The 55,895-nt window shown below is 60.4% G+C and carries 54 protein-coding genes and 1 tRNA gene (1 of these 55 running past the window's edge); 27 read left to right on the top strand and 28 right to left on the bottom strand.

Annotated features, from left to right (window positions below):
- A protein-coding gene (locus tag AC1DUP_RS18600) for a cell division protein FtsX (protein WP_477833666.1) crosses the window boundary here: on the bottom strand, nt 1–204 show its beginning. It extends 822 nt beyond the left edge of the window; only the first 204 of its 1,026 coding nucleotides appear in the window; its start codon is at nt 202–204; the stop codon falls past the left edge of the window.
- Nucleotides 197–856: a cell division ATP-binding protein FtsE gene (gene ftsE, locus AC1DUP_RS18595; protein ID WP_113299088.1), complete on the bottom strand. Its 660-nt coding sequence runs from the start codon at nt 854–856 to the stop codon at nt 197–199. Before ftsE ends, AC1DUP_RS18600 begins: the two co-directional genes overlap by 8 nt.
- A 205-nt stretch (nt 857–1,061) precedes the next feature.
- On the opposite strand from ftsE, the gene AC1DUP_RS18590 reads away from it, so the two are divergent.
- From AC1DUP_RS18590 to AC1DUP_RS18580, 3 genes are all read left to right on the top strand, one after another.
- Nucleotides 1,062–1,724 (top strand): hypothetical protein, encoded by a 663-nt coding sequence (locus AC1DUP_RS18590; RefSeq protein WP_477833664.1) that lies wholly within the window; start codon nt 1,062–1,064, stop codon nt 1,722–1,724.
- A 110-nt stretch (nt 1,725–1,834) separates the two neighbouring features.
- On the top strand, nt 1,835–2,377 hold the full coding sequence (gene hpt, locus AC1DUP_RS18585; RefSeq protein WP_113299086.1) for a hypoxanthine phosphoribosyltransferase: 543 nt from the start codon (nt 1,835–1,837) through the stop codon (nt 2,375–2,377).
- Nucleotides 2,378–2,496: 119 nt separating this feature from the next.
- Nucleotides 2,497–2,856: a response regulator gene (locus AC1DUP_RS18580; protein WP_113299085.1), complete on the top strand. Its 360-nt coding sequence runs from the start codon at nt 2,497–2,499 to the stop codon at nt 2,854–2,856.
- A gap of 58 nt (nt 2,857–2,914) precedes the next feature.
- On the opposite strand, the gene AC1DUP_RS18575 is transcribed toward AC1DUP_RS18580, so the two are convergent.
- The 4 genes from AC1DUP_RS18575 to argH all read right to left on the bottom strand — a co-directional run bounded on the left by AC1DUP_RS18575 (nt 2,915) and on the right by argH (nt 8,828).
- A complete protein-coding gene (locus tag AC1DUP_RS18575; protein ID WP_477833661.1) occupies nt 2,915–5,542 on the bottom strand; it encodes a TIGR02302 family protein in 2,628 nt (875 codons plus the stop codon).
- Between the two features lie 272 nt (nt 5,543–5,814).
- Nucleotides 5,815–7,083, bottom strand: a complete 1,269-nt coding sequence (gene lysA, locus AC1DUP_RS18570; protein WP_477833659.1) for a diaminopimelate decarboxylase — start codon at nt 7,081–7,083, stop codon at nt 5,815–5,817.
- Nucleotides 7,084–7,095: 12 nt separating this feature from the next.
- Nucleotides 7,096–7,290: an LPS translocon maturation chaperone LptM gene (gene lptM, locus AC1DUP_RS18565; protein ID WP_113299082.1), complete on the bottom strand. Its 195-nt coding sequence runs from the start codon at nt 7,288–7,290 to the stop codon at nt 7,096–7,098.
- A gap of 134 nt (nt 7,291–7,424) precedes the next feature.
- Nucleotides 7,425–8,828: an argininosuccinate lyase gene (gene argH / locus AC1DUP_RS18560; RefSeq protein WP_477833657.1), complete on the bottom strand. Its 1,404-nt coding sequence runs from the start codon at nt 8,826–8,828 to the stop codon at nt 7,425–7,427.
- Nucleotides 8,829–8,854: 26 nt separating this feature from the next.
- Here argH and tlpA point away from each other — a divergent pair, with 26 nt between their 5' ends.
- Nucleotides 8,855–9,517: a thiol:disulfide interchange protein TlpA gene (tlpA, locus tag AC1DUP_RS18555; RefSeq protein WP_477833655.1), complete on the top strand. Its 663-nt coding sequence runs from the start codon at nt 8,855–8,857 to the stop codon at nt 9,515–9,517.
- A gap of 180 nt (nt 9,518–9,697) precedes the next feature.
- On the opposite strand, the gene AC1DUP_RS18550 is transcribed toward tlpA, so the two are convergent.
- From AC1DUP_RS18550 to AC1DUP_RS18520, 7 genes are all read right to left on the bottom strand, one after another.
- Nucleotides 9,698–10,579: a 3-hydroxybutyryl-CoA dehydrogenase gene (locus AC1DUP_RS18550; RefSeq protein WP_113299080.1), complete on the bottom strand. Its 882-nt coding sequence runs from the start codon at nt 10,577–10,579 to the stop codon at nt 9,698–9,700.
- A 146-nt stretch (nt 10,580–10,725) separates the two neighbouring features.
- Nucleotides 10,726–11,667 (bottom strand): electron transfer flavoprotein subunit alpha/FixB family protein, encoded by a 942-nt coding sequence (locus AC1DUP_RS18545; RefSeq protein ID WP_477833653.1) that lies wholly within the window; start codon nt 11,665–11,667, stop codon nt 10,726–10,728.
- 22 nt (nt 11,668–11,689) lie between these two features.
- Nucleotides 11,690–12,439 (bottom strand): electron transfer flavoprotein subunit beta/FixA family protein, encoded by a 750-nt coding sequence (locus tag AC1DUP_RS18540; RefSeq protein ID WP_113299078.1) that lies wholly within the window; start codon nt 12,437–12,439, stop codon nt 11,690–11,692.
- Nucleotides 12,440–12,622: 183 nt separating this feature from the next.
- Nucleotides 12,623–13,408: a rhomboid family intramembrane serine protease gene (locus AC1DUP_RS18535; protein WP_477833650.1), complete on the bottom strand. Its 786-nt coding sequence runs from the start codon at nt 13,406–13,408 to the stop codon at nt 12,623–12,625.
- A gap of 37 nt (nt 13,409–13,445) precedes the next feature.
- Nucleotides 13,446–14,024, bottom strand: a complete 579-nt coding sequence (locus AC1DUP_RS18530; protein ID WP_477833648.1) for a cob(I)yrinic acid a,c-diamide adenosyltransferase — start codon at nt 14,022–14,024, stop codon at nt 13,446–13,448.
- A 13-nt stretch (nt 14,025–14,037) separates the two neighbouring features.
- Nucleotides 14,038–14,241, bottom strand: a complete 204-nt coding sequence (locus tag AC1DUP_RS18525; RefSeq protein ID WP_113299075.1) for a twin transmembrane helix small protein — start codon at nt 14,239–14,241, stop codon at nt 14,038–14,040.
- Between the two features lie 17 nt (nt 14,242–14,258).
- Nucleotides 14,259–15,092: an SDR family oxidoreductase gene (locus AC1DUP_RS18520; RefSeq protein WP_477833646.1), complete on the bottom strand. Its 834-nt coding sequence runs from the start codon at nt 15,090–15,092 to the stop codon at nt 14,259–14,261.
- 68 nt (nt 15,093–15,160) lie between these two features.
- On the opposite strand from AC1DUP_RS18520, the gene AC1DUP_RS18515 reads away from it, so the two are divergent.
- Nucleotides 15,161–16,132: a YihY/virulence factor BrkB family protein gene (locus AC1DUP_RS18515; protein WP_113312009.1), complete on the top strand. Its 972-nt coding sequence runs from the start codon at nt 15,161–15,163 to the stop codon at nt 16,130–16,132.
- Here AC1DUP_RS18515 and gluQRS read toward each other — a convergent pair.
- Nucleotides 16,097–16,978: a tRNA glutamyl-Q(34) synthetase GluQRS gene (gene gluQRS / locus AC1DUP_RS18510; RefSeq protein ID WP_113312010.1), complete on the bottom strand. Its 882-nt coding sequence runs from the start codon at nt 16,976–16,978 to the stop codon at nt 16,097–16,099. The genes AC1DUP_RS18515 and gluQRS overlap by 36 nt on opposite strands.
- Here gluQRS and AC1DUP_RS18505 point away from each other — a divergent pair.
- Complete coding sequence (locus AC1DUP_RS18505; protein ID WP_477833643.1) at nt 16,977–17,663, top strand: DNA-3-methyladenine glycosylase family protein; 687 nt, start codon at nt 16,977–16,979, stop codon at nt 17,661–17,663. The two genes, gluQRS and AC1DUP_RS18505, sit on opposite strands and share 2 nt — an antisense overlap.
- 112 nt (nt 17,664–17,775) lie before the next feature.
- Nucleotides 17,776–18,333, top strand: coding sequence for an HNH endonuclease (locus tag AC1DUP_RS18500; protein ID WP_113299070.1), 558 nt, complete (start codon nt 17,776–17,778; stop codon nt 18,331–18,333).
- A gap of 9 nt (nt 18,334–18,342) precedes the next feature.
- On the opposite strand, the gene AC1DUP_RS18495 is transcribed toward AC1DUP_RS18500, so the two are convergent.
- Together AC1DUP_RS18495 and AC1DUP_RS18490 are read right to left on the bottom strand one after the other, a co-directional pair.
- Nucleotides 18,343–18,858, bottom strand: coding sequence for a disulfide bond formation protein B (locus AC1DUP_RS18495; RefSeq protein WP_113299069.1), 516 nt, complete (start codon nt 18,856–18,858; stop codon nt 18,343–18,345).
- 22 nt (nt 18,859–18,880) lie between these two features.
- Nucleotides 18,881–19,471: a YqaA family protein gene (locus AC1DUP_RS18490; RefSeq protein WP_113299068.1), complete on the bottom strand. Its 591-nt coding sequence runs from the start codon at nt 19,469–19,471 to the stop codon at nt 18,881–18,883.
- A 198-nt stretch (nt 19,472–19,669) separates the two neighbouring features.
- Between AC1DUP_RS18490 and AC1DUP_RS18485 the strand changes: the two genes are divergently transcribed.
- The gene (locus AC1DUP_RS18485) at nt 19,670–19,972 is read left to right on the top strand and encodes a hypothetical protein (protein WP_113299179.1); all 303 of its coding nucleotides are present in this window, start codon (nt 19,670–19,672) and stop codon (nt 19,970–19,972) included.
- Nucleotides 19,973–20,065: 93 nt separating this feature from the next.
- On the opposite strand, the gene AC1DUP_RS18480 is transcribed toward AC1DUP_RS18485, so the two are convergent.
- The gene (locus AC1DUP_RS18480) at nt 20,066–21,811 is read right to left on the bottom strand and encodes a cation:proton antiporter domain-containing protein (RefSeq protein WP_113299067.1); all 1,746 of its coding nucleotides are present in this window, start codon (nt 21,809–21,811) and stop codon (nt 20,066–20,068) included.
- A 157-nt stretch (nt 21,812–21,968) separates the two neighbouring features.
- Between AC1DUP_RS18480 and AC1DUP_RS18475 the strand changes: the two genes are divergently transcribed.
- On the top strand, nt 21,969–22,280 hold the full coding sequence (locus AC1DUP_RS18475) for a hypothetical protein (RefSeq protein ID WP_477833639.1): 312 nt from the start codon (nt 21,969–21,971) through the stop codon (nt 22,278–22,280).
- A 115-nt stretch (nt 22,281–22,395) separates the two neighbouring features.
- Here the strand turns inward: AC1DUP_RS18475 and AC1DUP_RS18470 are convergent.
- Together AC1DUP_RS18470 and AC1DUP_RS18465 are read right to left on the bottom strand one after the other, a co-directional pair.
- A tRNA-Leu gene (locus AC1DUP_RS18470) sits at nt 22,396–22,480 on the bottom strand.
- 84 nt (nt 22,481–22,564) lie between these two features.
- Nucleotides 22,565–23,860, bottom strand: coding sequence for an MFS transporter (locus tag AC1DUP_RS18465; protein WP_113312011.1), 1,296 nt, complete (start codon nt 23,858–23,860; stop codon nt 22,565–22,567).
- Between the two features lie 124 nt (nt 23,861–23,984).
- On the opposite strand from AC1DUP_RS18465, the gene AC1DUP_RS18460 reads away from it, so the two are divergent.
- Entirely contained in the window at nt 23,985–24,563 is a 579-nt protein-coding gene (locus AC1DUP_RS18460) for a TetR/AcrR family transcriptional regulator (RefSeq protein ID WP_477833637.1), read from the top strand.
- On the opposite strand, the gene AC1DUP_RS18455 is transcribed toward AC1DUP_RS18460, so the two are convergent.
- Together AC1DUP_RS18455 and AC1DUP_RS18450 are read right to left on the bottom strand one after the other, a co-directional pair.
- Nucleotides 24,560–25,354, bottom strand: a complete 795-nt coding sequence (locus tag AC1DUP_RS18455) for a class I SAM-dependent methyltransferase (protein WP_113335095.1) — start codon at nt 25,352–25,354, stop codon at nt 24,560–24,562. The two genes, AC1DUP_RS18460 and AC1DUP_RS18455, sit on opposite strands and share 4 nt — an antisense overlap.
- A 292-nt stretch (nt 25,355–25,646) precedes the next feature.
- Nucleotides 25,647–26,627 carry an aldo/keto reductase gene (locus tag AC1DUP_RS18450; RefSeq protein WP_113299062.1) on the bottom strand — a complete coding sequence of 327 codons (981 nt, stop codon included), beginning with the start codon at nt 26,625–26,627 and terminating at the stop codon, nt 25,647–25,649.
- Nucleotides 26,628–26,849: 222 nt separating this feature from the next.
- Here AC1DUP_RS18450 and AC1DUP_RS18445 point away from each other — a divergent pair, with 222 nt between their 5' ends.
- The gene (locus AC1DUP_RS18445; protein ID WP_477833634.1) at nt 26,850–28,487 is read left to right on the top strand and encodes an AMP-binding protein; all 1,638 of its coding nucleotides are present in this window, start codon (nt 26,850–26,852) and stop codon (nt 28,485–28,487) included.
- On the opposite strand, the gene AC1DUP_RS18440 is transcribed toward AC1DUP_RS18445, so the two are convergent.
- From AC1DUP_RS18440 to secA, 3 genes are all read right to left on the bottom strand, one after another.
- Nucleotides 28,484–29,761 carry a GNAT family N-acetyltransferase gene (locus AC1DUP_RS18440; RefSeq protein ID WP_113299061.1) on the bottom strand — a complete coding sequence of 426 codons (1,278 nt, stop codon included), beginning with the start codon at nt 29,759–29,761 and terminating at the stop codon, nt 28,484–28,486. The genes AC1DUP_RS18445 and AC1DUP_RS18440 overlap by 4 nt on opposite strands.
- Nucleotides 29,762–31,177, bottom strand: coding sequence for a lipopolysaccharide biosynthesis protein (locus AC1DUP_RS18435; RefSeq protein ID WP_477833632.1), 1,416 nt, complete (start codon nt 31,175–31,177; stop codon nt 29,762–29,764). It abuts the gene before it with no gap.
- Between the two features lie 156 nt (nt 31,178–31,333).
- Complete coding sequence (gene secA, locus AC1DUP_RS18430; RefSeq protein WP_113507580.1) at nt 31,334–34,051, bottom strand: preprotein translocase subunit SecA; 2,718 nt, start codon at nt 34,049–34,051, stop codon at nt 31,334–31,336.
- A gap of 248 nt (nt 34,052–34,299) precedes the next feature.
- Here secA and AC1DUP_RS18425 point away from each other — a divergent pair, with 248 nt between their 5' ends.
- From AC1DUP_RS18425 to AC1DUP_RS18400, 6 genes are all read left to right on the top strand, one after another.
- Entirely contained in the window at nt 34,300–35,178 is an 879-nt protein-coding gene (locus AC1DUP_RS18425; RefSeq protein WP_113507597.1) for a peptidylprolyl isomerase, read from the top strand.
- 116 nt (nt 35,179–35,294) lie between these two features.
- The gene (gene argJ / locus AC1DUP_RS18420; RefSeq protein ID WP_477833629.1) at nt 35,295–36,536 is read left to right on the top strand and encodes a bifunctional glutamate N-acetyltransferase/amino-acid acetyltransferase ArgJ; all 1,242 of its coding nucleotides are present in this window, start codon (nt 35,295–35,297) and stop codon (nt 36,534–36,536) included.
- Entirely contained in the window at nt 36,517–37,323 is an 807-nt protein-coding gene (locus tag AC1DUP_RS18415; RefSeq protein WP_113299057.1) for a GNAT family N-acetyltransferase, read from the top strand. Before argJ ends, AC1DUP_RS18415 begins: the two co-directional genes overlap by 20 nt.
- Nucleotides 37,320–37,733 carry an 8-oxo-dGTP diphosphatase MutT gene (gene mutT, locus AC1DUP_RS18410; protein ID WP_113299056.1) on the top strand — a complete coding sequence of 138 codons (414 nt, stop codon included), beginning with the start codon at nt 37,320–37,322 and terminating at the stop codon, nt 37,731–37,733. Before AC1DUP_RS18415 ends, mutT begins: the two co-directional genes overlap by 4 nt.
- A gap of 126 nt (nt 37,734–37,859) precedes the next feature.
- Nucleotides 37,860–38,198 (top strand): hypothetical protein, encoded by a 339-nt coding sequence (locus AC1DUP_RS18405; RefSeq protein WP_113312017.1) that lies wholly within the window; start codon nt 37,860–37,862, stop codon nt 38,196–38,198.
- A gap of 69 nt (nt 38,199–38,267) precedes the next feature.
- Complete coding sequence (locus AC1DUP_RS18400) at nt 38,268–38,435, top strand: Flp family type IVb pilin (protein WP_113299054.1); 168 nt, start codon at nt 38,268–38,270, stop codon at nt 38,433–38,435.
- Nucleotides 38,436–38,448: 13 nt separating this feature from the next.
- On the opposite strand, the gene AC1DUP_RS18395 is transcribed toward AC1DUP_RS18400, so the two are convergent.
- Nucleotides 38,449–39,333, bottom strand: a complete 885-nt coding sequence (locus AC1DUP_RS18395; RefSeq protein WP_477833625.1) for a methyltransferase domain-containing protein — start codon at nt 39,331–39,333, stop codon at nt 38,449–38,451.
- A 78-nt stretch (nt 39,334–39,411) separates the two neighbouring features.
- Between AC1DUP_RS18395 and AC1DUP_RS18390 the strand changes: the two genes are divergently transcribed.
- From AC1DUP_RS18390 to AC1DUP_RS18375, 4 genes are read left to right on the top strand one after another with little or no spacing between them, the layout of a single operon-like run.
- Entirely contained in the window at nt 39,412–40,188 is a 777-nt protein-coding gene (locus AC1DUP_RS18390) for a ComF family protein (protein WP_477833623.1), read from the top strand.
- Between the two features lie 33 nt (nt 40,189–40,221).
- The gene (gene grxC, locus AC1DUP_RS18385) at nt 40,222–40,479 is read left to right on the top strand and encodes a glutaredoxin 3 (protein WP_113299051.1); all 258 of its coding nucleotides are present in this window, start codon (nt 40,222–40,224) and stop codon (nt 40,477–40,479) included.
- Nucleotides 40,480–40,488: 9 nt separating this feature from the next.
- Nucleotides 40,489–41,346, top strand: a complete 858-nt coding sequence (locus AC1DUP_RS18380; protein WP_477833621.1) for a carbon-nitrogen hydrolase family protein — start codon at nt 40,489–40,491, stop codon at nt 41,344–41,346.
- Complete coding sequence (locus tag AC1DUP_RS18375) at nt 41,343–41,771, top strand: DUF1178 family protein (protein ID WP_113299049.1); 429 nt, start codon at nt 41,343–41,345, stop codon at nt 41,769–41,771. Before AC1DUP_RS18380 ends, AC1DUP_RS18375 begins: the two co-directional genes overlap by 4 nt.
- Before the next feature lie 42 nt (nt 41,772–41,813).
- Here AC1DUP_RS18375 and ubiG read toward each other — a convergent pair whose 3' ends face one another.
- Entirely contained in the window at nt 41,814–42,560 is a 747-nt protein-coding gene (ubiG, locus tag AC1DUP_RS18370; RefSeq protein WP_477833618.1) for a bifunctional 2-polyprenyl-6-hydroxyphenol methylase/3-demethylubiquinol 3-O-methyltransferase UbiG, read from the bottom strand.
- Nucleotides 42,561–42,736: 176 nt separating this feature from the next.
- Nucleotides 42,737–43,234: a BA14K family protein gene (locus AC1DUP_RS18365; protein WP_477833616.1), complete on the bottom strand. Its 498-nt coding sequence runs from the start codon at nt 43,232–43,234 to the stop codon at nt 42,737–42,739.
- 455 nt (nt 43,235–43,689) lie between these two features.
- Between AC1DUP_RS18365 and AC1DUP_RS18360 the strand changes: the two genes are divergently transcribed.
- From AC1DUP_RS18360 to clpB, 6 genes are all read left to right on the top strand, one after another.
- Nucleotides 43,690–44,964 (top strand): aspartate kinase, encoded by a 1,275-nt coding sequence (locus AC1DUP_RS18360; protein WP_113507588.1) that lies wholly within the window; start codon nt 43,690–43,692, stop codon nt 44,962–44,964.
- A 90-nt stretch (nt 44,965–45,054) separates the two neighbouring features.
- Nucleotides 45,055–47,322: a phosphoenolpyruvate--protein phosphotransferase gene (gene ptsP, locus AC1DUP_RS18355; protein ID WP_477833614.1), complete on the top strand. Its 2,268-nt coding sequence runs from the start codon at nt 45,055–45,057 to the stop codon at nt 47,320–47,322.
- Nucleotides 47,323–47,350: 28 nt separating this feature from the next.
- Entirely contained in the window at nt 47,351–48,430 is a 1,080-nt protein-coding gene (gene prfA / locus AC1DUP_RS18350; protein ID WP_113299045.1) for a peptide chain release factor 1, read from the top strand.
- Nucleotides 48,427–49,296, top strand: coding sequence for a peptide chain release factor N(5)-glutamine methyltransferase (gene prmC, locus AC1DUP_RS18345; RefSeq protein WP_115036219.1), 870 nt, complete (start codon nt 48,427–48,429; stop codon nt 49,294–49,296). The genes prfA and prmC overlap by 4 nt, the downstream gene beginning before the upstream one ends.
- Nucleotides 49,297–49,641: 345 nt before the next feature.
- On the top strand, nt 49,642–50,400 hold the full coding sequence (locus AC1DUP_RS18340; protein ID WP_477833944.1) for a DUF4167 domain-containing protein: 759 nt from the start codon (nt 49,642–49,644) through the stop codon (nt 50,398–50,400).
- 374 nt (nt 50,401–50,774) lie between these two features.
- Nucleotides 50,775–53,378, top strand: a complete 2,604-nt coding sequence (gene clpB, locus AC1DUP_RS18335) for an ATP-dependent chaperone ClpB (protein WP_477833611.1) — start codon at nt 50,775–50,777, stop codon at nt 53,376–53,378.
- Between the two features lie 69 nt (nt 53,379–53,447).
- Here clpB and AC1DUP_RS18330 read toward each other — a convergent pair whose 3' ends face one another.
- Nucleotides 53,448–55,391 carry a M23 family metallopeptidase gene (locus AC1DUP_RS18330; RefSeq protein WP_477833609.1) on the bottom strand — a complete coding sequence of 648 codons (1,944 nt, stop codon included), beginning with the start codon at nt 55,389–55,391 and terminating at the stop codon, nt 53,448–53,450.
- Nucleotides 55,392–55,895: the final 504 nt, after the last annotated feature.

Here is a 55,895-nt window from a genome sequence, read left to right as displayed (position 1 = left end):
GCGGACCATGCTGACGCCGCCGAGTGTCAGGCACGCCAGGAAGGCCATGATGGCGATCACCACCATCAGCGCATTGCCCTGAATATTCGTCGGCGGCAGGATCGGCGCCGTCGGGCGCACGCGCATCTCCGGCCGCTTGGGCTGCTGGGCAGCAATGGCGGCAGGTGCCTTTTCCGCGCGGGTCCTGGCGGGCGTCTTAGTCATAAATATCGAGATGCCCTTCCGAGAGAATCATGCGGCGGGCTTCCACCTGGTCCATCAGCGAGAGATCGTGGGTGGCGATCACCACTGCGGTGCCCAGACGGTTGAGTTCCATGAAGAGGTTCAGCAGGCGCTTGGCCATCGGCGGGTCAACATTGCCGGTCGGTTCGTCGGCAAGCAACACTTCCGGCCGGTCCATCAGCGCGCGGGCGATCGCGGCGCGTTGTTTCTCACCGCCTGATAGTACCGGCGGCAGAACATTGATGCGTTCGCCGAGGCCAACCCATTTCAGCAGGTCCAGCACGTCGGTTTTGTAGGTGCTCTCGTCCTTGCCACGTACGCGAAGCGGCAGGGCGACATTCTCATATGTCGTCAGGTGGTCGAGAAGGCGGAAATCCTGAAAGACGATGCCAACACGACGGCGCAGCAGCGGCAACTCAGGGCGCGGGATCTCGGAGATGTCGCGGCCGAACATGCGGATCAGGCCGCGTGTCGGCTGTAGCGACATGAAGAGCAGGCGCAGCAGCGTGGTCTTGCCGGCACCGGAAGGGCCGGTCAGAAACTGGAAGGACTTTTTCGGGATGTCGAAGGTCAGGTCCCGGAGAATTTCCGGACCCATGCCATATCGCAAACCGACATTCTCAAAGTGGATCAACGGGCAGCTCAGTCTTTCGTGGTTTCACCGCATGACTTGTTAACCAACACCGTTAACAGCAGGTAAATTTTGCCGAAAAGACGCCCGTTTGATGGCGATCTTTGCGAAGCATTAACTATTGAAATTTACGACTGGGGCGGATTCGTTTCAATGCCAAGATTGTCTTGAGCAGTGAAACCATGTGGACATCCGAGAGGTCGCCACCATGGAAGCATCCTCCTTCAGACGACAGACCGCCGGCCGGGCCTATGATTTTCTGCCGCCGGAACCAACTATCCGACGGACCCGACGCTTGCCGCGCAGGGATGACGTTGCCGATGCCGAGTTCATTGTTGTCGGTAAGGCGCGGCCGCAAGGCGCATCTGCCGGTGCCCGCGACACGACCCATAACGACAAACGCCGTCGCAGCGCCCCACCCAACGCCCAGCCGCCGGTCCTGTTTGCTGCTGCCGCCGCGATCCTCCGTGGGACGGAGATCTGGCTGCAACGTGCGTCGCTGCGCGGTTTTGCGGCGCTGGTGATTTCGCTCTTCGTTCTGGTCTTCAGTCTTGCCGGTGGGTTCTCCGGCCTTTCGCAGGGGGAGGCTTCACCTGCCGGCCTTCACTTCTCGCATGTCACGATCACGCCGCGCGATGCCAATGGCATGCGCATCCTGCTCATTAACGGCATCATCGAGAATGAGAGCGGTGTGACGCAATCGGTGCGGCCTATCCGCGCCGATCTCGTGACCGATGAGCGGCTGATGGCGAGCATCGTCATCACGCCGCCGACGGATGCCATTTATGCCGGCCAAAGCCGCGGTTTTTCGGCCCGTGTTCAGCATGCCGGCGGCAAGGTGCCGGATATCAGGCTTTCCTTCATGCCTTGAGCGCCGAGTGGCGTTTTTAGGTCGATCGGCGGGAAAACCTGTCCTTCCGGGGTGTTTCGACGGAATTAATGTGCTAACGGCTTACCCTTCTTTTTGTGGAGCAAGCCTTTATGCCTGTCGTGCGCGGAAAAAACATCGAGCCGCTCTTCACTGCCGAGCAGATTGCCGAGCGCAATCATTCCATGGCGCAGGATATCGCCGCCGGCCCGACGAAGGATCTGCTGGTCATTGCCGTGCTCAAGGGCTCGTTCATCTTCGCGGCCGATCTGCTGCGCGCCCTGCATGATACAGGCCTTGCTCCCGAGGTGGAATTCATCACGCTCTCAAGCTACGGCGCGGGTACGGTTTCGCAGGGCGTGCGCATCGTTAAGGACATCGACAGCGACGTGAAGGACCGGGACGTTCTGCTCATCGACGACATCCTCGAATCCGGTCGCACGCTACTGTTTGCCAAGGAACTGCTCTATGAGCGCGGTGCACGCAACGTTACCATCGCCGTGCTGCTCGACAAGCGAGTCAAGCGTAAGGAACAGCTGGAAGCAGACTATGTGGGCTTCGAGTGCCCCGACTATTTCGTTGTCGGCTATGGCATGGATGTCGCCTACGCCTTCCGCGAACTGCCCTTTGTCGGCGTGGTTACCGGTGACGCGTAAGGTGTCTTGCTTCAAGACGGCTTGTTAACCATTTCGCCGATCGGCTTGGCATGTTTACCGATCGCTAGGGAACCGCATGCGATCTCCGTCGCGGGGCATGACGACGGAGCAATGCACAGATGGCAAAAATTCTGATCACGGAAGACGAAGATTCCCTTCGCACTTTCGTAGCCCGGGCACTACGCCTTGACGGTCATGAGACCGATGAAGCCGCCGATGGGGCGGAAGGGCTGGAAAAGCTGAAGGGCGGCAATTACGACTTGCTGCTTTCCGATATCCGTATGCCGGTTATGGACGGCATCGAACTTGCGCATCAGGCGAAGGACGCATTTCCAGCGTTGAAAATTCTGCTGATGACCGGCTATGCCGAACAGCGCGAACGGGCCGACGATCTCGCAGAAAAAATCATCGATGTCGTACCGAAGCCGTTCGCCCTGCCGGATATCCGCAAGGCCGTAGCGCGAGCGCTGGTGGCCTGATATTTGACGGCGCGGGCGTGCCGACAGGCACGCCAGCAATCTGCATTCTCTCCCAGTATCACTGAATATCCAGCAACCGCTCGAGATATTGCCGCTCGATCGCCTGGGTCGGATTGTTGCCGAGCTTCTCGCGGATAGCGTCCAGAATCTCTCGGGCGCGCTGAACATCGATCTCGTCGGGTATCTTCACATCGTTGTTCATATCCGGTCCGAGATCGGTCTGGCGCGGGCGGCCGAGCGGATCGCGGCCGTTCTGGTTGCCCTGGCCGAGCTGGCCGTTTGGACCCTGCTGTCCTTGCTGGCCCTGCTGCGCCTGCATCATCTGGCTCATCATGTCGCGAGCGCCCTTGCGCAAGGCTTCGAGGGCCCGGCCCTGGCCTTCCAGGGCGCTGCTGCCGTTGCCCTGTCCGAGGTCGCGGCCAGCGCCTTCCATTTCGCGCTGTGCCTGACCAAAGCCTTCGCCCGGCTTCATGCCCATATCGCCGAGGCTCTTCTGTAGTTCCTGCAACTGCTTGCCGAGCGCATCCTGCTGGGCACGAAGCTGCTTTAATGCTTCGCGCAGTTGCTCGGCCGTCATCTGGTCACCGGGTGTCTGGCCTTGCTGTTCCTGCTGACCCTGTTGCTGCTCGCCTTCCTCGCCCGGCATCATGTCGTCCATATTGGGATCACCGCGCTGCATGCGGTCGCGGAGCTGCTGGTCGAGGCGGAAGGTCTGGTCCATCAGCTTCTGCTGATCGCGCAGGATCTGGCCCAGCTTGTCCATCTGCTGCGTCATCTGGCTGTTTTCCTGCTGCTGGCCGCGCTGCGGGCGGGCCGTCTGCAGGTTGTTCATCAGCCGCTGGAGGTCCGAAAGCATCTGCTGGGCGGCATCGCGATTGCCGGAGCGTGCCAGGTTTTCGATCTGGTCCATCATGCGCTGCAGATCTTGCTGGCGCAGGAAATTCTGGGCGTTCTGGTTGGGCTGCATCGGCATGTTCTGCAGGCGCTGTGCCAACTCACTCATATAGTCCTGCATCGCCTTGCGCAGTTCGTCCATCAGCTTCTTGATCTCGGCGTCCGGCGCATTGCGGTTCAGTGCATCGGCAAGATTCTGCTGGGCGTCGCGCAGGCGACGCTCGGCAAGCGAAAGATCGCCTTCCTCGATGCCGAGGGCAATGTCCCAGAGATACTGGGCCGTATCCTTGAGCTGCTCATCGCCCTTGGCGAGCTTCATGCGGGTCAGCGCGGACTCGATCAACAGGTAATGAGTGGTGTTCGGGATCGTCTCCTCCGGCCGGATCGTCAGTGCTTCGTTGAGCGCGATCGCATCCGGCATTTTGCGAGTATCGAGAGCGAAGGTCTGTCGCTCTTCGGCGACGGCCGCAGCCAAGGGCTCGCTGAACGGACGCGACGGCATGATCATCTCATAGGGCGGGCTGCGACCCGTCTGCCCCGCGGCGTCCTTGGCGACGAGAGTGATGCGCATGCGTTTGCCGGCGAGTGGATGTTCGGTCAGGTTCTTGCTCGTCAGGCCTTTGCCGTCACGCGCATTGCGGCGGGGAATGTCCAGCTTGAATTCCGGCAGCGGATAGAGCGGCGTTGCGGCCGGATCGGATTCGACGGGCACGATCTCGGCATGGGCCTCCTGCACGCCGTAGTCGTCCTTCACCGTAAAGCCGACTTCCAACGCGCCGTTGACGGCGCGACGCGGCATGCCGTCGAAGGCGATTTCCGGTGCCTTGTCGGGCAGCACGTCGAAATTCCAGGTGCGGCCGTTCGCCTGCAGCGCGCCATTCTCCTCAAGTTTCATGATGTGCGTCTGCGCCATCAACTGGGGTGCTGTGGGCGCGCCTGAGGCCTGCTCTGCATTTACGTTTGTAGTCGGCAGCTGTGGCCGAGTGTCTTCCTGAACTGCGATTTCCTGGCTTTCGCCATTAGCCTTCCTGAAGATGACCTTCTCGGCCGATTGGCCGCCGCTGACACGCACCGTCAGGCTGGAAAACTGCGGAATGCCGATCGGCGCCTGTTCGCTGCCATCGGCTGTCAGATAAATTGGCGGGCGGCCGGTATAGGATGGCGGGGTCACCCACGCATCGATGCGCACGGCCGGATCGCTCTTTACCTGAGCGGGTGCCGACTGCAGTGCATCGGCGATGGACCCGCCATTGATCGACGTGGAATAGCCGAAGGCGGTAGCGACCAGCAGCGCCGGAATGGCGCGCAGTGCGAAGCGGTCGTGCCGGGCGATATCGGGCTGCGGCAGGCCGGCGTCGAGCGTTGCGATCTTCCGCGCCATTCGCGTCTGGTGTTCGCGCCACAAGGCGCGGGAGAACGGTGTATCGAAGGCCGGCTCATCCTCCTGCACCATGACGGGCTGGTGCGGCAGGCCGTTGCGCTCTTCAAGCATGCGGTCGGCCTCAACTACCCGCGGCCAGCGAAGATTGCGCAGTGGCAGCAGCGAAGCAAGGAAACCAGCAGCAAAGGCGATCAGGAGAAGAATGCGCAGCCAGTCAGGCACGACGCGGAAAAAGCCGAACCAGGAGATCGATAGATAGATCGCGACGACGCCAGCAGCCGGGATAAGAAGGGGAAGGATCTGCTCGGCGAAAAGCACGATCCTGGCCAGGAAACGTTTTGCCGCCACCATCCGCGCCAGAGAGGGTTGAAGCGCGAATGCGCCTTTCTTCTGCCTTGCGGGGCTTGTCATCAATCCGGTCTCCGCGATCTGGCGTTCAGGAAACAGAGGGCGCTTCCGGCGATTGCTGGGCAATACGCTCGCGAAGGAAAAGGATAACACTCTTTGTGGCGAAGGCGAGGGCGAGGGCCTGTGAATACCGGTTTTTCGCGTGCGGTCGCCAAAAAGTGATTGCGGCCTTCAAAGCGTGTCGTGCATCTTTCGGATGCGCTCGCGACGCTTTTCATCTTTGTCTCACGCATCTCGTTATCGCAAAACCGCTGCGCACTTTTGCGCGATATGCGTTAGTCCAGCCAAGCCGGGACGGAATCGAGACCGATCAGTTCCGAGTAGGTGCGGCGCGGGCGAATGACATGGAATTCGTCGCCCTTGACCAACACTTCAGGCACCAGAAGGCGGCTGTTATAGGTGCCGGCCTGAACCGCGCCATAAGCGCCGGCTGTGCCGACAGCCAGGAGATCGCCGGGCTTCGGCGTCGCCATTTCGCGGTCGAGGGCGAGGTAATCGCCGGTCTCACAGACGGGGCCGACGACATCGGCGCGGATGCGCGGGGCATTGGCTGCCGAAATCACCACTGGCATGATCTCGTGATAAGCCTCGTAGAGCGTCGGGCGGATGAGGTCGTTCATCGCGCCATCGACAACCACGAAGGTCTTTTCGCCGCCGTCCTTCATATAGATGACTTCGGTCACGAGGATGCCGGCATTGCCGACGATCAGGCGTCCGGGCTCGGCGACGATCTTGCAGTTCAGGGCGCGAAGCTGGTTCTTGACGATTGCGGCATAGGCCTCCGGTGAGGGCGGCGGGTTGTTGTCGTCCTTGTAGGGAATGCCGAGGCCGCCACCGATATCGACGTGGTGGATATCGTGGCCGTCGGCGCGCAACGTGCTGACCAGATCGTGCAACAGCTTGAAGGCATCGTCAAAGGGCTGCAACTCGGTGATCTGGCTGCCGATATGCATGTCGATGCCGGTCACCTCGATGCCCGGCAGGCTGGCGGCGCGGGCATAGATGGCGCGAGCGCGTTCCCAGGATATGCCGAACTTGTTTTCCTTCTTGCCGGTCGAGATTTTCGCATGCGTGCGGGCATCGACATCGGGATTGATGCGGAAGGAGACGGGGGCCTTCTTGCCGGCGCGCACGGCGCGCTGGTTGAGGATCTCCAGTTCCGGTTCGGATTCGACGTTGAAGCAGTAGATGCCGGCTTCCAGCGCATAATCCATTTCATGCGGCGTCTTGCCGACGCCGGAGAACATGATGCGGCTGGCCGGGATGCCGGCGGCAAGCGCGCGGCGCAGTTCACCTTCGGATACAACATCGATGCCGGCGCCGAGCCGGCCGAGCGTTTTCAGCACGGCCTGGTTCGAATTGGCCTTCATCGCATAGCAGACCATGGAATCGACATCGCCGAAGGCTTCGGAGAAGACCCGGTAGTGACGCTCCAGCGTTGCCGTCGAATAGACGTAGAAAGGCGTGCCGACCGCCTTGGCGATCTCAGGAACGGGGACATTCTCGGCATAGAGGATGCCGTCGCGATACTCGAAATGGTTCACGGGAGTCCGGCCTTAGAGAAGGGGATCGAGAATAAAGGGCTTGTCGACGGAACCTGGTTGTTTCGTCGGCTTGGAGATATCGCCCCCCTTCGTCGCATTGGCGCTCGGCGGATCGAGGTCGCCTTTGCGGCCGCATCCGGCAACGGCAAGGCCGATGACGGCAAAAACCACCGTAAGGCGGATGAGATGCGGCAAGCTCGTCTGCATGGATATCCTCATATCGGGCACTGGCTGGCATCTTCATAGCGAAGTTTATCAACCTTGTGCACCCTGATTATTGAAGCTTAATGCTCAGCGCATTTCCGGACGGAGAGGCGGTTTGCCCTTCACCCGGAGGTGCTTCAGTTGCGAGCGCGCCAGTAGGCGATCTGTTTGCGGACTTCCGACGGTGCGGTGCCACCGAAGCTCTTGCGGCTGGCGACAGAGGCCTCGACCGTCAGCACGTCATAGACCTTGTCGGTGATGGCGGAATTGATCGCCTGCAGATCGGCGAGCGGAAGCTCGGCGAGATCGCAGCCCTTGCTTTCGGCAAGCGCGACAGCGCGGCCGGTGACATGGTGGGCATCGCGGAAGGGAAGGCCTGCCTCGCGCACAAGCCAGTCGGCAAGATCGGTCGCCGTCGAATAGCCGGAGCCTGCAGCGGCCTTCATTTTTGCCGTGTTGATCGTCATGTCGCGCACCATGCCGGTCATGGCGGCAATCGCCAGTTCCAGGCTTTCGGCGGCGTCGAAGACCTGTTCCTTGTCTTCCTGCATGTCCTTGGAATAGGCGAGCGGCAGGCCCTTCATGATCGTCAGCAGGGCGATCAGCGAACCGTTGATGCGGCCGGTCTTGGCGCGCACGAGCTCGGCGGCGTCAGGGTTCTTCTTCTGCGGCATGATGGAGGAACCGGTCGAGAAGGCGTCGGAGAGGCGCACGAAACCGAATTGCGGCGTCGACCAGATGACGATCTCTTCGGCGAGGCGCGAGAGATGCACGGCGCAGATCGCGGCAATCGCGAGGAATTCGATGGCGAAGTCACGATCGGAGACAGTGTCGATCGAGTTGCGGGTCGGCTCGCGGAAGCCGAGGGCCTTCGCCGTCATGTGACGGTCGATCGGATAGCCGGTGCCGGCAAGTGCGGCCGCACCGATCGGGCTTTCATCCAGATGCTCGATCGCATGGCGCACGCGTGAGCGATCGCGGCCGAACATTTCCACATAGGCCATGCAGTGGTGGCCGAAGGTGACCGGCTGAGCGGTCTGCAGGTGTGTGAAGCCGGGCATGACGCTATCAGCATGTTCCTCGGCGCGATCCAGGAAAGCTGCGATCAGCTTGGTCAGCATCGCCTCGGTCTTCTGCAACTCTTCCTTGACCCAGAGGCGGAAATCGAGCGCCACCTGGTCGTTGCGCGAGCGGGCAGTGTGCAGGCGACCGGCCGCCGGGCCGATGAGGGTCGCAAGCCGGGCCTCGACATTCATGTGAATGTCTTCGAGCTGGCGCGAGAATTCGAAATTGCCGCTTTGGATTTCTGACAGGATCGTGTTTAGCCCGTGAACGATCTTGTCCTTATCCTCGGCGGAAATAATGCCCTGATGGGCAAGCATCGTGGCGTGGGCGATCGATCCGCGGATATCCTGGGCAAACAGCTTCTTGTCGAAACCGATCGAGGCATTTATCTCCTCCATGATCGCATCGGGGCCGGAGGCGAAACGTCCACCCCACATCTGGTTGGAGGATTTGGTGTCCGTGTTGTCCTCGGCCATGGAAGATGCCCGTCCTGGAGAATGAAATGACGACGAAAAAACCCTTCGGCCTGCCGTCCGTGAAACTGATCGCAATCGCTGCCGTTGCTGGCATCGTTGCCGGTGCGGCAGCGGTATACGTGAAGGAGACGGGGATTGGCAATGGCGTCGGCGATACGGCTTCGGCCGAATGCCCACTGACGAAAGAGCACGCCGCCAATCTGACGCCACTCATGAGGGGCCAGGTCGCCGCCATGGTTGCCGCCAATCAGCCGAAGAAGCTTGAAGCCGTTGCCTTCAACGGCCCTGACGGCAAGCCGATGACGCTCGATCATTTTGCCGGCAAGACCGTGCTTCTCAATCTCTGGGCCACATGGTGCGTGCCCTGCCGCGAGGAGATGCCGGCACTGAACGCGCTGGAGAAGGAAATGGGCAGCGACAAATTCCAGGTCGTACCCGTCAACATCGACACCGGCGATGACGAAAAGCCGAAGGCGTTTCTCAGCGAAATCGGTGTCGATGCATTGCAGCTCTACCGCGACAACACGATCGGCGTCTTCAACAGCCTCAAGAAGGAAGGCCTCGCCTTCGGTCTGCCGGTCACGCTGTTGCTCGACGACAAGGGCTGCCTGATCTCCGCCATGAATGGTCCGGCCGCATGGGACAGTGAAGATGCCAAAGCGTTGATCAGAGGTGCCGTGGGTTCTTAGGCGCGTCGGTCAGGAGTCGCCGGCGCCTCGGATGAGGAAGACACCCGCAAGTCCGATCAGGACACAGCACTGCAACAAGAATATCGGCAATTCGCTCGACATGGTATTTCCTCCCGTTCACGGCAAGGAAAGCATTTCGCGAGCGTTTATTCCATTCGCCTATTCAGGCGAGAGCTCAGCTTAGCGGGTCGGAACCGGTGTTTCGCCGCGATAATCGTAGAAGCCGCGGCCGGATTTGCGGCCGAGCCAGCCGGCCTCGACATATTTCACCAGCAGCGGGCAGGGGCGGTACTTGCTGTCGGCGAGACCGTCATGCAGCACCTGCATAATCGAAAGGCAGGTATCGAGGCCGATAAAATCGGCAAGCTGCAGCGGTCCCATCGGGTGGTTGGCGCCGAGCTTCATGGCGGTGTCGATGGCATCGACCGTACCGACGCCTTCGTAAAGCGTGTAGATCGCCTCGTTGATCATCGGCAAAAGGATGCGGTTGACGATGAAGGCTGGGAAATCCTCGGCGACCGTAACCGTCTTTTCCAGCGATGCGACGAATTCGCGGGCGGCGGAGAAGGTTGTTTCCTCGGTCGCGATGCCACGCACCAGTTCCACGAGCTTCATGACCGGAACCGGGTTCATGAAGTGAATGCCCATGAAGCGCTCAGGGCGATCCGTTGCTGCAGCCAGCCGGGTGATCGACAGCGAAGAAGTGTTGGTGGCGAGGATCGCTTCCGGCTTCAGTACCGGACAGACCTGCGTATAGATCTTGCGCTTGACGCTTTCGTCCTCGGTCGCCGCCTCGATGACCAGATCGGAGGGGGCGAGGTCATTGACATCGGCTGAGCCGGTGATGTGCGAAAGGGCGGCGCTGCGCTCTTCGTCCGTCATCTTGCCGTTTGTCACCAGTCGGGCGAGATTGCCGTTGATGGTGGCAAGGCCGGATTCGATGCGGTCCTGCGAGAGATCGTAGATATGAACCTTGTATCCTGCGGCGGCCGAAACATGAGCGATACCGCAGCCCATCTGGCCGGCACCGATGATACCAATATTCTTCAACACCGCACTCATCTCCACCCCCGCCCGGCATACACCCCCGCGCTGCCGGTATTTCTATATGAAATTGCCGGACGAAACATCGCCCGGCAAAAGTAGTAGACCGATAGAAGACAATTTTCCAGCCATTCGCAAGTGCGAAAAGAAGGCAATGTGCCCGATCAGAGGGCTTTTTCGAGTTCCGGCAGGGCGTCGAAGAGGTCTGCCACAAGTCCATAGTCGGCGATCTGGAAGATCGGGGCTTCCTCATCCTTGTTGATCGCGACGATGACCTTCGAATCCTTCATGCCTGCGAGATGCTGGATAGCGCCGGAGATGCCGCAGGCGATGTAGAGCTGCGGGGCGACGACCTTGCCGGTCTGGCCGACCTGCCAGTCGTTCGGGGCGTAACCGGCATCAACGGCGGCGCGCGAGGCACCGACGGCAGCACCGAGCTTATCGGCAACCGGCAGGATGACTTCCTTGAATTTTTCCGCAGAGCCGAGCGCGCGGCCGCCGGAAATGATGATCTTGGCAGACGTCAGTTCCGGTCGCTCCGAGGCTGAAAGCGCGTCGGACACGAAGTTCGAGAGACCCGGATCAGAAACGGTCGGAATTGCGTCGACGCCAGCCGAGCCGTCCTCGCCAGCCGATGCGAAGGAGGCGGTGCGCACGGTGATGACTTTCTTGCCGTCAGTTGCTTGCACTGTCTGGATGGCATTGCCGGCATAGATCGGACGCTTGAAGGTATCGGCCGAAACCACTTCGATGATTTCGGAGACCTGGGCGACGTCGAGCAAGGCTGCGACGCGGGGCATCACGTTCTTGCCGGTCGAGGTCGCAGCGGCGACGATCGTATCATAGCTGCCGGCCAGCGAAATGATCAGGTCGGCGAGCGGTTCCGCAAGATTGTTTGCGAGTTCGTCGCTTTCGGCGAGTAGCACCTTGGAGACGCCGGAGAGCCTCGCAGCTGCATCGGCTGCCGCCTTGGCGCCCTTGCCGGCCACGAGAACGTGGACGTCGGTTCCCGCTTCCCTGGCAATCTGCGTTGCAGCGGTCAGGGCCTTGCCGGTCTGGTCGGAGAGGCTCGCATTGTCGTGGTCAGCCAGAAGAAGAATGGCCATGATCGTATTCCTTTCTCGAACCTTAGAGTACGCCGGCTTCGTTCTTGAGCTTGTCGACAAGCTCGGCGACCGACTTCACCTTCACGCCCGCCTTGCGGCCGGACGGCTCTTCCGTCTTCAGCACCTTGAGGCGCGGAGTGGTGGAAACGCCGAAATCGGCCGGGCTCTTCTTGTCGAGCGGCTTCTTCTTCGCCTTCATGATATTCGGCAGCGTGGCGTAGCGCGGCTCGTTCAAACGCAGGTCGGTCGTCACGACGGCGGGAAGCTTGACCTTGATCGTCTGCAGGCCGCCGTCAATCTCACGGGTAACGGTGGCGCTGTTGCCGTCGATCTCGACCTTGGAGGCGAAGGTCGCCTGGGCCGAGCCGAGGAGGGCCGCGAGCATCTGGCCGGTCTGGTTGCTGTCGTCGTCGATCGCCTGCTTGCCAACGATAACAAGGCCCGGCTGTTCGGCGTCGGCAACACCCTTGAGGATCTTTGCCACAGTGAGCGGCTCGACCGCATCATCGGTCTCGACGAGGATGGCGCGGTCGGCGCCCATGGCGAGAGCGGTGCGCAACGTTTCCTCGGCCTTGGCCGGGCCGATCGAGACGACGACCACTTCCTCGGCCTTGCCGGCTTCCTTCAGGCGAAGGGCCTCCTCGACCGAAATCTCGTCGAACGGGTTCATCGACATCTTGACATTGGCAAGGTCGACGCCCGATCCATCCGGCTTGACGCGGATCTTCACGTTGTAATCGACAACGCGCTTGACTGGGACGAGAATTTTCATGGGGTCCTTCCTTCGAACAGAGATGGGCCTTCAACAGAGACGTCTGGGAAAATGCGCGCTCGGGCGCCGCTCCGATTGTCGAATGGCGACATGGATACGCGTTTTTCCTCCAAATACAACGCTTCCATCGCGTAGCCAGTCGATTTGAACGGCAATATATTAACGTTTACGTTCACGTCAATATTAAAGCTTGTCGCGCCCCCATGGCAGGCGAGGCGGCATAGGCATGCCCGACGCAGTAACGCGGATGGGGACCAGCCGATCTTGGACGGCGCGCGGGGTGACGATCTGCCGATCGAAAAGCGGCACACCTGGCCGGCGTAGGATGAGAATAAGTAGGGTGCCCGTGACGATGCCGCCGACATGTGCACTCCATGACACGTTGCCGTCGGGATCGATCAGCAGCATGAAGAACTGCTGACCGACCCAGAGCAGGAGCGGAATGAAGGCCGGCAGCGGCAACGGCACGCGGAAGAAGACCAGCACCCAGACCCGTACGCGCGGATGCAGCATCAGATAGGCGGCCACCACACCCGAAATCGCGCCCGATCCGCCGACGAGCGGCGCTTCCGACGTCGTCATCAGTAGACCATGACAGAGGGCGCCGGCCGCAGCGCAGACTAGGTAGAAGACGAGGAAACGCAGGTGTCCCATCGCGTCCTCGACATTGTCGCCGAAGACCCAGAGGAAGATCATGTTGCCGGCAAGATGCCAGAAGCCGGTGTGGATGAAGGAATAGGTGATGTAGGTCGCTGCTTCCGGCACGATCTCCAGCCCCGGCGCCAATACTGCATGGCCGAAGATGATGGCAGGGATATAGCCGAGCCCTATGGTCGTGGCCTGCGCGACCTGCTCGCTTTCGACCGAGGTGAAAATCCAGGCCGCGATGTTTGCCGCCATCAGGCCGAGTGTGACCCACTGAACTTTAATGTGCTTCAGCGTATTTGCATCGTGCAGCGGTATGAACATGAAAGCCTGCCCCCGGGCGATCGTGACTGTGACGAACCTATCTGTTTTTTCCGGGAACCCAAAGCACATCTGCCTTGCCGCCATCATTGGCATGACGGGCGGCAACGAACAGGAAATCGGAGAGGCGGTTGACGTATTTGAGTGCGGCGGCGCCGACAGTTTCTCCGTCGCTGCGGGCGAGCGCGACCATCAGCCGTTCGGCGCGCCGCGCGATCGTGCGAGCGAGGTGCAGATGGGCGGCGGCGGGGCTGCCGCCTGGCAGCACGAAGGATTTCAGCGGCTCCAGATCGGCATTCAGCCTGTCGATGTCCTGCTCCAGCCGGTTCACCTGGCTTTCGACGATGCGCAGCGGCTCGTAGGCCGGCGGCTCAGCAGTTTCGGGTGTGGCGAGGTCGGCGCCGAGATCGAAGAGGTCGTTCTGGATCAGCGCCAGCATGGCGTCGAGTTCGGCTAGCTCCGCCGTGTGCAATCTTGTCACGCCGATCGCCGAATTGGCTTCGTCGATGGTGCCGTAGGCTTCGACGCGCAGGTCGTGTTTGGTGCGGCGCGGGCCGGAGACCAGCGCAGTCGTGCCATCATCGCCGGTTCTGGTGTAGATCTTGTTGAGCTTTACCATTGCCGCTCTCAGATCAGCTCGGGCGTCCGCCGCCAGTCAACCAGAGCGTCAGCATGATCAGGAGGACGGCGATCGCCTGCAACAGCACGCGAAGCTGCATCAGTTTGTTGGAAAGGTTTGCGTCGCCACCCTTCATCATGTTGAACAGGCCGCGGATCAAAACGAGGGCAACGAGGCCCATGACGATGATCGCGATGACGTAGGTGACCGTGGACATGGCAGTCTCTTTTCTTCTCAATCCGTCCAGCGCATCAGGCGGTAGAAGAGGTCGGCCGGAAGCAGCCTCTTCAGCCATATGCCCTGTTTAGCCGGAGTCGTTACGGGATAATGTGGCTTTGGATTTTTCGAGTTCAATGCATGCGTCAATACTGCATAGACGGCCTCGGGGCCAAGCTTGTGGCGGTTGACCGGGCCTGAGCCTTCAAGGCGGGCAAGCTGTCGGCGGTACTCGACCGCATGGGGTGAATTTTCGAGGTCGATATGTTCCTTGATCTTCGCCAGCGCGTTTGCCGTAAAGCGGCTGGTGATCGGTCCCGGTTCGATCAGGCTGACGTGAATGCCGCTTCCCTGCAGTTCCATGCGCAGGGTGACGCTCAGGCCTTCCAGCGCGAATTTCGAGGCCGTGTAGGCGCCGCGATAGCGGTAGGGCACGAGGCCGAGGATCGAGGAGCATTGCACGATGCGGCCCTGACCGTGCCGGCGCATGAAGGGAATGACCTGCCTGGTCAGTTCGTGCCAGCCGAAGACGTTGGTTTCGAACTGCTCGCGCAACACCTGTGTGGAGATATCCTCGACCGCGCCCGGCTGCCCGTAGGCGCCGTTGTTGAACAGCGCATCGATCCTGCCGCCGCTGCGTTCGGTCACTGCACCTACCAGTGCCGAGATCGTTTCGGGCTGCGTGTAGTCCATCAGGAGGGCTTCGATGCCGTCTGCTTCGAGCGGCGATAGATCCTTGGTTTTGCGCACCGTGGCAAAGACACGCCAGCCGTCGGCTTTCAGGGCGCGTGCGCAATAGGCGCCGATGCCGGAAGAGCATCCGGTTACGACGATGGTGCGCTGGTCGGCCATTCAATGATTCCTGTACAAAATGGGACTCGTTTCCCATATTCGCCGAAAGGATACAATTGGGAAGCCGAATGCCGAAAATCCTGCGCACGCTGTACGATGTGGTCTATGATGCCATCTGCCACCTCATCGACGATGACGGTTTTGCCATGGCAAGCCATGTGGCGCTTTCGAGCCTGCTTGCGGTCTTTCCCTTCCTGATCTTCGGCACGGCGCTCGCCAATTTCCTTGGGGCCGACCAATTTTCGATTTATGCGATCCACTTCATCTTTGACACTTGGCCGGAGGCAATCGCCAAACCGCTTTCGGATCAACTTGTCGAAGTTCTGACAATCCCCCGTGGCGGTCTTCTCACGATTTCTGTACTGGCGGCCGCTTATTTCGCCTCGAATGGCGTAGAGGCACTGCGCATCTCTCTCAACCGCGCCTACCGAGTGCAGGAAACCAGGCCGTGGTACCTGACACGTCTTTTCAGCCTCGGTTATGTTCTTGTTGCGGTCATTATTGTCGCCGCCATCAGTATCCTGCTCGTCGCCGTTCCCGTCGGTCTCAATTATGCGCGCGATTGGCTCTTGCATAACGACACTCTCGAAGTGCTTCCAGAAGTCGTGCGCCAATGGTTGCCAACGGCCGTCGACACGCTCGAAATCGTTTTCGGCTGGCGTATCTACGGAACCCTGGTGCTCCTGACACTTGGCCTTTTGGTCGTCCATCTCTGGCTGCCTTCGGGCAAGCGTCGCGTGTTCGACGTCGTTCCGGGTGTATTTCTGACCCTGCTGCTCTGGCTCGCCGGCGCGCTGATCTTTGCTTATTATCTCGCGACCTTCGCCAATTACACCGCCACCTATGCCGGCCTGGCATCCGTCATGATCGTGCTGATCTTCCTTTACATGGTGAGCGTCATCTTCATCGTCGGAGCGGAGATCAATGCGGCATTGATGAAGTTTCGGGTGTTGCGCAATTTCTCACGTACCTTTTCGGTGGTCGGGCGTGACCGCGTTGCCGGCTCAAAGCCCGACAAGACGGCGAATATCGGCAGCTGACAGACCACTTGCGCGCAATTCCGCAAGGCCGGTGTCGCTCTGGCTCTTGGAAAGCTTTCGGCCCTCTCCATCCGCAACGAGTCGATGATGGTGATAGACGGGCTGTGGCAGGTTGAGCAGGTTCTGCAGCAGCCTGTGTACCGAGGTGGCGTGGAAGAGGTCGAGGCCGCGTACGACATGGGTCACGCCCTGCAGCGCATCGTCGATGACGACGGAGAGGTGATAGCTGGAGGGGGCATCCGAGCGTGAGAGAACGACATCGCCCCAGGCGCCGGGCTCGGCCAGGATTTCGCCCTTCCGCTCATCACCGGTCTCCGTCCAGAACAGCGGTACACCGATCAGATCCAATGCCCTGTTCATGTTGAGCCTCCATGCATGTTTGAGACCGGATGCCAGCATCGCATCGCGCTCTTCCTCGCTGCGGTCACGGTCGTCGGCTGGATAGCACGGCGTGCCGTCGGGATCGCGAGGCCAGCGTTCGCCTGCTCTCTCATAGGCGGCGAGGCGTGTTTTGACTTCACCGCGCGTCAGGAAAGAGGGATAGACCAGTCCGCGTTCGATCAGTGAACGAAGAGCTGCCTGGTATTCGGAAAAATGTTCCTGTTGGCGACGGACCGGCCGTTCCCATTCAATGCCCAGCCACTCGAGATCGGTGTAAATGCCGGCCTCGAATTCGGGTGTGCAGCGCGTCAGATCGATGTCTTCGATACGCAGCAGCAGCCGGCCGTCTGCGGCCTTGGCCATGTCGTCATTCAGGAAAGCCGACAGCGCGTGACCGAGATGCAAAGGCCCATTGGGGCTCGGGGCGAAACGGAATAGGGGTTTTTGACGCGGAGTCGTGATCATGCTTTCTTCTGGCATGGATTTGAAGCGATCGCGAGGCAAGGTGCGGGTCATCAGCAAAGAGAAGGATATCGAGGAGGGGCTTGCCGCTCTTCTTGTTCTCGATCCCCGGCTCGTGGCAATTGCCAGGGAGGCAGGTTCTGTCCCGCTCAGGCTTCGCGAGCCGGGATTTGCCGGCCTTGCCCACATCATCGTTTCGCAAATGGTATCGCGCGCCAGCGCTGAGGCGATCTGGCGGAAGATGCAGCCCGAGAGCGGATTGCTGAGCGCTGAGACTTACATACTGCTTCATCCCGAGGCTTGGCGTGAATTCGGACTGTCCCGCGCCAAGGCCGACACGCTGACGCGGATCGCACAGGCCGTCGCTTCCGGGCGAATCAATCTGCACGAACTGGTCCAAAAACCACCCGGCGAAGCGCTCGCCGAACTGGTGGCGCAGAAGGGAATCGGTCCCTGGACAGCAGAGGTCTATCTGATGTTCTGCGGCGGGCATGTGGATGTGTTTCCAGCCGGCGACGTCGCACTTCAGGCCGCTGTCGCTGCGGCATTCGGTCTCGCTGAACGCCCGCCGGCCAAGGCGCTCGCGGGGCTTGCGGAAATCTGGTCGCCGTGGCGCTCGGTCGCCGCCCGGCTTTTCTGGGCTTATTACGCCGCAAAAATGCGTCGCGACGTGCTGCCGATCGGCTAACGGACGCCCTCCCTCAATTCGCCTTTATCCGCTGAATTTATTGGACTTCACAATCCTGTAACAACCGGCCTAATATACAAGTGCAGATGCCGAATCGATCCAGGAGGGCTCCTTGACGATTGCAGTCTCCCCACAGGCCCTGCCGGCGCTCGTTCTGAACGCTGACTACCGGCCGCTGAGTTATTACCCCTTGTCGCTCTGGTCCTGGCAGGACGCGATCAAGGCGGTATTTCTCGACCGTGTGAACATCATCGCGGAATATGAGCACGAGGTTTCCTCACCGAGCTTCTCGATGCGGCTGCCGAGTGTCGTTTGCCTGAAAACTTATGTACAGCCATCCCGCAATCCTGCTTTCACTCGTTTCAACGTCTTCCTGCGCGACAGGTTCGAGTGCCAGTATTGCGGTGCGCATGACGATTTGACCTTCGACCACGTCACCCCGCGCGCTCATGGCGGCGAGACGACCTGGGAGAATGTCGTTGCGGCCTGCTCGCCCTGCAATCTGCGCAAGGGCAGCAAGCTTCCGAAGCAGGCAGGCATGTTCCCCGCTCAGAAGCCATACCAGCCGACGGTGCAGGATCTGCACAATAACGGCCGGCTTTTCCCGCCAAACTATCTGCACGATAGCTGGCTCGACTACCTTTACTGGGATACCGAGCTGCAGCCCTGATCGAAGCCCCTACGCAGTCTTCTTCACGCTCCAGAAGGCGAAGGCCGCGAGGATCAGGCTTGCGATCACATTCCAGCCCGCAAAAGACAGGCCGAGAACGCGTAGCGCTGCATCCGTGCAGGACGGGCCCTTGATCGTGTTCAGTTCGCCCAGAAGGTCGCCGGCATTGGTCGTCATGCTGCTTGCCGTGGTCGAGCAGGTAGCCGGGCCTGCCCAGAAATGCCATTCCACGCCCGAATGATAGACGCCCATGCCGGCGCCGACGAGCATCAGGATGCCGACGGCGAGAATGATGGCGCGCGTCATCCAGTTCGGCAGGCCGATGACGGCCGCAACGGCGCCGAGGATGGCGATCGGAATGCCGTAGTAATAGGGCTGGCGCTGCAGCAGGCAGAGCGCGCAGGGAATATAGCCGCCGATATACTGGAAGCCGAGAGCCGTTCCGACGACCACGGCCATGCCGATGGCAAGCAGCAGAGAGTAGACGACGCCCGAACGGGCAAGCGGCAGGGTGGAGGCGTTCATGGCGGAACTCCGCGAAGTTGGCTCAGTGGGCAAGATATCGGTAGGCTAGATATAGCACGATCACGAACGCCGCGCCGATGCCGACGATCTGTCCGAGGCGCTTCTCGATGAAGTGACGGATCGGCTCGCCGTAACGGCGCAGCAGCCAGGCGAGGAAGAGGAAGCGGGCGCCGCGAGCGATAATCGCTGAGACGATGAAAAGCGGCAAGCTGACGTGGATGACGCCGGACAGGATCGTCACGATCTTGATCGGCGGCAGATGCGCCAGACCTGAGGTGACGAGCAGCAGCAGGATCGTCTCGTAAGTGACGTAGGATTTCATCTGCTCGAATTCATCGAGCTTTCCATAGAATTCAAGAACCGGGCGTGCCACAGCTTCGTAGGCGTAATAGCCGAGCGCCCAGCCGGCGATGCCGCCGAGCACCGAGGCGACGGTGGCGACGATCGCATAGCGATAGGAGCGCTCGGGCTTGGCGAGCGCCATCGGCAGGAAGAGCACGTCAGCGGGAACGAGAAAGACGGAACTTTCGACGAAGGCGATGACGGCGAGCCAGACTTCGGCCGATTTTTTCGAGGCCAGAGACATGGTCCAGTCGTAAAGTCTGCGGAGCATCCGTTTCCTTTCCCTGTTGCAACGCACAAAGCATTAGGGGGCGATCACGACGCTGTAAATGCTCGGCCTGCGGCTTACCGGGTTTAGTGTTGAAAATTTCGTGATCTGCGTCGACTCCTCCTCCCAAAATTTCGCGGGATGGCAAGCCGGCGAATCTGCGGCAAGCTTTATGCGAGTCGAAATACCGGGTGGCATGCCATGCGATTGAGGGTGATAGAAGGCGGGCTCGCTGCGGCCGAACAGCGGGGTCGCGGAGCCGAGAGCCGTAGGCCGGACAGCGAGGATGTCCGCCGTGAGGCGGCGCGACGTCTTGGTGCCAGCGGCTATAACCGTTCACGGGTCATGGAATTTGCCGCTGGTGTGCCGATGCCGGCCGTACTCAAATATCTCGCCATGCAGATCAATTTTGCCGCCGAAGCGATTTCCAGGCTCGATCCGATCCCGGCCGATTACCATTCGGATCTCTACTGGCCGAAGATAGACGACATCACGACAGCGTGATCAGGTCTGCCCGCAGATCGCACGATGTGCGGGAATAACGAGGCCTGCGCACTGTTCCCACCTCGTGACGTTGCGGCCCGTGCGGCGGCGCTTTTACGACAGATCCATGGATTTTTCCCACTGTTGGCGCATCACGTTCATTGCGGTGCGCTTCTGTGCCATTTCACTGACGATCGTACGCAGATGCGGATGGCGCGACATGAACATGTTGAAGTCACGCCGATCGAGCACTTCGAACTGGCAAAAATCGACGGCCGTGACATCGGCAGTGCGGCGTCCGCCGCTGAGCAACGCCATTTCGCCGAAAAAGGCCCCGGGCTCGAGCCGCACAGCCCCGCTTGCAAGCCGTACTTCGACTGCGCCGGAAGAGATGAAATACATGCTGTCACCGCGATCCCCGCGGCGGATGACGCGCTCGCCGGGCGAGGCGAGTTTGGGGTTGAACAGCAGCAGCAGTTCCTCGAGCGCATCCTCGCCGACTTCGGAGAAGAGCGGGAAAGTCTCGACCAGTTGCTGGATCCGCAGATGATGCTGGCGCGCGCGTTCCTCGCCGAGCGCCCTGATCTTTTCCAGTTCCCGCGCCAGGGCATCCTGGTTCTTCCGGCCGTAGCTTTCGTAGAGACGCGGCCATTTCTTCTTGATTTTGCGGTTCAGCTTCTCCGCCACGAAGATGACAAGCGGGTTCAGTGTGATGGAGAGAATTGCTGCGGCGAGGATCAGGTCTTGTCCCTCGTGCGGCAGGAGCCCGAGCGAAACGCCAAGGCCGGCGAGAATGAAGGAGAACTCGCCGATCTGGGCAAGGCCGCCGGCTGCCGTCAGCCCCATGCCGATCGGATAACGCAACAGGGCTACGATGCCGAAGGAGATGACCGCCTTGCCGATGATGATCAGTGCCAGTGCGCCGATGACGGCGAGAGGCTGATGTACGATGATCGAAGGGTCGAAGAGCATGCCGACCGAGACGAAGAACAGCACCGAGAAGGCATTCTGCAGCGGCAGGGAATCGGCGGCGGCGCGATGGCTGAGATGGGATTCGCTCATGACCACGCCTGCGAAAAAGGCGCCGAGCGCAAAGGAAACGCCGAAGATCGCCGCCGAGCCGAAGGCGATGCCAAGCGCGATGGCGAGCACGGTGAGCGTGAAGAGTTCACGTGAGCCGGTCCGGGCAATCAATGTCAGAAGCCAGGGCACGATGCGGGGGCCAAGGAAGATCGCCATGGCAGCAAAGGCCACAACCTTCAGCAAGGTGAGTGCGATCGTCACCGAAAGCGGCAGATCGAGGCCGTGCGTGGCGGCGTCGCTTGCGTGACCGCCCAGAAGTTCGGCAAGGGCCGGCAGCAGGACGAGCGCCAGCACCATGGCGAGATCCTCGACGATCAGCCAGCCGACGGCAACGCGCCCGCCTGCGGTGTTGACGAGGTTGCGCTCTTCCAGCGCTTTCAGCAACACGACGGTGCTGGCGACCGAAAGGCTGAGCCCGAAAACGATGCCGGCGCCGAGGCTCCAGCCCCACAACTCCCCGAGACCGATGCCGAGCAGGGTCGCAAGCAGGATCTGGCCGATGGCGCCCGGAACGGCGATGCCGCGGACAGCCAAAAGATCAGATGCGGAAAAGTGCAGGCCTACGCCAAACATCAGCAAGATCACACCCATTTCGGCAAGCTGGCTCGCCAGCTCCGTATCGGCGACGAAGCCCGGTGTGAACGGGCCCATGACGATACCGGCGACGAGATAGCCGACCAGCGGCGGCAGCCGCAGCCTGTCGGCGCCATAGCCAAGAATTGCCGCGAAGACGAAGCTTATGGCTACCGTTGCGATGAGTCCCGCTTCTTGATGCATCAGCCCTCTCAAAATGCCCTGCGGCCGGCACTTTAGGATGAAGCGCCGGCAAAGTTAAAGAGTTGATTTGGATGGATCAGGCCTAAATGGCCGGCTTTTTGGCGGAACCACTAAGCTCCCGTGTCGTTGCTTATACACGACGACAAGGAGAAGAAAGATGCGAAAGATCATCATCAACTGTGCAATCGTTGCCCTTGCCCTGGGCTCGACCGCAGCCCCTGTAATGGCAGACAGCGTGACGGTCACACGCGAGCGTGCATACGACGGTTATGATCATTACGATCGGTATGACCGTGACCGTGACCGGGCCCGTCCCGGTGTAACCATTAGCGATCGCGGCATCACGTTCGGCGCGGTGCGCGAACGTGATCGCTACCGCGATCGGGACCGTGACCGTTGTGTCACCCGCAGTGTAACCCGTCAGACCGATGAAGGCGCTGTCACGAAAACGGTTCGCCGTTGTAATTAGTGGGCAGACTGAAGACCCGGCACCCCACTCCGCCGGGTCTTCAGCATTGTCAGCCAAGTTCACCCCTCGCCATCGGGCGTAGGCAAAAATGAAATCCGTTTATCTCAGAGATATCTGGTGCCCCATGCCGGGGTCGAACCAGCACTTCTTTCGAAACTCGATTTTGAGTCGAGCGCGTCTACCAATTCCGCCAATGGGGCAGCGAATACGAGGCGGCTGTCTAACATGCGTTCGCCCGCGCGTGCAAGACGGCGGGCGAAGTTTTGGCGTTTGGAAATCAAGGTTTAGTGGGCGACTGCCTCACCCGGGCCAGTGAGGCCGGATTTCTTCAGCGTGATTGCCAGGATCGAGGCCAGCAGGCAGAAAGCGCCGGCGATGAAGAAGGCGGGCAGGTAGCTTTCCAGGGCCGTGCGTGACAGGCCAGCGCCGTAAGCTGCAGTCGCTGCACCCAGCTGGTGGCCGGCAAAGACCCAGCCGAAAACGAGGCCGGCTTTTTCACGGCCGAAGCGGTCGGCAGCGATCTTGACGGTCGGCGGTACGGTGGCGATCCAGTCGAGGCCGTAGAAGACGGCGAAGATCGACAGGCCGTAGAAGCTGAAATCGCTGAAGGGCAGAAAAAGCAGCGAGAGACCGCGCAGGCCGTAATACCAGAAAAGCAGCCAGCGATTGTCAAAACGGTCGGAGAGCCAGCCGGAGCCGATCGTACCGAAGAAATCGAAGATGCCCATGACGGCGAGAACGCTGGCGGCGGCAACTGGCATGATGCCGAAATCGCCGCAGAGCGTCACGAAATGCGTCTGGATAAGGCCGTTGGTGCTGAGACCACAGATGAAGAAGGTGGCGAACAGGATCCAGAAAGTGGACGTCTTCGAAATTTCCCTCAGGACGGTGATCGGCGTTACCAGTGCGGCGATGAGAGTTCCGCGTGCCGGAGCCGGCGCGATCTGGGTTTCGCCGACCGACGGCAGGTTCACGTCCGAGGGACGGTCACGCATGAAAAGCAGCACGAGAAGGGCGGCGACCATGATCATGGCGCAGACGAAGAAGACGGTGGCGCGCCAGCCGTAGCGTTCGGTCAGTTCCGCCATCAGCGGCAGGAAGACGAGCTGGCCGGTTGCCGAGCTTGCCGAGAGCATTCCGACGACGAGGCCGCGATGCTTGACGAACCAGCGGGTGGAAACCGTGGCCGCCAGTACCATGGCAGTCAGGCCGGTGCCGAAGCCGACGACGACACCCCACAGCGCCAAGAGATGCCAAAGCTTGGTCATGAACAGCGAGCCGACGAAGCCGGCACCGATGAGCGCCAGCGCGAAGACGATGACCTTGCGAACGCCGAAATAGTTCATGAAGGCGGCCGCGAAGGGACCCATCAGGCCGAAGAGGATCAGGCGGACGGCGAGAGCAGAGGAAATCTGCGAGGTTTCCCAGCCGAATTCGTCCTGCAGCGGTTTGATAAGGACACCTGGCGCGCCCATTGCGCCGGCGGTTACCAGCATGGTCAGGAAGGTGGCGGCAACGACGACCCATCCATAGTGGATGTTTCGCCGGGCAAGGGATGATGCAAGGACTGCAGAGACCATGGGCAAATTCCGTTAGTGGGAAGGGGACAATACAAGGCAGTTTTACATGATGATCATCATATTTGTTGCGTATTGATGATGGACATCATATAAATTGTCAAGCGACCATTTCCGGAGACGAAAAATGCGGGTCAGCCGCGAGAAATTTGCAGAAAACCGCGAGAAGATCCTGACGGCGGCCAGCGTGCTTTTCCGCGAAAACGGGTTTGATGGCGTCGGCGTTGCCGACATCATGAAGGCTGCGGGCCTGACGCATGGCGGATTCTACGGCCATTTCGAATCGAAAGACGGTCTTGCGCTGGAGGTTAGCCGCAAGCTGATCGAGCGCGTCGAAGAGCGCTGGCGTGAATTGATCGCCAATGCGCCCGACCGACCGCTCCGGGCACTGCTCGATCACTACATTGACTGGCGCACGGTCGATGATCCCGGCGGAAGCTGTGTGTTCGCTTCACTGATCCAGGAAGTCAGCCGCAGTGAAGGTGCGGTCCGTGCAACCTTCAGCGAGGGCCTGTCCACCCTGGTCGATGTGCTGAAGAATATTGTGCCGGGTGAGACGCCGGAAGAGCGCCGCGCCAATGCGACGACCACGCTTTCCTCGATGATGGGGGCCGTTATCCTTGCCCGCGCGGTTGAGGATCGAGCGCTGGCCGAACAGTTTCTGGTGACGATGCGCCGCAAGCTCGATTCCGAGCCGCGGTCCTAGTCGCGGAAGGCGATCAGCGCGTGGCTTTCAACGGTTTCGATGAACCTGCCGTCCGGTGACAGGGCGGCCAGTTCATTGCGGAAGGCTGCCTCGAATTCCTGTGTCTTGTCACCCAGCGCCTGTGGCGAGGTGACGGACATGGAGAAGGCACGGCCGATGATGTCTTCCGCCCCGATCACCCTTTCGTTGACGATGCCGATGCGTTCCAGATTGTGGAAGGGGGAGCGCAGGAGGATTGTCTCATGCGGGCCGAATTCCGGCGCGCGACGCAATTTGCGTTCGGCGCTTTTTTCCGGCGAATAGGTCTCCGAGAGCTGATGCAGCACGTCGCGCCAATCCGGTGTCGCGGCGATATGCTTGTCGGAGAAGAGAACGACGGCGCCGCCCGGAATGATGAGCTTGTCGAGTGCTGCAAGAGTTGCCGGCCGGTCCATCCAATGGAAGGAACGGCCCATGATGGCAAGTTTCAGCGGCGCCAGATCCGGGCCGAGATCGTAAGACGAGCCCTGGATGAACCGCACGTCGACACCGGTTTCCGCGGCATTTTCGCGTGCGACCTCCAGCATTTCCGGCTCGGGATCGAGCCCGGTCACATCGCCGCCGGCGAGGCGCGCGAAGGCGACGCCGAGCGGTCCCGGCCCGCAGCCAAGATCGAGTATATGCTCGCCGGGCTTCAGGCCGGTTCTTTCGGTAACACGTTCAATCAGCCTGTCAGGATAGGGAACGCGGAAACGGCTGTAATAGACAGCGGTGCTGCGAAAGCGGTGAGCGTCGAAAGGAACGATGGTCATGCGGACGGTCCTCTGTTTACCGCAAACCGCTAAGACCTAAGTGTGACCGGCTCGTGATGGTCTCTTGCTGCGGGCACGCGCAGCCTCGAAAGAGGCGACGTTTTCGGCGGCCCTGCGCCACATCGGCATGATCTGCTTCCATAGGTCGCGCCCGAGCGGGGTGAGCTCATATTCCGTGGCGGCCGATTTCGATGAAGAGGCGACAAAGAGGTCGCTTGCCTGGAAGTCCTGACTTCAGGAAGTGTAAAGAGCCTCCCCCCGCCAATGCCGAGGGAGGTCGCAATCCGGCGGCTTATTTGAAGCCGGCGACATTGTGCGGAATGTAGGGTGTTTCGAGTGCCGCAATATCCTCGGCGCCAAGCTTTACCGACAGCGCGCCGACGGCGTCGATCAGGTGCTGTGGCTTGGAGGCGCCGATGATCGGAGCGGTGACGGCGCTTTTCTGGAGGATCCAGGCGGTGGCGACCTGCGCGCGGGAAACGCCATGGGCCTTGGCGATTTCGGCGACCTTCTCGACGATCTTCCGGTCGGCATCCTCGGCCTGCTTGTAGAGCGTCTTGCCGAATTCATCAGTCTCGCTGCGGTTGGTCTTTTCGTCCCAATCTCGGGTCAGGCGGCCACGGGCGAGCGGGCTCCAGGGAATGACTGCGATCTTCTGATCCTCACAGAAAGGCAGCATTTCCCGTTCTTCTTCGCGGTAGAGCAGGTTCACGTGATCCTGCATGCTGACGAATTCCGTCCAGCCGTTGAGGCGGGAGGTGTAGAGCGCCTTGGCAAATTGCCAGGAATACATGGAGGAAGCGCCGATATAACGCGCCTTGCCGGCTTTGACGACATCATGGAGAGCTTCCAGCGTTTCCTCGATCGGCGTCGTATAGTCCCAGCGATGGATCTGGTAGAGATCGACATAGTCGGTGCCAAGGCGGCGCAGGCTGTTGTCGATCTCGTCGAAAATCGCCTTGCGCGACAGGCCGGCGCCATTCGGGCCGGGGCGCATGCGGTTGAACACCTTGGTGGCAAGCACGATATCCTCGCGCTTGGCGAAATCCTTGATGGCGCGGCCGACAATCTCTTCGGAGGAGCCATTGGAATAGGTGTTGGCCGTGTCGAGGAAATTGATGCCGAGATCGATCGCCTGCTTGAGCAATTTTCGGCTTTCCTCTTCCGACAGGCTCCAGGCGTGGTTTCCGCGGTCCGGGTCGCCATAGGTCATGCAGCCAAGGCAGATCTTCGAGACTTCGAGACCGGTTTTCCCGAGTTTTACATATTCCATGAAAGTGCTCCGTGATGAATTTCAGCGACTCCCGAGGCGCATGCGCATGATGTAGCGCAGAAATCGTCACAGTCTCAGCGAGCTAGCGGAGAATGTGTTCTGCCGTTAGCGCAATAATACATGATGAGCATGCGGAACGTCGTCTCGTCCTTGCGGATTACATCGCTTGCACATCCGCACGGTGAGGTGTTAGCTGGTGCAGCATTTTACGAGATCATGCTTATGAAACTGCCGCCCGGCGATCGATACGACACGCTCTACCGCGATTTCTCCTGGCAGATATCAGAGGATTTTAATATCGGTCGCGTCGTCAGCGACGACTGGGCCGCGCGTGATCCCGACCGCGTCTGCCTCGAACATTTCAGCCCCGACGGCCATCACCTGTCGCTGACCTACGGCGAACTTGCCGCTCGTTCCTCGTCCCTCGCCAACGCGCTTGCGGCACTTGGCATCGGGAGGGGAGACCGTGTGGCGCTGCTTCTGCCGCAATCCTTCGAGACAGTCATTTCGCATGTGGCGATCTACAAGATGGGCGCGATCGCCCTGCCGCTTGCGCTGCTTTTCGGTGTCGAGGCGCTGGAGTACCGGCTGAAGGCTGCGGGTGCGACAGCTATCGTCACCAATGGTTTCGGGCTTGCGCGCGTCAACCAGATCCGCGAACGGCTGCCTGACGTCAAACATATCATCAGCGTAGAGGGAGCCTCCGCAAGCACGCTCGGCTTTGCCGATCTGGTCTCTGCCTATTCCTCCACTTTCGAAATTGCGCGATCGGGACCGGATGAGCCGGCGCTGATGATCTTTACGTCCGGCACGACGGGGCCGCCGAAGGGCGCGCTGCATGGTCATCGAGTTTTGGCTGGCCATATTCCCGGCATGCAGTTTGCCCACGAGGGCTTTCCGCAGTCCGGAGACAAGGTCTGGACTCCGTCCGACTGGGCCTGGGCTGGCGGGTTGCTCAATGCGTTGTTGCCAAGCCTGCTGCTCGGCGCGCCTGTCGTCTCCTCGCCGGCACAGAAATTCGATGCCGACATGGCCTATCGCATCATGGCCGAGATGAAGGTGCGCAACGCCTTCATTCCACCGACGGCGCTGCGGCTCCTGAAATCCGTCGAGGATCCACGCTCGAAATATGATCTCGTGCTGCGCACCATTGGCTCGGCAGGTGAATCCCTGGGGCGCGAGACCTACGAATGGGTGCGCCGCACGCTCGGCGTCACCGTCAATGAATTCTACGGGCAGACCGAATGCAATTTCGTGCTGGCCTCGAGTGCAGCCTTCGGCGTATCGAAGGCCGGCGCGATCGGGCGTGCCTCGCCGGGCCATAGGGTGGCTATCGTCAGCGATGAAGGCGACGAACTGCCGGTCGGCGAGCAGGGGCAGATCGGCATTGCCAGCCCGGATCCGGTGATGTTTCTCGGATACTGGAACGATCCTGGCGCGACCGAGAGGAAGTATGCCAAGGACTGGCTGCTGACCGGCGATATCGGCCGGCAGGATGCGGAGGGCTACATCACTTTTGCCGGCCGTGACGACGATGTCATCACGTCGTCGGGATACCGCATCGGCCCGGCGGAGATCGAGGACTGTCTCATCGGCCATCCGGCCGTGCAGCTTGCGGCGGCCGTCGGCAAGCCCGATCCGCTGCGTACGGAGATCGTCAAGGCTTATATCGTGCTTTCGCCGGGTTACAGCCCGAGTGCGGAACTGGCAGCGGAAATCCGGGACTGGGTGAAGACGCGACTTTCGATGCACGAATATCCGCGCGAGGTTGAATTCATCGATGCCCTGCCGCTGACGACCACTGGCAAGGTCATCCGCCGGCTGTTGCGGGAAAAGGCTGCAAAGGAAGCTGCAACCTAGCCGCGGCCGGCAAGCGACATGATCTTCTCGCGCAGCATCTTCGCCATGTTGCGGGTGCTGCGGTACATGTGAAGCTGGGCGGCAACCTGGCGCATGTCGCGGTCGCCGTTCTGGGTGAGGCCGATCACCAGCGTGCCCATCTCCTCGCGTTCCCGCCAGAAGCGGCTCATGATCGGATGGTCGGAGACGGCGCATGAATCCGAGCGCACGACATTGGCGTCGTCGAGATGCCATTCGGTCAGTTCGCTCATCAACAGCTTGCCCGGCGAATAGCGGGAATAGCTTTCGTCATAGGCGGTCTTCCAGGTGTAGGCCTCGCCGCCCATCATCAGCACGACCACGGAGGCAATCGCCTTGCCTTTGAGGTCGATCGTGTGGATGCGCACGGCATCGATCTCCGCCAGGTTGGAGACGGCCTCGCGGGCGAAGGCGGTATGATAACGGTCGGTCACCAGCGCGCTGCGGCGCTTGCCCTTCCAGCCGCCGGCCTCCAGCGCCAGGAATTCCTCGAAGCGCATGTGAATCTCGCGCGGCTGGCGGGCAACCGTGTGGACGACCGTCCCGAGCTCTTCGAGCAGCCGCCACTGGCGGCGCATCTCGCGCAGGTGGGAAGAGGATACGGTGCGGCCGAGATAGACAATGGCGTCGTCATCGCTCTGCAACATCGGCCGCTCATAGGGATTGGCGATGGTCAGCGGCAGGTTGCGGCTCAGCGCAACGGCCTTTGCCATGCGCACGAAGATGCCGTTCAGCCGCACATCAGGCAGTACCAGCGTGCCCGGCAGGCCGAGATCCGGGGTGATCAGGCCCTCGAAGAGATTGTCCAGCGTCTCGGCCGCGTCCTCGGCATCGACCAAGGGCGTGCCGAGCGGGCCGAAGCTGTTTGCCCAGCCGCGGATGATCGATGGGCCAACGGCGAAACCGGGCTTGTCGACGGAAAAGGGCATGAGCAGGCGCATACGGCTGCGCTTCTCGTTCAGGTCTCTGATAATGGCGAAATTGACCTGCCGATCCTCCAGCCGCGGCATGGCCGGGGCCAGGAAACGGCCGCTGAAGAAGACGTTCGGCTCCATCGCGCGGTTGGAGAGGAAGTCCAGTTCCTCCTGCAGATCGTAACCGAGCTTGCCGGGGTAAAGGCAGAGTTCACGGCCCGGCCGGCCGATTTCGATGCGCCCTTCGGCCTGCGGTGCTTCGAACTTGAGCGCGGCAAGATCGTGAACCATGCGGTTCGCGTTGCTGTCGGTACTCTCGGTGATGGGTGGTACGCGTACCATCTATCGGGCTCTCATTTCTGGCGTTGCGGCGGAAGGGGTGGCGAAGGCGAAAAGCGTGAAGCCGAGCGCGCGGCGTACGAAGACATGCAGCAGGATTGCTTCCACGGCCATGGCGGAGGCCGTGGCGATCGCGGTGCCGACGATGCCGTAATGCGGGATCAGCAGGATGTTGAGGCCGACATTGGCGGTGAGTGCTCCGGCATAAAGTGCGACGCAGAGGTTTTGCTTGCCCGCCATCATCAGAAGCGTTTCGGCAGGACCGACGAGTGCCTTGGCGAGGATGCCGGCGAGCAGGATCGCCATCAGCATATAACCGGCCGTGAATGCACCGCCGAAAAGCGACAGCAGCAGATGCCCGGCCGCCAGGACCGCGAGACCGACGCCGAGGGCAGGCCAGAAGGTCCAGCGGGCGGCATCGATGGCCGCAGCCGCGAGATCGGCCCGGTTGCCTTCGGCGATGATGGCGGAGAAGCGCGGGCCGGAGGCGGCCTTCACCGAGAAATTAATGAAATGCACCAGCGCCATGGTCTTGGCCGCTGCGAAATAGATCGCGACGTCATGCGGCTCCAGGAAGATGCCGACGACGACGACGTCGGAATTGGTGAGCAGGAAGCTCACACCTTCGATCAGGAAGATCGGGAAGGCGACACCCAGCCATTCCACGAAATCCACCTTGCGGGGGCCGGCATCGTAATGCTTGCGCATCCGATAGAGCGTAGCGGCATATTGGCCGAGCGCGGTGACGAAGGTTGCCGCAAGTGCTGCCTGCATGGCGGTAACCGCCGTGTGCGGTGCGCCGGAGAAGATCGCAGCCAGCATGAAGAGGATGATGAGGATCGGCCTGACAATATAGACCGGGCTGAGCGCCATGACGGGCCAATGATTGGCCCGTGACGTGCCCTCGAGGATGTCGCCGAGCGCGATCATCGGCATGGCCATGAGGCCGAGGAAGATCGGCACCAGGTAATAGCTTTCGATCCTGTCGCCGAAGAAATGCAGGCCGAGCATGCCGGCGATGAGAACGGTCGTACCTGAGAGCAGCGCGAAAACGCGCGCGATGCCGGTCAGGCCGCGGATCTCGGCAAAGGCGCCGGCAGCGCGATATTGCGGCAGGAAGCGGACGATCGCGGTGTGGAAGCCGAGGCATGAAAGATCGCCGCAGAGGACGACCAGCACCCAGACGAAAACGAAGATGCCGTATTCATATTCACCCATCAGCCTGGCGAGCACGATCTGCGACAGGAAGGCGAGTGCGGCGCTCAGAATGCGGATCGAAAAGGCGATCAGCGCCATGCGTTGCGCGGCTGCCTTGTCGCCCCGATCGGTCAGCACGGTGGCGAGCATGCGCAGCACGGGGCCGGCCATCGGCCGCAGCCCCGCCGGCAGCATTTTTTCCGCTGTTTCTATGACCGCCATTTTAACACGCAAAACTCTAAGGGCAGGGCATTCGCACCGGCAAGTCTTGCCAGACCAGGGTTAAGAAACGGTATTGCCGCGGTTGCCGAAGTACCTGCGGCTCATGACCAAAAATGGGAGGAAGGCAAAAGAAAATGGCGCCCGGAGGCGCCATTCTCAGACCTGTTCGAAAGCACCGTGGCAGTGCTTGTATTTCTTGCCCGAGCCACAGGGGCAGGCCTCGTTACGGCCGACCTTGCCCCAGGTTGCGGGATCGTCGGGGTTGCGGTTTTCCGGCGGGACGGTGATCTCAAGCGCCTGATAGGTCGTGTTCGTAAATTCATCCTCGCCGGTCGTAGGATCGAGGTGATGCGCCTGCATGATCGGCGGTTCCGGCTGCGGCGGAGCCTGCTGCACCAGCTCGACACGCATCAGCTGTGCGGTGACGGCCTGGCGCAGATTGTTGAGCAGCGCCTGGAAGAGTTCGAAGGCTTCCGACTTGTATTCCTGCAGCGGATCGCGCTGGGCATAGCCGCGGAAACCGATGACGGAGCGCAGGTGGTCGAGGTTGACGATGTGCTCACGCCACAGATGGTCGAGCGTCTGCATGACGATCTGGCGCTCGACATAGTGCATGATATCAGGGCCGAAACGCTCCACCTTGTCATTGAAGGCGGCGTTGGTGGCTTCCATCAGGCGCTCGCGGATATCGTCCTCGCCAATGCCTTCTTCCTTCACCCAGTCCTCGATCGGCAGATCGAGGTTGAGGATGTTGGCGACCTGTGTCTTCAGGCCGGCGGCATCCCACTGTTCGGCATAGGCCCGTTCGGGAATATGGGTCGTAACGAGATCGTCGACGGCTTCGCGACGCATGTCCGATACGGTCTCGGAAATGTTCGGCGCTTCCATCATCTCGACGCGCTGCTCGAAGATGACCTTGCGCTGGTCGTTCAGAACGTCGTCGTACTTCAGAAGGTTCTTGCGGATGTCGAAGTTGCGGGCTTCAACCTTCTTCTGCGCGCGCTCCAAGGCCTTGTTGATCCAGGGATGGACGATTGCCTCGCCATCCTTGAGGCCCAGCTTCTGCAACATGCTGTCCATGCGGTCGGAGCCGAAGATGCGCATCAGGTCGTCCTGAAGCGACAGGTAGAACTTGGAACGGCCGGGGTCGCCCTGACGGCCGGAACGGCCGCGCAGCTGGTTATCGATGCGGCGGCTTTCATGGCGCTCGGTGGCGATGACGTAAAGTCCGCCGGCGGCAAGCGCCTGTTCCTTGAGGGTTTTGATTTCTTCGCGAATTGCCGCGACTTTCGCGTCATACTCTGGACCCGGCTCGATTTCGGCAAGCTCATGCTCGATGCGCATGTCGAGGTTGCCGCCGAGCTGGATGTCGGTACCGCGACCGGCCATGTTGGTAGCGATCGTCACTGCACCCGGAACACCGGCTTGAGAGACGATATAGGCTTCCTGCTCGTGGTAACGGGCATTGAGAACCTGGAATTTCGAGAAGCCCTGCTTGCGCATAAGCTCGGCCAGAGATTCCGACTTCTCGATCGAGGTGGTGCCGACGAGTACCGGCTGGCCGCGCTTGTGAGCGTCAAGGATCTCGGTGATGATCGCCTTGTACTTCTCCTCGACGGTCCGGTAGACCTCGTCGTCTTCATCGATACGCATGATCGGCAGGTTAGTCGGCACCTCGAGAACGTCGAGATTGTAGATGTTGCCGAATTCTTCCGCTTCCGTCTGAGCTGTACCGGTCATGCCTGCAAGCTTGTTGTACATGCGGAAGTAGTTCTGGAACGTGATCGAGGCCAGAGTCTGGTTTTCCGGCTGGATCTGTACCTTTTCCTTGGCTTCCAGCGCCTGATGCTGGCCTTCCGAGTAACGGCGGCCCGGCATCATGCGGCCGGTGAATTCATCGATGATGACGATCTCGTCGTTGCGGACGATATAGTCCTTGTCGCGCTGGAAAAGCTTGTGGGCCTTCAGCGCATTGTTGATGTGGTGGACGATCGCAACGTTTTCGATGTCGTAGAGCGAGGCGCCCTTCAGGAGGCCAGCCTGCTTCAGCAGGTTTTCCAGCTTCTCAGTGCCGACTTCGGAGAAATTTGCCGAACGCTGCTTTTCGTCGATCTCGTAATCATCAGGCGTCAGCAGCGGAATGTAGGTATCGATGGTGTTGTAAAGGTCGGAGCGGTCGTCGAGCGGGCCGGAGATGATGAGTGGCGTGCGGGCTTCGTCGACGAGGATCGAGTCCACTTCGTCGACGATCGCAAAGTTGTGGCCGCGCTGGACCATCTGGTTCGTCTCGTACTTCATGTTATCGCGCAGATAATCGAAGCCGAGTTCGTTGTTGGTCGCGTAAGTGATGTCACACGCATAGGCGTCGCGGCGTTCGTCGTCGGAAAGGCCGTGGACGATGACGCCGGTGGTCAGGCCGAGGAAGCTGTAGAGGCGGCCCATGGTCGCCGCGTCACGCTGTGCAAGGTAGTCGTTGACGGTGACGACATGAACGCCCTTGCCAGCAAGCGCGTTCAGATAGACCGGCAGGGTGGCGACCAGCGTCTTGCCTTCACCGGTTTTCATTTCGGCGATGGCGTTGGAATGCAGAATCATGCCGCCAACAAGCTGTACGTCAAAAGGTCGCATGCCGAGGACGCGGCGAGAGGCCTCCCGAACGACCGCGAAGGCCGGGATGAGGATATCGTCCAGCGTTTTGCCTTCCGCCAGAAGAGCACGGAACTCCACCGTCTTTGCGGTAAGCTGCTCGTCCGTCAGCGCCTTGGTCTTCTCTTCGATAGAGTTGATTGCGGCGACGTTCGGCTGGAATGACCGCACGCGGCGGTCGTTGGCTGAGCCAAATAACTTGCGGGCAATACCGCCAAAGCTGACCATATGACTGGCCCTTTCTGAATATTCTTCCCCGACGTTTCTTATTCGCGGCCCAGCCGAAAAACAGGCGCGCGCTTGAAAACGCCCGGAAACTGTTCTGGACGCGAGGTTGCGTGACAGATAAGAGGGGGGGCAAATGATGTCAACGGATTTGGCTGATATAGAAAGGCCACATTCCGGTGTTGAAGGCTGTTTTCGGGCTGGATTCACACAAGCTGAAGCCGGCGGGTATAATTGTGAAGGGTTATTTGATGTTGAGCACCAACAAACTTGCTGCGCTGGCGTTTACGGCCTTCGTCGCCTTCCAGGCTCCGGCCTATGCCGATGACGCCGTCGTCGCCAAGGTCGGCAATCTTGAGATCCACCAGTCGGAACTCGATCTGGCAGTAGCCAATCTCGACCCGCAGCTCGCGCAGCTTCCTGACGACCAGAAGAAGGTCGCAGCGCTCTCCGCCGCGATCGACGTAAAGCTGCTCGCTGCCGATGCCACCGCCGAGAAGCTCGACCAGACGGATGACTTCAAGAAGCGCATGCAGTACCTGACGGACCGCGAACTTCACAATGCCTACTTCAAGAAGCATGTCGTCGACACCGTGACTGATGCCGACGTGAAGGCACGCTATGACAAGGAAGTTGCCGGCCTGCCGAAGCAGGAAGAGGTTCATGCCCGCCACATCCTCGTCAAGACCGAGGACGAGGCCAAGGACGTGATCAAGCAGCTCGACGCGGGCAAGGATTTTGCCGAGCTCGCCAAGGAAAAGTCCACCGATCCGAACAAGGATGATGGCGGCGACCTCGGCTATTTCAGCCGCGGCCGCATGGTCAAGGAATTCGAGGATGCAGCCTTCGCACTCGACAAGGGCACCTATTCCAAGACCCCTGTGAAGACCGACTTCGGCTATCACGTCATCAAGGTCGAGGATAAGCGCGACGCTCCGCCGCCGGCATTCGAACAGGTACAGGACCAGGTTCGTCAGCTCGTCATGCGCGACAAGTATCTTGCTCTCCTGAACCAGGCGAAGGCTTCGGCGAAGGTCGAAATCACGGACGAAGCGCTCCGCAAGGGTTACGAAGACGCGAACAAGCAGCCTGAGCCGGGTGCCGCGCCGGCACCGGCGCCGCAGCAGTAATCAGCATTTGGGCCCGGTTCTTCCGGGCCCTTCACTATCATTGATTGTTGTCGCATTTCCGGACGGTGAACCGGCTTCCACTTCGCCTGGAAATGCTCATTGGCAGGTCGCATCCCATGTCCGCTACCGTTTCTCCGCTTGCCCCGAAATCCTTCGCTTCGCTGCCCCCGCTACGCGGCGTACGCATGGCAACAGCTTCCGCAGGCATCAAGTACAAGAACCGGACGGACGTGCTGATGATGGTGTTCGACGCTCCGGCTGCCGTTGCCGGCGTCTTCACCAAGTCGAAATGCCCCTCCGCTCCGGTCGATTTCTGCCGGACCAACCTGCCGCATGGCATGGCACGCGCCGTCGTCGTCAATTCCGGCAATGCCAATGCCTTCACCGGCTTGAAGGGCCGCGCTGCGACTGAACTCACTGCAAAGTCTGCCGCTGCTGCCGTCGGCTGCGGTGAAAATGAAATCTTCCTCGCGTCGACCGGCGTTATCGGCGAACCGCTAGACGCCACCAAATTCTCCGGTGTACTCGACAAGATGCATGCCGATGCCACAGGCGATTTCTGGTTCGAGGCGGCCAAGGCCATCATGACCACCGACACCTATCCGAAGGTTGCGACCCGCACTGCCGAGATCGGCGGAGTCAAGGTGACGATCAACGGCATCGCCAAGGGCGCCGGCATGATCGCGCCCGACATGGCAACCATGCTTTCCTTCGTCGTCACGGATGCCAATATTGCTTCCTCCGCCTTGCAGTCGCTGCTGTCTGCCGGCGTCGAGCCGAGCTTCAACTCCATGACCGTCGACAGCGATACCTCGACATCGGATACGCTGATGCTCTTTGCGACGGGTGCAGCTGCAGCCGACGGACAGGCGAGCATCACGAGCGCGGACGATCCGCAGCTCGGCGCGTTCCGCGCAGCCCTCAACGACCTCCTCAAGGATCTGGCGATTCAGGTCGCCCGCGACGGTGAGGGCGCGACCAAGATGCTCGAAATCACCGTGACCGGTGCGGAGAGCGATGCCGCTGCCAAGACGATCGCCCTTTCCATTGCCAATTCGCCGCTGGTCAAGACTGCGGCTGCCGGTGAGGATGCCAATTGGGGCCGTATCGTCATGGCCGTCGGCAAGGCCGGTGAAATGGCCGACCGCGACCGGCTCGCCATCTGGTTCGGCGATGTGCGCGTCGCCGTCAACGGCGAGCGCGACCCCAGCTATTCCGAGGATGCGGCCTCTGCCGTGATGAAGAAGCAGGATATTCCTGTCAAAGTCGATATCGGCCTCGGCTCCGGCAAGGCTACGGTCTGGACCTGCGACCTCACCAAGGAATATGTTGCGATCAATGGCGACTACCGGAGCTGATCGTTCGTTGATGCAAGCATCCCTTCCGAAGCAGAACCTGCCGCTGGTCCGGCGGCTGGAAGCCGTGGGTTTTCGCGCCTGGCCGGCCGCTTCCGTGCAATATGACGGAAGCTGGCAGGTCCGCCTGACGGCGGGCCATCCCTCCAACCGCCTGAACTCCATCGTGCCGCTCGATCCTTCCGACCATCGTGATGTCGAGATCCGGCTGGAGAAGGCAAGCCGCAAGTTCGAGGCCTATGGCCGTCCTGCCATCGTGCGCGAGACGCCGCTTGCCTCGCCTGTTCTGATCGACCTGATTAGGGAACAGGGATGGAAGCGTTTCGATGAGACGGCTGTGATGGTCTGCGATCTCTCGCAGGCCGATCTGCCCGATACGCTTGATCATCTTCCGACCCATGACATCGGTCGGTTCGTCGATGCCAATCTCGTCGTCGACCAGGCGCCGCTGTCGCTGAAGCCGTCGCTTGCCGAGATCATTTCTGCGATCAAGCCACCATCGGGCCTTTTCATGATCGAGGATGCCACCCATGGCTCGCTGGCGACTGTCCTCTGCGTACAGGACAACGACCTTGCCGGCATCATGTCGCTTTCGGTTGCCGATGGGCATCGCCGCAAGGGTCTCGGCGTCGAAATCCTGACCTCGGCCTTGCGCTGGGCGCGGATGCGCAGCGCCCGCACCGCCTGGCTGCAGGTGAAGCTTTCCAACGCGCCGGCGATTGCGCTTTATGAGCGTCTCGGTTTTCGCGATGCCTATCACTACTGCTACTGGCAGGAGAGATGCGAATGAGCGACGCCGGAAGGAAACTGCTGCTCGTCGCTGCTTGCGCGCTGATCGATACCGATGGGCGTATTCTTCTGGCACAGCGGCCGGAAGGCAAGTCGCTTGCCGGCCTATGGGAATTCCCCGGCGGTAAGGTCGAGCCTGGTGAGACACCGGAGGAGACGCTGGTACGCGAGTTGAACGAAGAACTCGGCATTACGACCAAGGTGCCGTGCCTTGCGCCGCTGACCTTTGCCAGCCACACCTATGAGACATTCCATCTGCTGATGCCGCTTTACGTCTGCCGCCGTTATGAAGGCATTCCACACGGTCGTGAGGGACAGGCGATCAAATGGGTGCGCCCGCAGGCGCTGCGCGATTACCCGATGCCACCGGCCGATGAGCCGCTCATCCCGGTGCTGCAGGATTTACTTTAGCCTTTAATGATTATTGGTGTGAAACGTCGATTTCACCTGTGGATATTAATCGATCATTTAGCACCTTCTGGCAATGATCGGCCTCACTCAAGCAACTGGCGTGCGTGTATTTAAGGGCTTGACGTCATGGACGACGATTTCTGGAAAGCTGTTCGCGAGAAGGAACGGGCTTCTTCGTCTGCTTCGCGCAGGACGGGGGCGCTCAATATCGCCCTTCTGTTCGGCACGGCCGTAGTGGCGCTGACCCTCATCCTGACACCAATGCTGGCGGATTCCTCCAAGAAGAGCGTGCTCGCCAGCGCACCGGCGGATTTCGACACGATCACCACCGGCTCCATCCCGAAGACCGAGAATGGCCCGAAGACCGAAAACGGCAAGCGTTATACGATCCGTCGCAGCGTGCTCCAGGATACGCCTGGCTCTGTCTGTGTCGTCCAGGGCTACGGCGTCGGCGCCGGCTGCTGAGGAAATGAAGCTTCCGTCGCCGGAGGCCGTGAATTTCATTGCTGTCTTGCGCTCAAAAGGGTTGGGTTGATGAATTTACTGAAGAAATTTCTGGCGGACAGAAGCGGTGCGACCGCGATCGAATATGGACTGATCGCAGCGCTGATGGCGGCTGCCCTCATTGGAGGCCTGGGCGTGTTCACCAATGGCCTGCGTGGCGTGTTCAACACCGTCGAGAATAACCTGACGATCAACTGAACTATCCGTTAGCTCACTGTCTGAGCTTCTGCTCTTCCACCTTCAGGGCGTCAGCAAGCCGCGCCTTGGCCGTTCCTGGCTTCAGCGGCTGCTGCTGGCTTTCATGCGGTGCCCATCCCGACACGTAGATTATCGAAAATGTTGCGCGGATACGGCCGTCGGGGTCCGAATAGCGCTCGGCATAGATTTCTGCGGCGCGGAGGAAGAAGGCGCGCGTCAGCGGCTTGCGGCTGCGGGCTGCCAGCGGATTGGCCATGCCCATCGCTCTCAGGTCGCGCATCAGCGGAAAAATTGAATCATAGCGTACCGTATAATTCTCCGCGTCGATGACGGGCAGGGCAAAGCCTCCGCGCTGCAGCAGGCCACCGACATCGCGTACATCGGCGAAGGGGATGACGCGCGGGCTTGCGCCGCCGGTCATTTCAATTTCGGTCGCAAGCAACACTTCGCGCAGTTCCTGCAGCGTACCGGCGCCCGGAATGGCGGCCAGGAAAAGCCCGTCTGGCTTCAACGCGCGGCGGATCTGGATGAAGACGCCGGGTGTGTCGTTGGTCAGGTGCAGGTTGAGCGGCGCGATCACCAGATTGGCCGATTGGGGCGCCAGTGGCACGTCTTCGAGCGGTGCTTCGAGAAATGATTCCCCCGGCGCGACGTAGTCGATGTCGCTTTCCACGCGGGTGAGGCTGTCGACCTTGCCGGTGGCCATCGCCGCGCGGGCGGCTGCGCCCGTGGTGCCATGCAGTTCCACGGCGTGTTCGAAGGTGCGCTCCACGACGGCCAGGCGTTCTGCCAGTTCCTCGGCGGCGATATCGAGCAGGAAGCCTGCCTTCGGATCACGGTTTGCGAGCGCGCGGCGGCGGTTTGCGGCGATCTGTGCCTTGTCGAAGATGATATCCATGGGCGATGTCCATATTCCCCTGTCCGGCGGGCGGCAAGGCGATTTTCCTTTGGCTCGCGACACGCTAGTCTGCCTCATATGGGGATGATCGAGACGAAAAGAGAGAAGGGACGCGTGTGGGCGCAGCTGCTGCGGCCGCTGTCGCTGATTGCCGATCTTGTCTATCCGCCGGCTTGTGCTGCCTGTGGCGTTTCGACGGGTGGCCATCGTGGGCTCTGTCCGAAATGCTGGGCCGCCGTCCGGTTCATCGAGCGGCCTTATTGCGAGGTGCTCGGCATTCCCTTTTCCCATGATCTCGGCACCGGCATCCTGAGCGCCGAGGCGATCGCCAATCCGCCGCCCTTCGACCGGGTGCGTTCGGCAGCCGCGCATGACAATGCCATTCGCGCCCTCGTGCATGGTCTCAAATATCGGGATCGCACCGATCTTGCGCCGATGATGGCCGGCTGGATGCTGCGTGCCTCGGACGGCACGGTCGAGCGCTGCGACGCCATCATTCCAGTACCGCTTCATCGCGCCCGCATGGTTTCACGCAAGTTCAACCAGGCAGCGGAACTTGCCCGGCATCTGGCGCGACTTGCCGAAAAGCCCCTTCTGCCCGCAACCCTTCTGCGCGTGAAGCGCACCAGCCAGCAGGTCGGCCTCGGCGTTCGGGCGCGAGAGGAAAATGTCCGTGGCGCTTTTGCCGTCGCCGCCAATAAAGAAGACGATGTCTTCGGCAAGCGCATCGTGCTCGTTGACGATGTCTATACGACGGGTGCGACGGTCGCTGCGGCAACGCGCGCGCTGCGCAAGGCAGGTGCTGCCGATATAACGGTTTTGACCTTTGCAAGGGCCTTTGCGGAAACTATATGACGTTAAGAAAACAGCACCGTCTGGAGATCATTCATGGTACCCGTTACCATCTATACACGGCAGTTCTGCGGCTTTTGTACACGCGCCAAATCTCTGCTTGAAGAGAAGGGCGTGGACTATGTCGAGCATGACGCGACCTTCTCGCCTGAACTTCGCCAGGAAATGCTCGGCAAGTCGAACGGCCGCAGCACCTTTCCGCAGATTTTCGTCGGCAGCACGCATGTCGGCGGTTGCGATGATCTTTACGCGCTCGATCGGGCAGGCAAGCTCGATCCACTGCTGGCAGCCTGAGGAAGAGCGATGAGTTTCACGGCCGCTGCCATCCAGATGTGCTCCGGTGTCGATCCGGAGCGGAATGCCGCTTCGATGGAGCGCCTTGTCCGGGAAGCCTCAGCAAAGGGCGCGACTTACGTGCAGACGCCCGAAATGACCGGCATGCTGCAGCGTAACCGCGCGGCGGCAAAGGAAGTGCTGCGCGACGAGAGCAATGACATCATCGTCAAGACCGGTTCGACGCTTGCCGCCGAGCTCGGCCTTTACATGCATGTCGGCTCGACGGCTATTGCGCTCGATGACGGCAAGATGGCCAATCGCGGGTTTCTCTTCGGACCTGACGGCAATATCCTGAACCGCTACGACAAGATCCACATGTTCGACGTCGATCTCGATAATGGCGAGAGCTGGCGCGAAAGCGCAGCCTATCGACCGGGATCGGAGGTGCGTGTGCTGTCGCTGCCTTTCGCGGAGATGGGTTTCACCATTTGCTACGACGTGCGTTTCCCGCAGCTTTTCCGTGCGCAGGCGGTTGCCGGCGCCGAAGTGATGACTGTTCCGGCCGCTTTCACGAAGCAAACCGGCGACGCGCATTGGGAAATCCTGCTGCGAGCCCGCGCCATCGAGAATGGCGTCTTCGTCATCGCCGCCGCGCAAGCCGGCCTGCATGAGGATGGGCGCGAGACATTCGGCCATTCGATGATCATCGATCCTTGGGGCAAGGTGCTGGCTTCGGCCGGCCCGTCTGGCGAGGCGGTCATTCTCGCGGAGATCGACCCGGCGGCCGTAAAGGTGGCGCATGACAAGATTCCGAACCTTAAGAACGGCCGGGAATTTTCCATCGAGAGAATTGCGGGGGGAATTTCAGGAGGCACAGCAGCTTGATCCGCTATTCCCTTATTTGTGAAAATGCCCACGAGTTCGAAGGCTGGTTTTCCGAAAGCGCCGATTTCGATCGGCAGGTTGCAAATGGCCTTCTGACTTGCCCTGTGTGCAATTCCGCTTCCATCTCCAAATCGCTGATGGCGCCATCCGTTTCGACCGCACGCAAGAAGGAAGAGATGCAGACGGTTGCCATGGATGCAGCTCGTCGCGAAGCCTTCCTGAAGCTCAAGGAAGCCGTAGCAGAGATCAAGGCGAAATCCGAGGATGTCGGAACCCGCTTTCCGGAGGAAGCTCGCAAGATCCATTACGGTGAGGCGGATGCCCGCGGCATCATCGGCCAGGCGACGCCCGACGAAGCCCAGGCGCTGGTGGAAGAGGGCATAGAAATCGCCGCTCTGCCGGTCCTCCCCGAAGACGTGAACTGATATGGAGCCTGCGGCCGGTCTTGAAACTGTAGACCGGCAGGATCAGACCGGCCGTTTTGCCAGCAGCATGTAGTTCACATCCATGTCCTTCGACAGGTTCCACTGGTTTGCCAGCGGATTGAAGAAGACGCCTGTACGGTCGATGATGTCGAGGCCATTCGCCGCAAGCGGCTTTTCCAGCTCTTCAGGACGAACCAGCTTTTCATATTGATGCGTGCCGCGCGGCAGCCAGCGCAGGACGTTTTCTGCGGCGAAGATCGCAAGTGCAGCCGCCTTCATCGTGCGGTTGATGGTGGCAACGAACATCAGCCCGCCCGGCCGAACCATGCTGGCGCAGGTATTCATGAAAAGTTCGACATCGGCCACATGCTCCACCACTTCCATGTTGAGCACGATATCGAAGGTTTCGCCGGCTTCGGCGAGCTGCTCTGCGGTGACGGCGCGATAGTCGACCACAACACCCGATGCCTTGGCGTGGGTAGAGGCGATGCCGATGTTCTTCTCCGAAGGGTCTGCACCGACGACCTCGGCGCCCATGCGGGCAACCGGCTCCGATAGCAGACCGCCGCCACAACCGATATCGAGCACACGCAGGCCTTCAAGCGGCCTGGCACTCCTCGGATTGCGCGAAAAATTCTCTGCCGCCTTATCGCGGATATAAGCAAGGCGAACGGGATTGAACTTGTGCAGCGGCTTGAACTTGCCGGTTGGGCTCCACCATTCGGCCGCCATGGCGGAAAAGCGATCGACTTCGCTCTGGTCAACGGTGGTCTTCGCCGCTTCGGTCATCTTGCCCGCTCCTTTGTCCTGCCAGTGAAGTCGGACGATCGGAGCAATAAGTCAAGGGCTGGCGGCTGCCGCATCGCTTATCGGGAGTCGCCAGGAGACTGCAAAAATTGCGGCCGCTTTCAGCCAATAAAAAACCCCGCATTGTTGCGGGGTTCTTGCGCTTGTTCGGATATTGCCTAGCGGCACTGACGGCGCGGACCATACGTGGGCTGGTACGTATTGTCGGATGCACGGTAGGAGCGATAACGGCTATAGCAATAATCGGCATGCGAACTACCGGCGCTCACGCGTGGCTGCGAAGCAATGATACCGCCGATAATCGCGCCAGCTGCGAGTCCGCCGATGATGGCGCCCGTGTTATCGCGGCGGTAATAGCGGTCGCGGTAGTAGCGGTTACCGTCATAGCGGTTGCCGTAGTAGCGGCGGTCCCCGTTCCATCGACGATCATCACGATAACGATCACTGTAGCGATAGTCGCGGCCGCCACGCGAGCCGTAGTCGAAGCGCGGGCACTTGGTGAAATTATTGCAGCCTACCTTCAGAAGCTCAGCATCGCCGCCCAGGGATTGCGGTGCGGATTGAACCGGATTTTCCACATAGGCCGGCCCTGCCCAGGCTGGTATTCCGGAGAATGCGGTTGCTATCGACAGGGCAAAAATCGCTAATCTTCTCATTTTCATCACCAGCCTTCTGAGACGTTTATCTGTGATTTAAACGCATTTGGCGCAACTAAGTTTCATGGTGGTTGCGAGGATCCACGTTTCAGATTTTCGCGAGGACTGCTATTGGGCTGAAGCTGCCATCTGATCGTCCTTGCCCTGAGATTCAGAAGGGCGATTATCCACGGCCGCTGGTCAGGATGAAATACCCTTCCACTTCGCTTTCTTCCCGCCCTTGCCACCCCCCATCAAACTCGCTAAGAGACGCGCCAACTTTCGTCCTTGGTTGGCGGGCGTTGGAAGTGTTCCAGAAACCAGTATTTCCGGGCTCTTCGGTCGATCGACAGCCAGAATTTTCTGATGTCTGGGAGGGTTGATATAGACCTCCCGGTGGTTTGTGAATGGCGCGTAGCGTGCCGGGGAAGCAAATCCCGTTTCCGGCAATCGCACGCGGGTCGTGGTAGAGGCTTATGGCGCGCATCGTTATGAAATTCGGCGGGACGTCCGTCGCTGACCTGGACCGTATCAAAAACGTCGCCCGCCACGTGAAACGCGAAGTCGATGCCGGCCATGAGGTGGCGGTCGTCGTTTCCGCCATGTCCGGCAAGACCAACGAGCTGGTCGGATGGGTTCAGAATACGCCGAAGGTGATCGGCGCCAACTCGCCCTTCTACGATGCGCGCGAGTACGACACCATTGTCGCCTCCGGCGAGCAGGTCACGTCAGGCCTTCTGGCAATTGCGCTGCAGAGCATGGGTATCAATGCCCGTTCCTGGCAGGGTTGGCAGATCCCGATCCGCACCGACAATGCGCATGGCGCGGCGCGCATCATGGAAATCGACGGGACCGATATCATCAAGCGCATGGGTGAGGGCCAGGTTGCGGTCGTCGCCGGCTTCCAGGGACTCGGTCCCGATAACCGTATCTCGACACTCGGGCGCGGTGGATCGGACACGTCTGCCGTCGCGATTGCCGCTGCGGTAAAAGCCGATCGCTGCGACATCTATACTGATGTCGACGGCGTCTACACGACCGACCCGCGCATCGAGCCCAAGGCACGCCGCCTGAAGAAGATCGCTTTCGAAGAAATGCTGGAAATGGCGTCGCTCGGCGCCAAGGTTCTTCAGGTGCGCTCGGTCGAGCTTGCCATGGTGCACAAGGTACGCACCTTCGTGCGTTCGTCTTTCGAGGATCCCGATGCTCCGGGCATGGGCGACCTCTTGAACCCGCCCGGAACGCTGATTTGTGACGAGGATGAAATCGTGGAACAGGAAGTAGTCACCGGCATCGCCTATGCCAAGGATGAGGCTCAGATCTCGCTTCGCCGTCTTGCCGATCGACCGGGCGTTTCCGCCGCGATCTTCGGGCCGCTTGCCGAAAGCCACATCAACGTCGACATGATCGTCCAGAACATTTCCGAAGACGGTTCGAAGACGGACATGACCTTCACTGTGCCCTCGGGCGATGTCGAGAAGGCGATCAAGGTTCTTTCCGACAACAAGGACAAGATCGGCTACGACGTCGCACAGAGCGAATCCGGTCTGGTCAAGGTTTCCGTCATCGGCATCGGCATGCGCAGCCATGCCGGTGTTGCGGCGACCGCCTTCCGGGCGCTCGCCGAAAAGGGCATCAACATCAAGGCGATCACGACCTCGGAAATCAAGATTTCGATCCTGATCGATGGTCCCTATGCAGAACTCGCTGTCAGAACTTTGCATTCCTGCTACGGTCTGGATAAGAATTGATTCCCAGCGGGCGGCGTGCCCCTTCAGGTTGAAGATGCGGCCGGTTCTTCTGGCCGCATCAAGCGTTTGTTTCGGGGAGCTTGAGACGCAATGAGAGACCTTTCCGGCGGTCCGCGCGTGCTGCTCAAGCGGCTGCGCGAGTTGATGGCGGAGCCGCTGGAGCCGCAAGAGCGCCTCGATCGGATCGTTCGCCAGATCGCGAGCAACATGGTGGCGGAGGTCTGCTCCGTCTATGTTCTGCGCGCCGACGGCGTTCTTGAGCTCTATGCTACCGAAGGTCTCAATAAGGAAGCCGTCCACCTTTCGCAGCTGAAGATGGGGCAGGGCCTCGTCGGCACGATCGCCGCATCGGCCCAGCCGCTCAATCTGTCCGACGCGCAGTCGCATCCGGCCTTCCGCTACCTGCCGGAAACGGGCGAGGAGATCTACCATTCCTTCCTCGGCGTGCCGATCCTGCGGACGGGACGTTCGCTCGGCGTTCTCGTGGTGCAGAACAAGGCAAGCCGCAATTATCGCGATGAGGAGCTGGAAGCGCTCGAAACGACGGCGATGGTTCTCGCGGAGATGATCGCGACCGGCGAGCTCAAGAAAATCACCAAGCCAGGCCTCGAACTCGATCTCACCCGTTCAGTCACTGTCGACGGCGATACGTATAATGACGGCATCGGTCTTGGCTACGTCGTGCTGCATGAACCGCGCATCGTTGTCACCAATCTGCTCAACGAGGATGCGGAGAAGGAAATCCGGCGGCTGGCGGAAGCCATGGGGTCGCTCCGGATCTCCATCGACGACATGCTGTCGCGCCGTGACGTTTCCATGGAAGGCGAGCATCGCGAGGTGCTGGAAACCTATCGCATGTTCGCACACGACCAGGGTTGGGTGCGCAAGCTGGAAGAGGCGATCCGCAACGGCCTGACTGCCGAGGCGGCAGTCGAGAAGGTTCAGAGCGACACAAAGGCGCGCATGATGCGCCTGACGGACCCTTATCTGCGCGAGCGGATGCATGATTTCGAGGATCTGGCGAACCGGCTGCTGCGCGTGTTGACGGGCTATACCGGCCGCACGACCGCCGAAGGTTTCCCGACTGATGCCATCATTCTGGCGCGCGCCATGGGGGCAGCCGAGCTGCTTGATTATCCGCGCGCCAATGTGCGCGGTCTGGTGCTGGAAGAGGGCGCGGTGACGAGCCATGTGGTGATCGTCGCGCGCGCCATGGGCATTCCGGTCATCGGGCAGGCGGCGGGTGTCGTGGCGCTCGCCGAAAACGGCGATGCCGTCATCATCGATGGCGACGAAGGGCATGTGCATATCCGGCCGATGCCGGAGCATCAGCGCTCCTACGAGGAAAAGGTGCGCTTCCGCGCACGGCGGCAGGAGCAATTCCGGGCGCTACGTTCCGTCGAGCCGGTCACCCGGGATGGGCAACGCATCCAGCTTCAGATGAACGCAGGCCTGCTGGTCGACCTGCCGCAACTGGCGGAATCGGGAGCGGAGGGCATCGGCCTTTTCCGCACAGAGCTGCAGTTCATGATCGCGTCGACCATGCCGAAAGCGGAAGAGCAGGAGATGTTCTACCGCAATGTCCTGAAGCAGGCGGGCGGTCGCGTCGTGACCTTCCGGACGCTCGATATCGGTGGCGACAAGGTGGTGCCCTATTTCCGTGGCCACGAAGAAGAGAACCCGGCGCTCGGTTGGCGGGCGATCCGTCTGTCGCTCGACCGGCCGGGACTGCTGCGCACACAGTTGCGCGCCATGCTGAAGGCTGCGGCGGGTGCTGAGCTGAAGCTGATGGTGCCAATGGTGACTGAAGTTTCGGAACTCCGGCAGGTGCGCGAGCTCCTGCAGAAAGAAGTTCAGCATCTGTCTCGCTTTGGCCACGGCCTGCCGCGCAAGCTGCAGTTCGGCGCGATGCTGGAAGTGCCGGCGCTGCTCTGGCAGCTCGACGAGCTGATGGATGCGGTTGACTTCGTCTCTGTCGGATCCAACGATCTCTTCCAGTTCGCCATGGCTGTCGACCGCGGCAATGCGCGGGTGTCCGATCGCTTCGATCCTCTTGAGCGGCCGTTCCTGCGCATCCTGCGCGATATTGTGCGCGGTGCGGATCGCCACAAGACGCCGGTGACGCTCTGTGGCGAGCTGGCTGGCAAACCGCTCTCGGCCATGGCCCTGCTCGGTGTCGGGTTCCGCTCCATCTCCATGTCGCCGGCATCGATCGGACCGGTCAAGGCGATGCTGCTCAGCCTTGATGCGGGGGCGCTGACGGCGACGGTCAATGAGGCGTTGGACGACCGCCACGCGACGACGCCGATGCGCGAAGTGCTTGCCCGCTTCGCCGAGAGCCACAATATTCCCCTTTAGACATATACAAGAAGAATAGGAGTAAGGGGTGGCGAAGCTTCCCATTGAAAAGATGCGTGAGCTTGAGCGCCGCTTCGGCGAGATCGAAGCGCGCATGTCGGCCGGCCCGTCGGCCGATGTCTATGTAAAGCTTGCATCCGAATATTCCGAACTGCAGCCGGTGGTAACCATGATCCGCGCCTATGAAAAGGCGGTCGGCGAGCTTGCCGATCTGGAGATGCTGCTCGAGGACAAGTCCGTCGACCGAGAAATGCGCGACCTTGCCGAGCTCGAACTGCCCGATGTGAAGGAGCGGATCGAGGCGCTGGAGAGTGAAATCCAGATCTTGCTGCTGCCGAAGGATGCGGCTGACGAGAAGAGCGCAATCCTGGAAATCCGAGCCGGCACCGGTGGCAACGAGGCGGCACTTTTCGCCGGCGACCTCTTCCGCATGTACGAGCGCTATGCGGCAGCGCATGGCTGGAAGGTCGAAGTACTGTCGGCGAGCGATGGAGAAGCCGGCGGCTACAAAGAAATCATTGCGACGATCACTGGCAAGGGCGTCTTCGCCAAGCTGAAATTCGAATCCGGCGTACATCGCGTGCAGCGCGTGCCGGAGACGGAAGCGGGCGGGCGTATCCATACCTCGGCAGCGACCGTTGCCGTTCTGCCCGAGGCCGAGGAGATCGATATCGAAATACGGCCAGAGGATATCCGCATCGATACGATGCGCTCCTCGGGTGCGGGCGGCCAGCACGTCAACACGACGGACTCGGCAGTGCGCATCACGCATCTGCCGACGGGTATCGTGGTGACCAGCTCGGAAAAATCGCAGCACCAGAACCGCGCCAAGGCCATGCAGGTGTTGCGTTCGCGGCTTTACGATGCCGAGCGGCAGAGGGCCGATAGCGAACGTTCCGCCGACCGCAAGAGCCAGGTCGGCTCGGGCGACCGCTCCGAGCGTATCCGCACCTACAACTTTCCCCAGGGGCGCGTGACCGACCACCGCATCAACCTGACACTCTACAAGCTCGACCGAATGATGGTCGGGGAGATTGACGAAGTGGTGGACGCATTGCTGGCCGACTATCAGGCGAGCCAGCTCGCGCAGCTTGGCGAACAGCAATGATCGCATCCGGGTCGACGGTTTCAGAGATGCTTGCCGAAGCCCGGCGTCGCTTCACGGAAGCGGGTATTGCCGATCCGCAGACCGATGCGCGGTTGCTGATTTCGGGATTACTGGAGCTTTCACCGACCGAGATGCTGACAGCCGGCCGTGAACCGGTTTCAGAAGAGCAGGCGGGCAGTATCGGCCGCGCTATCGAAAGGCGGTTGAAGCACGAGCCGGTGCACCGCATCCTGGGAGAGCGGGAATTCTACGGTCTGCCGCTTTCGCTGTCCGCCGGCACGCTGGAGCCGCGGCCCGATACGGAAATCCTCGTCGATACGATCATTCCCTATCTGCGCGACCTTGCAAAGACGCAGGGCAATCTCCATATCCTGGACATAGGAACCGGGACTGGAGCGATTTGCCTTGCGCTCCTCAATGAATGTCCGGAAGCATCAGGCATCGGCAGCGATATTTCGACCGATGCACTTGAGACGGCAAGATCAAACGCAGAAAGACACGGATTGCAAGACCGATTCACGGCTATTCGATCGAGCTGGTTTGAGAACATCCATGGGACGTTTCATGCGATTGTCTCAAATCCGCCCTATATTGCTTCCAATGTCATTCACGATCTCGCTCCCGAAGTGACGAAATTTGATCCGGCTGCAGCTCTGGATGGCGGCCCGGATGGGCTTGACGCCTACAAAGCCATAGCAAAGGATGCAGCAAGGTTCGTACGATCAAATGGGGTCGTCGGACTGGAAATTGGCTATGATCAGCGAAACGATGTGACGGCGATCTTTGAAGCGGAAGGCTTCAAGTGCCTCAAATCCGTGAAAGACTATGGTCAGAACGACAGAGTGCTCGTGTTCTCGCCGGCATGACCGGCGACAAATTGCAGCATCGAACTGGACATTGTTGCTATTGCGAAGAAAAGGCTTGGATTTCCCGAGGAAGCAATATAGGTTGCCCTCACGCGTTGGGCGCATAGGAATGAACGAGATTCGTTTGGTACTTGCTCAGCTTCGGGGGTCTGCTCTTTTAAACGAGAGTTTCAAAAGTTGAACACGACCCAATGCGTGAATCAGTCAAACTGACTTGAAGACAAGCGGCAGGTCGGCGCGAAGGCGCACTATGCTTGCGGCACGAAGGCCCTGATCCGGATGAACCGGTCTTGGCGGTTGGTGCCATGTATCCAATCACAAACAGAGAATTCAGGTGAACGATCGATGAGGCCAGGACAGCAGAACAAGCGCGGTCGAGGGCGTGGCAGTAATAACAATAACGGCGGCGGCGGCGGTGGTGGAAATAGCAATAACAACAATTTCAACCGCAAGGGCGGAAACCCGCTGACCCGGACTTACGATAGCTCCGGCCCCGACGTGAAAATCCGCGGTACTGCTCAGCACATCGCTGAAAAATATGCGCAGCTCGCCCGTGACGCCCAGAGCTCCGGGGACCGCGTCATTGCTGAAAACTACCTGCAGCACGCCGAACATTACAACCGCATCATTGCCGCCGCACAGGCCCAGATGCAGGAACGCTTCCAGCGCGACGATCGCGGCGACTTTAATGATCGTGACAATGTGGATCGCGACGGCGATGAAATGGATATGGCAGACAATGACGATGTCGTCGTTGTTCAGCCGCCTCATCAACAGCAGCGTGAAGAACGCCAGTCGCAACGCGAAGAACGCCAGCAACAGCGCGAAGAACGCCAGCCACGCGAACAGCAGCAGGTTGCTCCGGCAGCCCCTGTTCAGCAGGCCGAAGCAATCGACGGAACCGGCCCGCAGCCGGAAATCGAAGGCATTCCTGCTGAAGTCGCGATGGAAGAGGAAGGTGGCGCAACGCAGCAGCGCCAGCCCCGCCGCCGCAATCCCAGCAGCCGCCCGCGCCGCCCGCGGCGGAGTGCCGAAGGTGAAGCAACTGGTGAGGAAGGTGCTTCGGCCGAAGCACCTGTTCTAGCTGAGGCTGCTTCGGAATAAGCTCGCTTCCATAATAGACAAATTGAAAGGCCGCTCTTTTGGGCGGCTTTTCTGTTTGGGGAGTTCAAGGCTGCTTGTCGTGCTGTGATCACCCGGCGCATATTTCCGCATCGCGCCTATGGTAGGGCCGAGGATTTCTTCGATAAGAACTGGACGCGTCCGGACATGGTCAGCGCTCGGGCGAGGAGGCCTCGGAGGCAGCGCTTTTCGCGTGCTTCACCCCTTTAAACTCCCGGGATTTCCCACCATATCCTGTTCAGTTTCGTTTGCCGGAAATCTCGCTGGCGACAAACAGGGCTTGCCTTTTGAGGGAGCTCAATCTCAATCATCGGCCTGTGCCTTATGAAGGGCAGGGCGATTCATGGAGGTAGCATATGAATATCGAAAAATACTCCGAGCGGGTGCGCGGTTTCGTTCAGTCTGCCCAGACTTATGCGCTGGCGCAGGGCCACCAGCAATTCACTGCGGAACATGTTCTCAAAGTCCTGCTCGACGATGATCAAGGCATGGCCGCTTCGCTGATCGAGCGCGCTGGCGGCGATGCCAACGCCGCGCGGCTTGCCAATGACGCAGCACTTGCCAAACTGCCGAAGATTTCCGGCGGTAACGGCAACATCTATCTCGCCCAGCCGCTCGCCAAGGTTTTCTCGACCGCCGAAGAGGCTGCGAAGAAGGCTGGCGATAGTTTCGTGACGGTCGAGCGTCTGTTGCAGGCGCTGGCGATCGAAAGCTCTGCCTCGACCTATCAGTCGTTAAAGAATGCAGGCGTGACCGCGCAGGCGCTCAATCAGGTCATCAACGAAATCCGCAAGGGCCGCACGGCCGATACGGCAAGTGCCGAGCAGGGCTTCGACAGCCTGAAGAAATACGCGCGCGACCTGACCGCCGAGGCCCGTGAGGGCAGGCTCGATCCTGTTATCGGCCGCGACGACGAAATCCGCCGCACGATCCAGGTTCTCTCCCGCCGCACCAAGAACAACCCTGTTCTCATCGGTGAGCCCGGCGTCGGCAAGACCGCGATCGTCGAAGGTCTTGCGCTGCGCATCGTCAATGGTGATGTGCCGGAAAGCCTGAAGGACAAGAAGCTGATGGCGCTCGATATGGGTGCCCTGATCGCCGGTGCGAAGTTCCGAGGCGAATTCGAAGAGCGCCTGAAGGCCGTGCTGAACGAGGTTCAGTCGGAAAACGGCGAGATCATCCTCTTCATCGACGAAATGCACACGCTTGTCGGTGCCGGCAAGGCGGACGGGGCGATGGACGCCTCCAATCTGCTGAAGCCTGCGCTTGCCCGTGGCGAGCTGCATTGCGTCGGCGCAACGACACTCGATGAGTATCGCAAGCATGTCGAAAAGGACCCGGCTCTTGCCCGCCGCTTCCAGCCGGTCATGGTCGAGGAGCCGACGGTCGAAGACACGATCTCGATCCTGCGCGGCCTGAAGGAAAAGTACGAGCAGCATCACAAGGTGCGTATCGCCGATGCCGCACTGGTTGCCGCTGCAACCCTTTCGAACCGCTACATCACCGACCGTTTCCTGCCGGACAAGGCGATCGACCTGATGGACGAGGCGGCTGCCCGCCTTCGTATGCAGGTGGATTCAAAGCCGGAAGAGCTCGACGAGCTCGACCGCCGCATCATCCAGCTTAAGATCGAGCGCGAGGCGCTAAAGAAGGAAACCGACGTCGCCTCCGCTGATCGGCTGAAGCGGCTGGAAACCGAGCTTTCCTCAATCGAGGAAGAAGCGGATGCGCTGACGGCCCGCTGGCAGGCGGAAAAGCAGAAACTCGGCCTTGCTGCTGACCTCAAGAAGCAGCTCGACGACGCCCGCAACGAACTGGCGATTGCCCAGCGTAAGGGTGAATTCCAACGCGCCGGCGAACTCGCCTATGGCGTGATCCCGGGTCTCGAAAAGCAGCTGGCCGATGCCGAAAGCAAGGAAGACAACAGCCGCAATGCGATGGTGCAGGAGGTCGTGACCCCCGACAATATCGCCCATATCGTCTCCCGCTGGACCGGCATCCCGGTCGATAAGATGCTGGAAGGCGAACGCGACAAGCTGCTTCGGATGGAAGACGAGCTGGCGAAATCGGTCATCGGTCAGGGCGATGCGGTTCAGGCCGTATCCCGCGCCGTGCGCCGTGCACGCGCCGGCCTTCAGGATCCGAACCGTCCGATCGGTTCGTTCATCTTCCTCGGTCCGACCGGTGTTGGCAAGACGGAGCTCACCAAGGCGCTCGCCCGCTTTCTCTTCGACGACGAGACGGCGATGGTGCGCATGGATATGTCGGAATACATGGAAAAGCATTCCGTGGCCCGGCTGATCGGCGCACCTCCCGGCTATGTCGGTTATGATGAAGGTGGCGCGCTGACGGAAGCCGTTCGCCGCAGGCCCTACCAGGTCGTGTTGTTCGACGAGATCGAGAAGGCGCATCCCGATGTCTTCAACATCCTGTTGCAGGTGCTTGACGACGGTCGCCTGACCGACGGCCAAGGCCGGACGGTCGACTTCCGCAATACGATGATCATTATGACGTCGAACCTCGGTGCTGAATATCTCACGCAACTGCGCGAAGGTGACGACAGCGATACCGTTCGCGAACAGGTCATGGATGTGGTCCGCGGTCATTTCCGGCCGGAATTCCTGAACCGTATTGACGAGATCATCCTCTTCCACCGCCTGAAGCGCGAGGAGATGGGCGCGATCGTCGATATTCAGCTGAAGCGGTTGTTGTCGTTGCTGTCCGAACGCAAGATTGCGCTCGATATCGATGAGGATGCTCGCAACTGGCTGGCCAACAAGGGGTATGATCCCGTTTATGGCGCCCGTCCGCTGAAGCGGGTGATCCAGAAGTTCGTGCAGGATCCGCTTGCCGAGCAGATCCTTTCGGGCCAGGTGCCAGATGGGTCGATGGTGAAGATCACCAGCGGTTCCGACCGATTGCTGTTCCGCACAAAACAGGCGGTCAACGAAGCGGCGTAACGCTGCGCAGACAGGGATTGAAGATGGCGGCTTGCGGGCCGCCATTTTTGCGTCTGCTTGAAGGGAAGGTTACTTGCTCGCGACCTGATCCGAGGCGGGCTGGTTATTCAGCAGCGTGTCGATGCGCTTGCGCTCGTCCTCGAACTTTGCGAGTGCATCGCCCTGGAGCGACTTGCCGCCCGGCAGTCGAATACGCAGCGGGTCGACCTTCGTGCCGTTGACGATCAATTCGTAGTGCAGGTGCGGGCCGGTGGATTCGCCTGTCGTTCCTACCCAGCCGATGACCTGACCCTGTCGCACTTTGGTGCCCGGCACGATGCCCTTGGCGATGGCGCTCTGGTGGTTATAGGAGGATTCGTAGCCGTTGGCATGGCGGACGATCGTCTGGTTGCCGTAACCGCCGGAATCCCAGCCGGCCTTTTCGACCGTGCCGTTACCCGCCGCAATGATCGCTGTGCCGCGCGGGGCTGCCCAGTCGACACCGGTATGCATGCGCGCGAAGCCGAGAATGGGGTGGCGGCGCATGCCGAAGCCGGATTTGAAGATGCCATTCGGAACCGGGTTGCGCAGCAGGAACTGGCGGATGCTCTTGCCGTCCTGATCGAAGTAGTCGATCGTGCCGTCTTCCGGGTCCTGGAAGCGATAGAAGCGCGTCAGCGTATCGCCGAAGCGGGCATTGACGTAGAGAAGCTCGGAATCCTCGGTCGCCTGGCCGTTGTTGTCGGCGACGGAGAAGAAGGCTTCGAGATAGTCTGCCGGCTTCAATTGCGCCTGGAAATCGACATTGCTGGCGAGTAGCTTGATGACGAGCGCCGTCATGTCCTTGGTCATGCCATAGGAAAGGGATGCGCGGTAAATGCCGTCATAAACGCGCGGCAAATTCTGGCCGGCGGGCGGAGCGAAGGAATTATCCTCGAAAGCGGTGGCGATTGCATCCAGCGTCGGTGGTTCGCTGCCGGTCACGAAACGGCCCTTGTCGTCGAGGGCGACGGTGATGAGATGGCGCGTGCCGCGATAGACACTGGCTCGGATGATCTTGGCCTGCTCGCCCTTCTGAATGATACCGATGCGCAGGACGTCGCCCTTCGAGAGCGTATCGGTGCCGAACAGGGGGGCGATATAACCGGCCATGCCGTCTGCCTGCGGCTGCGGATAGCCGGAATCGGCGAGCGCCTTGGCGATTGTCGTATCCTGGCGCACCGGCAGGATATCGTCGGCGAATTCTTCGGTCTGCGGTGTGATGGATTCCGGTGCCGAGACCGTCATGTTCTGCTCAAGCACACGCGCGGCAAGGCCGGCGGTCAGGTCGACGTCGTTGTCCTCGGCGGAGAAACGGCGAGGATCCACATAGTAGAGGGCTGCAAGCTGGGCATTTCCGTCCGTCAGAACGGAGCCGTTCGAGCGGACATTTTCCTCGACTTCGTCAAGCGACAGGCCGGGGGCCATATTGAGGTCCGACTTGCTGGTCGGGAAGGGAACGGTCTTCAGCGCCACTTCGGATTCGACATCGGAACCGTAAATCGCACCGGTGCGGCTTTGCGCTGCGGGCTGGGGCTCGTCGGCAGAGAAGATCGCCAGCGGATCGAAGTCCGGATAATCCTCGGTCGCGACGTGATTGGCAGCCAACATCATCTTCACATGGGAGAAGGGCTGGCGGCGCACGACTTCCTTCTCGCCATCGTGAACGACGGTCGAGACCTCCATGATGGCACGGTCAGATGGCTTGGCGGCGATAACGGGGGCGATCAGACGGCCGCCGCGGGTCACAGACGTATCCTGATGTGCATCTGCCGATGTGCTTGCATAGGCTTCGGCGGGGATTGCCAGCTGCTGCCGGCCGTCGAGGGCCGCAAAAAGCGCAACACCCATGAGGATCGAAGATGTAATGCCGGTGAGGAACGTGCCCGAAAGCCAGCGAAGCGAAACCTCGCGTCGGTCGGGCGCACGTCGCCCGTCTGCCAGAAGCGGAGGCTCGCTGCCCAGCGAGCGGATCATCATTTTCTCCGTCATCATGGCAGCTGGGTTCGCATCCTTACATTCGATGTCGTTATGGGCATCCGCGGGCCATCCTGGCTGGGGCGAAAGATGTGCATATTTTGGGCACGGAAGTCAAATCACACCGGAATAGGCACTCTACGTGCGCATGCCTGCGTGAATCGTGCGTGTTTCCTCTGACCAGCAGAATGTGATGATGTCGGGGCAAGACCGATCGAAATCGCATCTTCCACAACAAAACCGACAAACAGTCATGTTTTCCGGGCTTCCTGGCACGATCGGAATCCGGGAAAGGAGCGAGCCTTGGTGGCTTATGTAAAATCCCTTTATAAAACAAGAGGATGTGAGAAAAGTGATTTTTTTGAAAAAGGCCTGTTGACTGTTTCGAGGGTGTGGGATTATAAGCCCACTCACTGAACGAGGGCGGCGGCGCTGCTGGCGACGAAGTCTTTCGTTCTAAAGAAATCAAGCGAATTGGCGGATTGCTGGTTTGTTGCTCTGGGCGGAAGTTTGGAGCGGGAT

The organism is Rhizobium sp. 01L419 (assembly GCF_056400025.1).
This window is presented reverse-complemented; position numbering and strand designations above follow the sequence as displayed.

Bases quoted from the DNA above. Each gene is read 5' to 3' on its own strand.
- mutT (WP_113299056.1), top strand. From the start codon at position 37,320: ATGAGCGACGCCGGAAGGAAACTGCTGCTCGTCGCTGCTTGCGCGCTG.
- AC1DUP_RS18365 (WP_477833616.1), bottom strand. From the start codon at position 43,234: ATGAGAAGATTAGCGATTTTTGCCCTGTCGATAGCAACCGCATTCTCC.
- ptsP (WP_477833614.1), top strand. From the start codon at position 45,055: ATGAGAGACCTTTCCGGCGGTCCGCGCGTGCTGCTCAAGCGGCTGCGC.
- AC1DUP_RS18360 (WP_113507588.1), top strand. From the start codon at position 43,690: ATGGCGCGCATCGTTATGAAATTCGGCGGGACGTCCGTCGCTGACCTG.
- AC1DUP_RS18395 (WP_477833625.1), bottom strand. From the start codon at position 39,333: ATGGATATCATCTTCGACAAGGCACAGATCGCCGCAAACCGCCGCCGC.
- argJ (WP_477833629.1), top strand. From the start codon at position 35,295: ATGTCCGCTACCGTTTCTCCGCTTGCCCCGAAATCCTTCGCTTCGCTG.
- argH (WP_477833657.1), bottom strand. From the start codon at position 8,828: ATGGCCGAGGACAACACGGACACCAAATCCTCCAACCAGATGTGGGGT.
- AC1DUP_RS18545 (WP_477833653.1), bottom strand. From the start codon at position 11,667: ATGGCCATTCTTCTTCTGGCTGACCACGACAATGCGAGCCTCTCCGAC.
- AC1DUP_RS18440 (WP_113299061.1), bottom strand. From the start codon at position 29,761: ATGGTACGCGTACCACCCATCACCGAGAGTACCGACAGCAACGCGAAC.
- AC1DUP_RS18525 (WP_113299075.1), bottom strand. From the start codon at position 14,241: ATGTCCACGGTCACCTACGTCATCGCGATCATCGTCATGGGCCTCGTT.
- AC1DUP_RS18445 (WP_477833634.1), top strand. From the start codon at position 26,850: ATGAAACTGCCGCCCGGCGATCGATACGACACGCTCTACCGCGATTTC.
- clpB (WP_477833611.1), top strand. From the start codon at position 50,775: ATGAATATCGAAAAATACTCCGAGCGGGTGCGCGGTTTCGTTCAGTCT.
- AC1DUP_RS18475 (WP_477833639.1), top strand. From the start codon at position 21,969: ATGCGAAAGATCATCATCAACTGTGCAATCGTTGCCCTTGCCCTGGGC.
- AC1DUP_RS18495 (WP_113299069.1), bottom strand. From the start codon at position 18,858: ATGAACGCCTCCACCCTGCCGCTTGCCCGTTCGGGCGTCGTCTACTCT.
- AC1DUP_RS18390 (WP_477833623.1), top strand. From the start codon at position 39,412: ATGGGGATGATCGAGACGAAAAGAGAGAAGGGACGCGTGTGGGCGCAG.
- AC1DUP_RS18505 (WP_477833643.1), top strand. From the start codon at position 16,977: ATGCTTTCTTCTGGCATGGATTTGAAGCGATCGCGAGGCAAGGTGCGG.
- AC1DUP_RS18580 (WP_113299085.1), top strand. From the start codon at position 2,497: ATGGCAAAAATTCTGATCACGGAAGACGAAGATTCCCTTCGCACTTTC.
- lptM (WP_113299082.1), bottom strand. From the start codon at position 7,290: ATGCAGACGAGCTTGCCGCATCTCATCCGCCTTACGGTGGTTTTTGCC.
- AC1DUP_RS18465 (WP_113312011.1), bottom strand. From the start codon at position 23,860: ATGGTCTCTGCAGTCCTTGCATCATCCCTTGCCCGGCGAAACATCCAC.
- AC1DUP_RS18405 (WP_113312017.1), top strand. From the start codon at position 37,860: ATGGACGACGATTTCTGGAAAGCTGTTCGCGAGAAGGAACGGGCTTCT.
- prmC (WP_115036219.1), top strand. From the start codon at position 48,427: ATGATCGCATCCGGGTCGACGGTTTCAGAGATGCTTGCCGAAGCCCGG.
- AC1DUP_RS18380 (WP_477833621.1), top strand. From the start codon at position 40,489: ATGAGTTTCACGGCCGCTGCCATCCAGATGTGCTCCGGTGTCGATCCG.
- AC1DUP_RS18400 (WP_113299054.1), top strand. From the start codon at position 38,268: ATGAATTTACTGAAGAAATTTCTGGCGGACAGAAGCGGTGCGACCGCG.
- AC1DUP_RS18450 (WP_113299062.1), bottom strand. From the start codon at position 26,627: ATGGAATATGTAAAACTCGGGAAAACCGGTCTCGAAGTCTCGAAGATC.
- AC1DUP_RS18590 (WP_477833664.1), top strand. From the start codon at position 1,062: ATGGAAGCATCCTCCTTCAGACGACAGACCGCCGGCCGGGCCTATGAT.
- gluQRS (WP_113312010.1), bottom strand. From the start codon at position 16,978: ATGATCACGACTCCGCGTCAAAAACCCCTATTCCGTTTCGCCCCGAGC.
- AC1DUP_RS18515 (WP_113312009.1), top strand. From the start codon at position 15,161: ATGCCGAAAATCCTGCGCACGCTGTACGATGTGGTCTATGATGCCATC.
- AC1DUP_RS18425 (WP_113507597.1), top strand. From the start codon at position 34,300: ATGTTGAGCACCAACAAACTTGCTGCGCTGGCGTTTACGGCCTTCGTC.
- AC1DUP_RS18415 (WP_113299057.1), top strand. From the start codon at position 36,517: ATGGCGACTACCGGAGCTGATCGTTCGTTGATGCAAGCATCCCTTCCG.
- AC1DUP_RS18520 (WP_477833646.1), bottom strand. From the start codon at position 15,092: ATGGCCGACCAGCGCACCATCGTCGTAACCGGATGCTCTTCCGGCATC.
- grxC (WP_113299051.1), top strand. From the start codon at position 40,222: ATGGTACCCGTTACCATCTATACACGGCAGTTCTGCGGCTTTTGTACA.
- AC1DUP_RS18530 (WP_477833648.1), bottom strand. From the start codon at position 14,024: ATGGTAAAGCTCAACAAGATCTACACCAGAACCGGCGATGATGGCACG.
- AC1DUP_RS18460 (WP_477833637.1), top strand. From the start codon at position 23,985: ATGCGGGTCAGCCGCGAGAAATTTGCAGAAAACCGCGAGAAGATCCTG.
- AC1DUP_RS18435 (WP_477833632.1), bottom strand. From the start codon at position 31,177: ATGGCGGTCATAGAAACAGCGGAAAAAATGCTGCCGGCGGGGCTGCGG.
- AC1DUP_RS18575 (WP_477833661.1), bottom strand. From the start codon at position 5,542: ATGACAAGCCCCGCAAGGCAGAAGAAAGGCGCATTCGCGCTTCAACCC.
- AC1DUP_RS18455 (WP_113335095.1), bottom strand. From the start codon at position 25,354: ATGACCATCGTTCCTTTCGACGCTCACCGCTTTCGCAGCACCGCTGTC.
- AC1DUP_RS18330 (WP_477833609.1), bottom strand. From the start codon at position 55,391: ATGATGACGGAGAAAATGATGATCCGCTCGCTGGGCAGCGAGCCTCCG.
- AC1DUP_RS18485 (WP_113299179.1), top strand. From the start codon at position 19,670: ATGCGATTGAGGGTGATAGAAGGCGGGCTCGCTGCGGCCGAACAGCGG.
- hpt (WP_113299086.1), top strand. From the start codon at position 1,835: ATGCCTGTCGTGCGCGGAAAAAACATCGAGCCGCTCTTCACTGCCGAG.
- tlpA (WP_477833655.1), top strand. From the start codon at position 8,855: ATGACGACGAAAAAACCCTTCGGCCTGCCGTCCGTGAAACTGATCGCA.
- AC1DUP_RS18535 (WP_477833650.1), bottom strand. From the start codon at position 13,408: ATGTTCATACCGCTGCACGATGCAAATACGCTGAAGCACATTAAAGTT.
- AC1DUP_RS18540 (WP_113299078.1), bottom strand. From the start codon at position 12,439: ATGAAAATTCTCGTCCCAGTCAAGCGCGTTGTCGATTACAACGTGAAG.
- ubiG (WP_477833618.1), bottom strand. From the start codon at position 42,560: ATGACCGAAGCGGCGAAGACCACCGTTGACCAGAGCGAAGTCGATCGC.
- AC1DUP_RS18340 (WP_477833944.1), top strand. From the start codon at position 49,642: ATGAGGCCAGGACAGCAGAACAAGCGCGGTCGAGGGCGTGGCAGTAAT.
- AC1DUP_RS18490 (WP_113299068.1), bottom strand. From the start codon at position 19,471: ATGCTCCGCAGACTTTACGACTGGACCATGTCTCTGGCCTCGAAAAAA.
- secA (WP_113507580.1), bottom strand. From the start codon at position 34,051: ATGGTCAGCTTTGGCGGTATTGCCCGCAAGTTATTTGGCTCAGCCAAC.
- AC1DUP_RS18550 (WP_113299080.1), bottom strand. From the start codon at position 10,579: ATGAGTGCGGTGTTGAAGAATATTGGTATCATCGGTGCCGGCCAGATG.
- AC1DUP_RS18480 (WP_113299067.1), bottom strand. From the start codon at position 21,811: ATGCATCAAGAAGCGGGACTCATCGCAACGGTAGCCATAAGCTTCGTC.